This window comes from Dolichospermum sp. UHCC 0406, from assembly GCF_009712025.1.
In the GTDB taxonomy this organism is placed as follows: Bacteria; Cyanobacteriota; Cyanobacteriia; order Cyanobacteriales; family Nostocaceae; genus Dolichospermum; species Dolichospermum lemmermannii.
In genome coordinates, this window is the sequence record NZ_VILA01000028.1 from 1 (window position 1) to 52,318 (window position 52,318).

Consider the following 52,318-nt stretch of genomic DNA (forward strand, 5'->3'; position numbering starts at 1 on the left):
GAATTTACCATCAAATTTTCTTCATACTCATTTATTGGCTTGATATTAACATGGTAATACTGCCCTTTTTATCTATTCATAGAAGTTACATTTTGTCAAAAAAAATTAGATGCGTTTCCCCTGGACATGACGCATAGACATTTCCACTTCTGGATTTAGTTTATCTCCATCAGGAACTAACATAGCGGGACAATCTGATTGCTGTAAGTGCATTTTGATACTTGAACTAGGAATAGCTTTAGCAACTTCAATTAAATACTTGAGATTAAACTGAATATTCAACATCATTTCTGTTGGTAAATTAGCAACAATCACCTGATCACCTTTGCCAAATTCTCGTTCAATAGATAACCGTAACTGTTGTAAACTGCCATCAAACTGCAAATAAATTCCTTTCTCTTTCTTATCCGTTAACACAGATAACCGTTCCAGTGCTTTAACTAACGGTGCTTTTTCTAAAATTACTTCTTTCTCAAAGCTGAATTTAGTTAATAACTGCTCACAATCAGGATAAATTCCTTCCACAACTTGACAGCTAAGAACGACATCTTCCCAAGCAAAACCCAAGCGATTACTTTGGGCATCATACAGCAGATTAATAGATTTCACATCATCATTTAAGTTACGGGCTATTTCTCTCACTACACGACCAGGCAGAGTAAATTGCATAATTTCCTCAGATGGAACTTGTTGAGATTGAACTTCTTGACATGAAACTTGTTGACGAGGTTTTCTGCCAATTCCTTGAGTGGAAAGTTCAGTAATAGCAACCCGATGACCATCAGTACCAATAAACTTTAACTTCTCCTGTGCCAGTTGGAGATGAACTCCAGTCAAAATATATTTATTTTCATCAGTGCTGACCGCATAAAGTACACCTTTCAAACCATCTTTGAAAATTGTTGTTGCTAAAGACACAGGAGTAGCATCAATTATGTTATTAGGTGGAAATTCTTCAGCACTAATGCCTCTAATTTCATACTTACCATCGGCATCAGATAAGCATAGAGAGCAGATTTTTGTTTGCTTATCGTCATCACTAGATTGAGTAAATTGAGTTTGACTATTCAGAGAAATAGTCCCATTAGGGCAATGCTTGACTATCTCCAATAAAATTTGCACTGGTACAGTAATTTCACCCTTTAATAACACTTGGGCAGCAAAACTCGCCTGAATTGTTAATGCTATATCTGTGACAGTTAGATGTATCTGGGGTTCAGACGGGATATCTGCAAAATGGGACACATTGTAAAGTTTTGTGTGCTTAATTCTCAAAACTCTTAATTTACCGTTGTTTCAGCTTCCATCTGAACTTGATTGTTCAAAATGAAAACATCCCAAAAAAGGGTTATTTATGAGCAAGTTTGAGAAGCTGAACCGCGTAAAAAGTTGATTTTAGTGTGCAAAAGTTGAATGTTTCTTTACCATTTTCGGGCAAGTTAGTAAATCACTAAATTGGTTTCTGCAACATTTATTTACAACGTGTCCCATTTTACCCTTATCCCGGCTTGACCCCTAACTGAAAATTTATCAAGAATTTTGCCAATTTCATCATCTGTAACATTATTTGTTTTAGCGAACTGCTTGCAGCAGCGCTTCGCTATCGCCCAAAATCGTTTAACTTGTGGTTCAGTAATTACTTTGATTGGTTGGGAAGTTTTAGAAATTCCTCTCGCCCCGGCTTCTATTTGTTCATTTTCTTTGGCATAAGCATAGGCTCTATAATCTCCTTGTTTGTGCATCAGGGATACCGTCAATTTTTGATTATCGAGATAACGAGCTATCCCAAAAGCTTCCGCCGCATTTTTGAAAGCATCGGCTGTTGCTCGTTCAATTGGCGTTCCTCTAGCCATATCTTTGCCTTCTTTGGAAATTAATTCTATGGGCGCATTACCGGGGCATTGTCGAGATATTCCACAAATGGTAATTTTGCAACTGATATGACAGTGATCACCAATGTATGATGGTTCAGAGTACCAACATTCCCAACCTGGATATACTTCGTCTAATCGTTCTCTGATATCCTGCCACGTCACAAAAAACCACTTACCGCCTCCTGGCAACTTTCTTTCTTGATGTTGCTCAGGCTTGAATGGTTTTTTCAATTCAATCAAAATTTCTCTAAATTCCATAATTTTTTGCTACTATTTAAATAAGCAGGTATGTGAGTTTACCTTGGTCAGTAATTTACTACCTGCCCTCAATTAATGGCTGTGGGCTGCGGCCAAAATTATCAATCTGATTTATGCGTATTCAGGATCATAATCAGGTTCAAATTCCCATGACCATTCTTTTCCTCTATGCTCTCTCATAGCCTTCTCTCTACGTTCCATCCAACAATATTCGTATTGTCGTTGAGTTTCTGCGCCCAAATATTTCCACGCTGCAAATACGTGCTTATCTGGTATTTGTCCCATTGCTATTTCATGATTTAATAGTGCTTTAATTGCTTTGTCATCTTGTTCAAAAGCTTTGCTAATTCCGTTAAATGCGTGGCAAGTACAAGTAATTTCATAAGATTTTAAAGTAAGTTCGTAAAAATCACCTGTGTTACCTTTGGCGATTAATTCATTCCAATCTGATCCGGGTTCTAATTTAAGAGGATCAGCTTTAGTCCAACATCTTTTAACTAAAGTGTCTACATAGTCAATTTTACTAATAAATCTAGATATCCCCTTAATTTTTACAGTTTCACCACGCTTAGTAATTTTGTTGGGAATATGAAGATAAACCACATTTTTATAAACATCAATAGTAGCGTGATCAATTCCTACTTTGATATTTTCACTACTCCAGCCAAATTTTAGTAGTAATTCCTTGGTATTTTCTAAGCTGTAAATATGACGTAATGCGTAATCATCGCTATTATTTTCATGCAGCAATGATTTATGAAAATTAGAATAATTGTACTCAGTTCTGGTATGAGCTTTGGCGGAAAATTTTTGACTATTCATGATGTTTACCTTGGTCAAGTATTCTTTTATTATAGCGTGATATCATGCAATAGACAAGGGGTCTAACAAAACTTTACAATTATTTAGCGTGATACCATGCTATTTTAAAAGTAGGTACTTGAAGTAACTATTGTATAAAAAGTAAAAAAATGTCTAGAACTGGTGGAAACCCTGAGTTGAAAAAACATCAATTCACCTGTGAAGGTGAGCCTAATAACGCGCAACTTCGTTTATGGGTACAACCTTCTTTGTTAAAAAGACTTAATGAAACAAAAGGTGATAAAAGAAACCAATTCATTAGAGAAACTTTGATAAAAGCCTTAGAATCTGAAGCTGAAGCGGAAAATGAATAAAAAAAGGGGCATAAAGCCCCAAAAAACTAGAAAAGTGACAACTGCACAGATGCGGAAGGAACGGGGGAACACAACCACCAACCACCACCAACGGAAGACCACGAAAAACCAGACCACACCGGGGGACGCACACCAGCAGCCAGCCACACAACCACACGACGACCCAAACCCACAGCCAAAGCAGCCGAACCCCAAGACCCCGAACCGCAGCCAGAAAAGGAACGGCTAGGACGCACACCAGCAGGACAAGCGCCGGAGGGCAACACCAGCAACAAACCACAAGCGCCGGGAGCAACAGAACGAACACAAGCAGCCGACCGCAACGCCAGCGCACCTACCGCACCAGCACGAGCAAACCGGGGAGCAGCCGCAGAAAACACCAGCAGGGAACTAGAACCACTAAAAGCACCGCGCACAGACGCATCAACACCACGCGCACAACCTACAGAAACGCGACAAGAAGAAACCGGAGGGTACGCCAAAGCAGAAAGAAGCGCAGACAAAGCAGCAGGGGAAGGGGTGCGAGAACCAGAAAACCCAACAGAAGAAACACCGGAAAAAAGAGCAGAAAACATAACAACTAACTGAATAAATATAACTCTATTATAGCATGGTATCACGCTATAAACAAGAAAAAAACCACCACCAATACCACTAGAAAAACGATTCTTTTTTGATTACAATTTTTATTTCCTCGTAGGGACTGGGGGATTAGGGGATTAGGTTTTGGGGGATAACTCTAGGCAGTCGAAAGGGCTAGTAGGCTTGTAACCAGGCCAGCATTACGAGTAGTAGCCGGGTTGCCCCAGCTTCTTCTTGATTTGCTGTGTCTGGTTGCAAGGGCTGGCTCAGGGAAACTAGCTCTTTCGATTGCCTTTAGGTGGTGGGTGGGCTTGGTCTTTATTTCTTTATTTATTTATATTTTGTACACAGTAATTACAACAATACTTTTCTAATACTTAAACTCCATCTTTCTGTAGTAACTTTTTTGACACCATGAGAAATTTTATTATTAAATTCTATAATTTCACCATTACTTAATATTTCAATATTTCCACCATAATAAAATTCTATATTTCCACCTAACAAATTATTTTCACTAATATTAATTACAATTACTTTATTATCAAAAATTTCCCTATCAACATGATTTTTTAACTCACACCCAATATCATACTTATACAATAAAATACTATTCCAATCTTCACCACCCCACAAATCATTACATTTATTTCTTAATCCATTATTAATTTTTTCACCATCAAAAATACTACATTTAAAACCTAATTCCACACCCACACCAAACCACAAACACTTTCTCCCACTACTATTTATTTTATTATTCCATTTTTCACCTACTAAGCTACTTTCATAATTTCTAACAAAATTCCAAATCTTTATTTGATCCACAAAACCTTTTCTAATAAACATAACAACCAATTGAATAATTATAACTCTATTATAACATGATACCATGCTATATGTCCATTTTCCATATTTTCCATATTTTCCATATTTTCGATAACTTCCTGGATGATGCAAAATCCCCAAGAACTCTTTACTTAATCACTCTTTCTCCATATTTCCATATTTCCATATTTCCATATTTCCATATTTTTCATCTCTCAAGACCAACGTTTATTCCAGTAGATAAAGCATGATGATTTCTTCGGAGTGTTTTGATATCAAAGATATTAATTAAAACATTTGTATAGTCGAAAACCTCCATAATCGCATACTTGCATATTTATTAAGTTATTTATTCTTTTTTGACTTTCTATAATCCCAAGGCTTTTCATAACTACCACTCCATACACCTATTTTTTTAGATTTCGCTATCGCTTCCCCATTATCCATTGCCACCTGATTAGGGCAATTTTTGTACGTATCGTAGCTATAAGCCATGCCTTTAACTGTCATTTCTTCATTGATAAATTTCTCTGGATTTGTACCAGTTAAAAATATTTCTCCTATCTTTCTGTTATATCTATCTGTACCAATTACTGATATTTGTACAGTTTTTTGTACAGGAATAAGAGATTTTAGATAATCCCTTGATTCTGTTCCCAATGGTTGAGAAATTTCCGGGGCATCTATTCCGCACAGCCTGAAACTTTGTACATTTCCGTCTTTTATTGCTTTTATCGTATCCCCATCATGTACACTTTTGACTTGCCAAGATTCTGAGTTTGGCATGGTTGAAAGGCTTACGTTTCCTCGCGTGTACGCTGTTTTGTCGCTCCTCAAATAAAGAACAATTCCTGTACAAATAATGCTACTAGAAAGTACAGTAATTCCTAATTCAATAACTTTCATTAAATCAATTTACAACTCATTATTAATATAATATATTTGTTTTGTCTAATGTCTATAAAATAACTATGAATTTAATTAGCAGATTGTTTAGTTTCGCAATACCTGTGGTGAGCTTGACTGTCTCTTCTTTAGGAATTTCTTCAGTCAATGCAGTTCCCTTTGGAGCAGCAACCGTTTATAAAGTTACTCAAAGTGGGATAAGTTCTGTTTACTTGTCTGGAACAGCCAACAGTAAAATAGAAGTTGACTTAGGATTAACACCAAAAACTACTGCTAGGGTTGTTGGTTCATGCGGCGAGGTCAAAATAGCTGTTCCCACCAGTGGATCTTTTGCCGGGTTAAAGGTAGATAACGTTTTTATTGATACTGCTTCTTTGCCAATTCAAACTTTGCCAACTTGCATTTCAGGAGCTTTTTCAGAAGCAAGACCTGCAAATTTTAAAACTCCAAACGGTCAGGTCGTGGTGGTGGGTAAAACTGCTGGAAGTGCGGCAACAATTGCGCTTCCTAGTGATGTAACAAAAAATATTAACGTGAATTCCTGCGGATTTGGAAAAATTACCGCTACGGAAACATTACCACTAACTTCTTTTTCTATTGCCGGAACATCATATACTCTTGCCTCTTTACCAAATGCAGGACAGCCTCCTGTTTGCAAAGTTGCCGATGGAGTTTCAACAACTTATACTCCATCCTCCTGGCCTTAATTTTCAGTTTTCCGAGGGCTTACTTTAGCCCTCTTTAAATTTCTGCATTTTTAACACCTAATACTAACAGCTTTATTTCAAATAGCGATAGCGAAGCGCTCCGTAGGAATCGCCGCATTTTCCCCCAAGAACCATAAGTATTAGCCTTGACTTTATCAAGTTCCGATTGTTTAGCTAAATATCCCTCAGTATCGTTGTTCCCCCTAATGTAACGTAGCTCAAATACTTTAAATTGATCAATAGCCCTTGCTCCCACAACCTGGGCAATTTGAAAATCAGTTCTGCCCTCATCAAATTTCACCAATGCGATCGCTACTTTCTCTCTGATAGTATCTGCTAATTGGGCGCGGGCGCGTTGTAATTCAGCTACTTTAATTTGGAGATCAGAAATGGCGATAGCGAAGCGCTCCGTAGGAATCGCATTGCGATTAGCTTCTGTATTTGTCCCTTGAGAAGCTGTAAATAAGGGTACACCAATAACATTAATTAATCCGTTAATTAGTCCAGTTTTACCATTAAATATTCCCAATAAATTATCAATTAATCCGTTCCCCTCTTGAGGTTTACCAGCGGTGGGAGTCGGTCCGAGTAAATACTGCAAAGCTGGAGTTAATATAGAGAGTTTTACCGTTTTGGTATTTTTAGCCCTAGCTTCATCTATTTTGCTAGTTGCTTCTTGGATTCTGGTATCCAATTCTTTTAGTAATGGTGAATCTGTAACCGATTTATTTTGTAATTGTTCTAGACAGCTTGATGTAGTTTCCAAGCAGGGTAAACCACCCCGCATAATCCGCCACATATCATCATTAAATTGCTGAGTCAATAGCTTATCAATATCAGGTTTTGAGAAAGGGTTTTGATTCTTAGGGGAAATTTTATTATCTAAATCATTAGCTTTTTGTTCAGCTTCTTCAGGATCTAATGGTTCTGCTGGCTCTTCTGCGGTTTCCTCTGTCGAAGTCTCAACGTTATTATTTACAGGCGTTACAGGCTTTAGTGTCGGACTTGTCGGAGTTTTATTGACGGGCTTTGTCGTGGTTTGTGTCGGGGTTTGTCGGGGTTGGGTCGTTTGCGCTAATGTAGCTTCAATTCTTAGGGGAAATATTAGAAACAATAGTAATAGTAGTTTGGTATTTACCATCTTTACCCACCCAAGGTTTTACCTTCTTAATATACCCATTACGGGGACTTCTGACAATCGGAATATCAGCTAATTTATCCTCGATCGCACTTAATGAAATACCCAGTTGTGCAAGTTGATAATCGTTATTTCTGACAGCTTCTTCATACTGTAGTCGTGAGCGCTCGTAATCTTGTCTGGATTGGGTTTGGGACTGCGATCGCTTTGATTCTTCCACACTAGCTTGATACTCTTGAATCTGACGATTAACTCTAGCGGCTTCTAATTTAGATTTAGCAACCTGTAAATTTGATTCAGCCAAATTAACATTAGTCTGTAGTTGTTCTAATTCCTGAGTTTGGAGAATTGCAGAATTATCAAGTTTAGCTTGTTCTCTGTCAACTTCTGAACGAGCTTGTTCTAATTCAGATTGTAAGTTTTTTAGTTTTGATTGTTCATGTTGCAATATCTCTGACTGCATTTTCATGTCGTTCATGGCGACAATCATCTGCTCTTGTTCTTGGATCTTTTGGGAGGCGATCGCTAAACTAGCACCAGCCTTTTCAAATTCAGCACGGCGTTCTGGGTTGTCAGTTGTTAGCAGTTTGGAACGATTAGCTAGGATGACTTTAGACTGTTTTAGCTTGAGTTGGGATTGTGATATGGCTGCTAATTCTTCACTAAATGTAGAAGGTGGTAAGTTTCTTAGTAGTGGGGTAGGTGGTGGTGGTGTAGGGACTATCAGCGTTTTGGAGTTTAAATTCTCTATCTGTAATTTAATTGATTTTTTCTGGCGGTCTAATCGTTGTCTTTCTATGGAGTTGTCAGATATGACATCCCCGATTTTAATCTCATCATTTAACCGCACTTTCAAAAATGACGGGTTATCTACAGAAATACTCATTCTCAAGGGACGGTCTTTCTGTAGTGAATTATCTGGTAATTCTTCCTCTTCTGTCACAGTTTCTACTTTGGGTGCGGTTTCTGCAATAGCCGGGTTATCCTGTGGCTTGAGTTTTCCCACTAGAATAAGTAGTGAAGCGATCGCAATTGCAAAAAAGATATTTATTGCCAAATTATTATTTTTCATACAATTCACCAAAACTAAAACACCGTGAATCATCAATAATATAACATTTTATTTCTCACTATAATTAAAGAGCGATTCTTACGCTATAGAGGGTTTTGCGATTCCTTTGGAGCGCTTCGCTATCGCTATATAAAAATAGGTTATTTATATTATTATTCATATTAAAATGTCGTAAAATTGTAGTACCAGCACCAAAGGAGAATGTCGTAAATTCTCCTTTGGCTGTTTCACTGGTCAGTCCACTAAAGCAGAGTGAACATGATTAATATATCACTTTTCAAGTTTGGAACTAAGGCACTTGAGATAGTCATTATTGACAACGCTCCTTGGTTTAATGCTTCTCAAGTTGCCAAGGCTTTGGGATACACAAATCCATCAAAAGCAGTTCAGGATAGTGTTTCAGCTAAATATATTCGTGAATTAGATATGTGTAGACCTGGAAAGAAACCCTTGTTCATATCTCAAGAGGGAATAGAAATGCTTGTTTTAAACTCCATATTACCTAAAGCCAGGGAATTTGCAGCGTTGTTAGATATTAAAATAAAGACACTTAGAAGTGAGCAAAATTATATAGGTATTATATCATCAGCCCTACGTAAATTTAGTCCTGTCTATCAGTTTTTTATAAATGGCTACAGAATTGATTTGTATTTTCCCAAATACCTAATAGCTGTTGAGTGTGATGAATATGGACATAGGGATAGAGATAGCATAGCAGAGCAGTCTAGGCAAGATGCTATAACTAAAGCGTTAGGGTGTTCCTTTATTAGATTTAATCCTCATCAAAATGGTTTTAATATAGGTGAGGTAATAAATGATATTCTCTTGTTAATAGACACAAAATTGGTTTAATATCTTTGCCAGGTTTACTGCTTTAGATTTAGGAAGACCAGGTAAAAAACCAGTTTTTATCAATGAACCAGGATTATATCAACTGGTTATGAGATCCAATCTTCCATCTGCTGAGAAATTTCAAGATTGGGTTTTTGAGGAAGTTTTACCATCAATTCGCAAGACAGGTAGTTATGGTGCTAAGGAAAATCCTGAATTAGAAATGCGAATACAGCAGCTTGAAGAAAATCAACTGCAAAACTCTCAGCAGTTGCAACTTGAGTTTATGCCACCGGGTTGGGATTCAAAAGTTTGGGATTCATTACCACCACAGGATAAAAAGTATTTTAGATTCATGTACACTGAGCGACGATTTATTCCCGGTGATGATGGCATCAAAAAATTACCAATCAATTTAAGTGCAGAACAAAAATTGAAGCAACAATTGGAAGTGGAAAAATTTAGACTCGAATTGACAGAAGCAGAGAAGGAAGATTTAGCTCAAACCAAGAAAAAATTATTAAGGGATTATTTAGAGGGCTAAAAACTAATTGTAGCGATTTTTATGGAGCGCTTTGCGATTCCTACGGAGCGCTTCGCTATCGCTAAACCAATTCCCATATTTATTAATAGTTGATTACTATTTAACTTTTTCATAGTAGGGAATAATTTTAGTTTTCATACCATCTCCATCCATCCTGACTAATGCCTCTAAGGGTTGCAAAGAAGCAATCATAGTTTCAGAAAATCTAAATCTCTTTTTAACACTACTAATTTCAGTTTCATCCACAGCAAGAACCAGCTTCAGTGAAGAATTAGCCAAAACTTCTCCTGAAATGTGGGCATCACGTTGACTAGCGACAACTGCACATAATCCAAATTTACGAGCTTCTGCTGATATTCTGGCAAGTGTATCTGATGATTTAACTTCTTTGCATTCATCCAAGATGACGTAACAACGGGGTGTTTTATCTTTAATTTCACCTTGTAATTTATGAGAATCCAATAATTGTTTTAAAAGAGTTTCTGCGGCGATCGCTGATAATCCAGGTACTTTAGCTAATGCTGATAAGTCAAATCTAATTAACGGAAAGTTTAACGACGGCTGCGGCTTGCTAAATATGCCATATTTAAATGTAGCAGCCATTTTCAATAATAATTTTTCTGAATCTTTACAACCATCTTCTACACGGTTTTCTAATTCAGCTTCTAAATCAGCAAATGTGGGCGGTTGATTAGTCCATGTTGATTGTTTTTTCTGAAATATTCCCCTGTTTTCATAGCAACTTATAAAGCAGTTCAACAATAATCCCTGTTGGTTGTCGCCCATTTTTAAGGATTTTCTAAGAATTGATGAAATTCCGATTGACTGAAGATCCGGTCCACCACCTCTAGGATCTAAATCTAAAACCAGTGGATTTAAACCGTGTGGTGATTCTGCATCTAATCTATAACAAACTTCATTAGGTAATCCCAAATCCCCATGCAAGTCTATTAAAACAATTTTAATTTCTGGGAACAGTGACGGTAATTCATAAGCCATTGATTTTAAGGTTTGAGTCTTACCACTTCCAGAAGTCCCTAAAACCACTGCATGACCATTTCGTAAGTTAGCAGGATTCCAGTAGCATTTTTCCCCTAAGAATATGCCAGAGTGCGATCGCTCTTTCTCAATTACTTTATTCTGTGGTTTAAGTGTAGCCTGTGGTAGTGGTTTCATGATTAATTGGTTTTAAAGCTTGTGAATAGATTTAAAAGTTAAATAATTATAATTATATAGCGGTATGCACTTGAATGAGATACAGAATTTACCTAAGAAACCATACACCAAAAGACTTTCAACTCTGTTCCTTATTCCCAGTTAAGAGTTCCCTGGTTGACACACTACTAAGGCGACCTGTATCGCCTACGCTACTTGAGTTAAGAATTGTTTACAACTAGCAATACTTTGTTGTACAGTTGGTAGTATGCCGTATAGTTACGGAATTTAAGCTATGAGCAAACCGCAAATCGCCATCAGATTATCTCCATCTCTACTGCAAGAACTCAACAACTATGTTGAGCTAACTGGTACGTCGAAACCTGATGTAGTTGTGAGTGCGATTCCTACGGAGCGCTTCGCTATCGCTCAGTATCTTGGCTGTGCTGACAATGTACCCTTGAATCAGAGAGTGGGTGAGTTAGAAAAAAGACTTACGGAATTAGAATCTAAACTACAAATTACTTTAAGAGTATCTAATCTATGAAGATTGTAAAAAGCAGTAGCACAATTGGGGATCAGGAAATTGAAATTTACATCCAAGTTGATGATAAGTTTCAACCTCAAGATGAAGATATGTTATTTAGAGATGATTCAGGAAAAAAAATTCTTACGGCAACAAGTGACTTATTTGGGGAGGGTTTAAAATTAACCCGTAATTGTGCAGCTAAAGTTATAGAAAGTGTCAATGAAATGGGTGAGAATATTAAACCCAATGAATTTGAAATGAAACTAGGCATTAAGCTAGATTCTGAAGCAGGTGTACCCATGTTGGCAAAAGCAGGTGCAGAGGTACAAATGGAAGTAACTATGAAATGGAAATTAAAAGAGGATTCATCTTCACAACCTCAATTAAATTTAACTCCCCCAGTACAATGAATGAAATTTCAGAACAAGAACAAGAAAAACCAAAAATAAAAATACTACCCTACTCCTTGCTTGTCGGTCAGGAAAAATTAAAACTAGCATTAGAATTAGCTTATATTGCCCCTCGTATTGGAGGGGTATTACTAAGTGGACAACGAGGAACAGGTAAGTCCACTGCTGTCAGAGCATTTTCGCTGATGATGGAACAGAAACTTCCTGCCACCTTACCTATTAATGCTACAGAAGATCGTATATTGGGTGGTTGGAAAATTGATAAATTGATGAAGAGTGAGGCCGAATGGCAACATGGGTTACTTGAAGAAGCAAAGGATAAATTACTTTATATTGACGAAGTGAATCTTCTTGATGATCATATTGTAAATATTATTCTGGATGTTACTTCTACCGGAGTTTTAGTAGTACAGCGAGATGGTAAACCGATAGAAAAGGCAGTATCCTTTACTTTAGTTAGTACTATGAATCCTGAAGAGGGTGGCTTGCGTCCTCAATTATTAGATAGGTTTGGGTTGATGGTAGATGTAACAGCCCAAACGGGGAAAAAAGAACGGATTGAGATTTTACAAACTGTGATGAATTGGGATAAAGCACTATTTGATCAATCTGAAAATGATTCTTCTGAATATATTAACAACGCTGATCAAAAAAATAAGCAATATAAAGAAATTTTGGACCAAGCAAAAAACAAATTTCGTAGTATAGAAATATCGAATGATATGATTGAATATTGTGTAAAGTTGACAGAAGCCTTTAAAGCAGAAGGAAATCGGGGAGATTATATCATTGCCCTAACCTCTTGTGCCTATGCTGCCTTGGAAAAGGCTAAACAGGATGCTAACAAAAATAGTGCTAAAAAGAATGCCAAAAATATTGATAAACAAGTAACTGCCGAACATATTCAAGCTGTCACTCAATTAGTGTTGCAACATCGTCGTCCTGAATTTCTCCAAAGTAGTCAACTTCCTTGGACTCAGGATGATGATAACAAAGTTAAGGAAATTCTGAAACTTAACACCGATGCAAAATGAACTTAAACCCATCTTTAAAAGTTGAAATTCCAAATCTTTTAATGAAATCACTTTGCTGTGTGGCACTTAATCGAGGATTGCGGAGTATTTTGCTGTTTGATATTTCTCCTGTGGATTTACAGCAGATTACAGGGGTTTTAATTTCTTTACTCAAAGCAGTTACAGAATGTGGAATTGTACCAATTAAATTGGGAACATTTGAATCAGAGGATGATTTGTGGGGACAAATAGGGTTATGGGGTGAATTAGAAAACCAAGCTTTTAAATGGCAATCTGGGTTACTGGGTAAGACAGAAAATGATCAGGAAATTCGATTAGTAATTATCCCTGATTTAACAAAGTTAAGTTTAGCAGCAATGAGAGCTTGTGTTGTACTCATGGGAGCAGATGTTGTACATTTAGAGCGTCATGGACAAAATCTATATTGGCAACCCAATCTTTGCTGGTTAGTGGGTTGTTCAAGTCAGCCAGAAGAAATAGGTAAGATTTCTCCTCATTTATTAGATAGGTTTGCAATCCGTCTTAATGGAAAAATTAATAACAATACAGATAGGGTAAGTCAAATTAAACAATTATTAAATGATGAAAGATTAGAACAAAAGTTATTGTTTCAGGAAAGGGAAATTGAACCGGAATTGCAACAATGGTTAAAACAGGTTAGCATTTCACAACCAAAGATGACACTAAAGGCTTTAGAGAAGATTTTAGACTATACTTCTACCTCAACAGTGTATCATCGTCGAGAACTGGCTTTAGCTCGGGTTTCTAGCACTTTGGCTCAATTAGAGGCAGAAAAGCAAGTAACAGTTGCTCATGTGGATAGAGTAGCGAAAATGATTGGGTTAAAATTAGAGCAAGAGATAAATAATCCCAATAACCAAAATATAAATATCATACCGATACCAGGAATTGACTCACTTGAAAATGAACTCAAGCCTGAACCCAGTTTAGAATTAAAGGATAAATTAAAACCAAACTTAGGTGATAATGATCCAAAAAAAGAGAATGAATTAACTATTTATCAAGGAGATAAACCTCAATCTTTTCCAGATATATCTTTACCAAATATTGAGCCTTTAGAGAATCCTTATATAGAGGATATTGCACCTTTGGAAAGAGAAATGGCTTCTCTAAAATTTCCTACTCGTCGGTTTAAATCAAAAGCGATCGCTCGTGGCACAATTATTGGAGTGGAAAAAAGTAGCACGGTACAAGATTTAGCCATTGTCAGAACATTATTAGAAGCAGCTAAATTTCAGAATATTCGTCAAAATAATCATCTTAATAGTCATCGAAAACTAAAAATATCACCTACAGATATATATCGTCATCGTCGTGCGCCTGTTGCTGAACAGATGTTAATGGTGCTACTAGATTATACTTGTTTAGAATCTTGCCAATGGGAAGAACAATTATTTCCCTATATCAGTTGGGCTTATACACAAAGAGCAAGTATTGGTATCATGCAAGTGGGTATTGCTACTGATTCAACAATATTAAAAGAGGAAGAATTAAAACTTAGCATTAATTTTGAGGAATTACGAGCTAAAAAAATATCTGCTCAAAATGTTCTTGTTCCTTCTATTAATATCGCTCTTGATTTAGAAAAAACTAAAAAAGGTAAAGCAACACCCTTAGCACATGGCTTTGATTTAACCCTACAAACTCTTCGTCATGCTCTACAACATGGCAGAAATACCATCCAAAAAGCGGTTTTAGTTGTGATTAGTGATGGACGAGGAAATGTTCCTTTAGAAGCAAGTCATTTAGGAGAAATCAAACCACCTGTGGGACGAAAAGGATTTGAAGATGCTTTAGAAATTGCTCAAAAAATTGGCAATTTAGACAATGTAGAAGTGGTATTTCTCAATCCCCAATCAAAGCAATATCCTGATTTACCATTATCATTAGCAAAAGAATTAAGGGCAAAAGTTGTTGCTATTCCACCCTTGGAAACTTGGGAGGTGGTAGAATGGGAATAAATCCAATTCAACAACTAAAAAATAAACTAAGTTCTGTTAATTATCAACTGCAATATCAAGCAGAATTAGCAGATAAATTATTAGAAAATAATAATAATTCAGAAATTGATGAAATAGAGAGATTAAGCAAGGAAAATAATAAATATTTTCAAACTAATTTGAATATTCAAATAAACCAAAAGCTTCAAAACAAAATTGTTACTTTAGAAGTAGAATGTCTAGATGGAGAAAAAATAATTATTCGCTGTCGTAATGGATTTCTTAATATAGATCAACAACTCGATACTCAAGAAATTCAAGCACCTCAAGTATCCTTTGACAAAATGATTAACGATAAAAACCCCTATCAAATTATTGCAACAATGCGATGTTTATCTCAGGAAAATCATCAAATTAAAAAACTTAGAAGTTGGCTAATAAAATTACAAGAAAAACTAAAAAATGAGTCTGAATCTCAAATATCTTATCTAATTATTAATGACCGAACAAGCTTTGAAATTCCTTGGGAAATGTTAGAATTAACAAAAAATAATTATTTAGGTGCTTCAATAGTCACAGTACGATGGCAAGATATGACGAATCCCGATGATTTAGATGATGTTAATAGTTTAATTAATTTAAAAATTGAAGAAAATAATTGTTATGGAAACATGGTAGCTTATCTAAATACTAAGGATTTACCTAGTGTTAAAGAAGAACAGAAACATATTGAAAAAATCAAGCCTATTTTTCAGAACGATATTTACAGCCTTTTCAATTTTCTAGATACTTGCAAATCAGATATTAGTTTAATTTTCATTGCGAGTCATGGTTTTTTTGGAGATGATTTATCAAAAAATAAGTTAGGAGAAGAAGATATTAAAAAACAAATATCATTAATAGAACTATATGAGTATGATTTTGATTTTTTGACAAAAAATCCTAGTCTTGTGTTTATGAATACTTGCCATTCTGGAAGGTTACAGCAAGATGATTCTTTATATATTGTTGATCATAATTCTGAAACTGGGAAATATTATCCTATGGGATTTTCAACCTTTTTCTTAAAAAAAGGAGCAGCAGGAGTAATAGGAACACTATGTAAAGTTGCAGATAAATATGCAGCTATAGTTTCCCGCAATTTTTTTGAAGAATATAAAGAAAATCCCCATCTTTCTGTAGCTACAATTTTAAAAAATCTTAGACTAAAAGCAATTCAAAAATATCAATCTGAAAAAAATCAATCTGAAAAAAATGATGATAATAAATTATCACTGATTTTTACCTTTATGTATATCTATTATGGCAACCCTATGACCACACTTAACATTATCCCCCATGAGGAAAATTAAATGACTGATACTCAACAATTACCCATATCAATTCAACCCACAATTAGCTATCCTCAGCAAGCAGAAGTAGGTAAAACCTATTTAATGACAATTGATTTAATACAAACAGGTAATTGTGAGGAGTGGAATTATGAAGAAGAGGAATATCCCATTTATTTTAGAGTAGATACTACTCCATTATTTAAGAATAAACCTATAGGTGAACCGGCAGTTGTTCTACATCGTTTTGGTGGAACTTATGGTGCTGTAAAGTTTTTATTAACTGCCGCAGATAAGGAAATGAAAGGTGAGATTAGAGTAACTTTAGTCAGTGCTTGGGGTGTACCCCTGAAAATGTTGCGTTTGCGGGATATATCTATTAGTACAGAAGATGTATCTGTTACTAAAGAAAAGGTTGGTACTATTTACGCAAAAGAAGCTGTTTATCCTCCTCCATTACAGCAATGTAAATTTAAAGTTAAAACCATCATTCTGATAGATGATTCTATCAACCCACAAACCTTTTATTTTCAAGTAGCCTTTATAGAAATTAATCAATCTACCACATTAATAAATAATAGTGATAATATCTTAGAAGACAGTGAGGAAATTAATCAATCTCCTACATCAGCAAATAACAGTAATAATATTCTAGAACTTATTTACGAAGCAGTATTTAAGCACACAGGAAAGCACTTAGGATATCTTGAACAGCAAGTATTAAACGGTGCATTAAAAAATTTAACCTATAAACAAATTCATGAGCAAATTAAAGAATCAGCAAATTACCCAGAATCAGAGCAGCAACTTAGCAATAGTATTGCTAAACCATTGTGGAAAGTCTTAACAGAAATAATTGGTGAGAAAGTCACCAAATCAAATGTTAAATCTCTCATTAATAAATGGTCTGCTAGTTCCCATCTAACTATTGACCGTTATTCTCAACAAGCCACAGGTTTTATTCAAGACTTAGCTAACGACACTCAACTAGAAATGATGTTAATTCCCGGTGACACTTTTATCATGGGTTCTCCACCAGAAGAATTGGAACACCAAGAAGATGAAAGTCCCCAACATTCTGTCACAGTCCAACCCTTCTTTATGGGTAAATATCAAGTCACCCAAGCACAATGGCGATTTGTTGCTCAGTTACCCCAAGTGAACAAAGAACTAGACCCAGAACCATCTAACTTTAAAGGTGATGGTTCGACTTCGCTCACCAACAATCGTCCCGTTGAGCAAGTTTCTTGGAAAGATGCAGTTGAGTTTTGCGATCGCCTTTCACAATATACAGGTAGAACCTACCGCCTCCCCAGTGAAGCTGAATGGGAATATGCCTGTCGAGCAGGAACTAAAACACCATTCCACTTTGGAGAGACGATTACAACCGATTTGGCTAACTATAATGGTGAATCCACGTATGGCGATGGAGTTGAAGGAGTTAATAGAGGAGAAACAACAGAAGTAGGGAGTTTTGGAGTAGCCAATAATTTTGGACTATACGATATGCACGGTAACGTATATGAATGGTGTTTGGATGACTGGCATGATAATTATAAAGATGCGCCCACAGATGGCAGTGCATGGTTTAGTAGTGATGATAAGCTAAGTGACAAATCAGGACGCGCTGTACTGCGGGGCGGGTCTTGGTTCGACGATCCTCTCATCTGCCGTTCCGCGTCTCGCGACAGCAACTTCCGCGACAACCGCAACGACGCTATTGGTTTTCGTGTTGTCTGCGTTGTTGGGAGAACTTTCCGGTAGCCCTTTATACTTTTCCTCTTTTGCCCTTTGCACTTGTTCTTTTTTGCTTTTTTTAGCGTAGCGTTAAAATTTTTTTTTGCAAAATTGGTCTATGAGAGTGCAAACGAGTTCATCGGATGGAATAGTTTATTTGTACTATTAATTTTAGTTGTTGTTATACAACAGGTAATTCCCAATCCAAAATCCAAAATCCAAAATCTAAAATCGTATTGGGAGGGCTGGGCAAGTCTTCGGTTTTCACCTACCAAGCTACCCAACCCAGTTTTATTTTTGGATATCGTTACCGACATCACAGGTGTAGGCTGAACTCTTCGGTTGCACTCTCGACAGATTCCCACCTGCCAACTCTCGCGGTAAAGAGTTCTCCCAACAACGCAGACAACACGAAAACCAATATTGTTGTTGTGGTTGTCGCGGTTGTTGTTGTTGCGATACGCGGAACGGCAGTTTTGAGGATTGTTGATCCAAGACCCGCCCCGCAGTCGGGTTCGCCTACCCCTTCTCTACTCCCTCAACCAAGTAAGTGAAGTAAATATCTGTTGGCGCAGTTGCCAAGTATCACCATGTTCCAAATGAGCAAACCAACTTTGTAGAGATTGATTGACCTTTTCTAATTCTATCTTACCTTGAAGATAATCTGTTTGCGATAGCGAAGCGCTGCTGCAAGCAGATCGCTTGAGTCTACGCCTAGCTTGATGCAAATTGCTATTTCGTACCCGAATTGTCTCTGCAAATATTCTGAACCCTAAAAAACTTGCACCAATTTTTGTAGCAAATAGTTGACTTTTAATTGGGTGAATTTTCAGCCTTAATTTAGCTAAATATTCTTCTATAGCTAATCTGGCATCTGCTAATAACTCTCTCTCATCACTAAATAAAGCAAAGTCATCAACATAGCGGACATATTTGCATATTTTTAGCTTGTCTTTAATAAAATGGTCAAGGCTATTTAAATAAATATTGGCAAAAAACTGACTAGTTAAATTTCCAATTGGTAAACCTTTTCTGCGGGTTACAGGAGTAAGTAAATCATCTCCAGGGAAATAATCAATTACGGTTTCTTGTTCGTTACTGTTGTTAATAATAGTATCAATTAGCCACAGGGTATCGGAGCATTTAATTTTCCGGCGGATTAATTCTTTTAAGATTATATGGTCTATACTGGGAAAATATTTTTTAATATCACATTGCAGGACATAATTGCTATTGCGAGCAAAGCTAGTAAATTTTCTCAAAGCTCGATGTGTACCAAAACCAAGTCTGTTAGCATAAGAATCAGCTATAAAAATTCTCTCGAAAATTGGTACTATGACATTACAAAGAGCATGATGAACAACTCTATCACGATAGGGTGCGGCTGAAATTAGGCGGCTTTTGGGATTTATCAAGTGAAAGGTGCGGTAATCTCCTGGCTGATAAGTTTTATCAGTTAACTGTTTCTGTAATCTAATTAGTTCAGTTTCTAAATGATAATTAAAATCTAAAACATTGTCTCGAAATCGTTTCCCTTTTTGCGCTTGACGTGATGCTAAAAGTATGTTTTCAAAATTAATAATTTGGGGATAAAGATTGCCGTAACGCTTCATAAAATTTGTTATTTAATAAACCCAATATTCCATACCTACAAAATTAATATTCTCGAATCTAGAGAATTAACTTAATTTTCCCTAGTTCTTTGTTTTTTAATCCATCCACCTAATTCTGTACCAATTTCGGCGATTAACTTGATAGCGTATTCGTATCGTTCCACTGACATCTTATTGAAGTCTAGCATCATTCGTGTTTGATATCGCAAAATATCTAGTTTAGTATTGAGAGATTCTAATTGAGTCAGTTTATTTTTGGCATATTTGGCTTGAATTAAACCCTCTAATAAATCATACAGTTGATTGATGATTCTGTCTCCTAATGTAAACTTATGAATTTTTGGTAATCGCTCAATAATTGGCACATACCATTTAATACAATCATAAGTCTTTTGAATAACCGATAATTCTTTCATTCTTTAACAAATCTTAGTATTTTTATCTAAAAAATTCGAGTCGCCATAAGGCGACAAAAAAGTAAAAAAGAACAAGTGCAAAGGGCAAAAGAGGAAAAGTATAAAGGGCTACCGGAAAGTTCTCCCAACAACGCAGACAACACGAAAACCAAAAGTGTAGTTGTGGTCGTCGCGGAGGTAGTCGTCGCGATACGCGGAACGGCAGTAATGAGGAAAGTTGATCCAAGACCCGCCCCGCAGTACAGCGCGTCCTGTTTTGTCACTTAGTTTATCATCACTACTAAACCATGCGCTGCCATCTGCTGGTGCATCTGTATAATTATCATGCCAGTCATCTAAACACCACTCCCATACATTGCCGTGCATATCGTATAATCCGAAGTTATTGGCTACTTCAAAGCTCCCTACTTTTGTTGTTTCTTCTCTATAAACTCCTTTAGGTCCTTGACCATAAGTATAGTTACCATTATAGTTAGCCAAATCCGTTGTTATCGTCTCTCCAAAGTGAAACGGTGTTTTTGTCCCCGCTCGACAGGCATATTCCCATTCGGCTTCACTGGGTAAACGATATTGTCTTTTAGTATGATTTGAGAGGCGATCGCAAAACTCCACCGCATCATACCAAGATACTTGTTCCACAGGGCGATTGTTGGTGAGCGAAGTCGAGCCATTACCTTTAAATCTAGATGGATCTGGGTTTAGTTCTTTGTTGACTTGGGGGAGTTTGGCTACAAATTTCCACTGTGCTTGGGTGACTTGATATTGACCCAACCAAAAGGGTTCTATTGTAACTTCATGTTGTGGACGTTCACTATCCGTGCTATCTTCCTCTTCTTTTGGTGAACCCATGATAAAAGTGCCACCAGGAATCAACATCATGTCCAGTTGAATATCATTACCTAAATCTTCTTGAAAATACTGTGCTGTTCTTTGATACTCATGAATCACAATTTTTGGCATTTTTTGTCACCCGATGGTTACATCTGTTATTCATTCATAATTATTGACTACTAACAATTGATCTTATTTGTAGTGAACCTGTTGCAAATTCATCCCCTAAGAATTTGATCACAGTTTTCAATGGCGCAGCTTCCAGTTTAATATTACTAGGTGATGCGTCAATAAACTTAAATTGATAAGGGTCACGAGGTAAAACTGAGGTGTCAAAATCTTCCACTGACAAATCACCACTAATAAATACATTTGTATTGGTTCTGTTAAATTTACTTATCGCCTCCCCAATAACCTGATCTTCCACAAATACCGATTCAATAGTAGTAATAGCAGGTGTAGAAACATCTGCTGTAATTTGTTCAATCACAATCTGACTATCAGGTTCAGTTGCGGCTTTATATAGTTTATTTGTCTTAGGTTCGAGAACTATAAATCCAGTCCCGTTAGGTTGAATAATCTGAAATTGGCCATCAACTTTTGACCTATCACCGGCTCTCACTCCCTTAATATTGGCAATAATTTTATGGGTACTTCCCGAACTATTATAAACACCCTGTACCCCTGATGTAGAAGCAATTAAACGATTAAACTGGGTTAAAATTCCCCCCTTACTATTGATGCTAAATGCTGATAGAGCGATCGCAATCAAAATACAAAGTATAAAATATTCAGCATTACTCCCAGTCTTTAACCTTAGATTTCTATTCCCAGGACAAACACACCTAACAGGTGAAGGCCAGAACATTTCTACACCACCGCGAGTAAAGCAATCTGCAAACCAGCCAAAGGTATAACCAATTGTCAGGGCTGATGCTATAGGAATAAATTGGGGAATAAATATTGCTGTTCCGTAGGAGGCGATCGCCACAACAGCCGACGCAACGATAGAATGAGTCATGCTTCTATGGGGCATTGTCTCTTGAAAATAGCCACTTATCCAAGGAAAAACCTTACCTGCTGGTGAAGTAGAAACATCAACATCTGGTAATAAACCACCAATTGCCCCCACAGCAATCAAAACCGGGTCTGCAGTTTGGAGTAATAAACTGGATGCAGTCCCACTAATTAATAGATGAGATATTCCCAACATTATCTAATTCTCCTTTCCTCTTGAGGCAAACTGTAAAGCAGTCGGGAGAGTCCCAAGAATATCGCTGCTGCAATACCACCAAATATATATAGTGCTTGGTCATTAGTACCAAGTCCAATAAAGCGCATAATTACAAAGATTACCCCCACTACTAAAATTAATGGGGTGATGTCAAAGTACCTTCTGTGATCAGCCCCTTCAATATCTAAACCTAAATATTCCTCCTCGATAGCACGAATAGCTAACATGGGATTTCCCCCGGCGCGTTCCTGAAGTTTTGATAAATCGGCAGACGTTAGGGCGATCGCTCTTTCTTGCGCTGCTGCTTTCATGATTTGTCTGATTGCCTTCTCTGGTAAGGGTTTCAGTTCAATTCTCGGAATATTAATAAAAATATCAGAACGGGGTGGGTCTGTAGCAAGTACAAGCATCGGTACACCCTTACGGCGTAACTGTTTGAGCCATATTCTAAATTTCATGTCGCAACTTTGAGCATCATCGAGGACGATAAATGCTGTGTTTTCCCCTAAGAATTCAGCGATCGCTCTTTTGAGTTTATCCATAGTCAGATTTTTTCCCTCTATATCTTCTGTGGGAAGTTCAAACTGCTGGGTAATCTCTAAAAGCATTTGTTTGGGAGTAGTTGGTTCAACGAAGGCCACCAAAAACCCATCGTCAGTTAATCTTTCAACAACGGCATTACCCAGTACAGACTTACCACTCCCCTCTTCACCGACAATCAAAATTGCCCCATTAGCGAGTAATGACGCTGTAGTGCGGTTTAATTCCGCTTGTCTATAAATTTGAAATTCCTCAACCTCAAAACATTCCTCCCCAACTCCCCCAACTCCCCCAACTCCCTCAACTCCCCCAACTCCCCCAACTCCCCCCACTCCCTCATTAGGGGATGGTTTAGAAAGCTGTGGAAATACAGAAATTACAGCCAAGATAATTGACAGGGGATTGAATGAACTCACGGTCAGCAAAAAGCCACTGACAACTAATTTCAACCAATTAGTTCTAGTCCGTCTTTTCTTTGGGTTTCCTGGATTTTCTGCATTGCTAAATTGATCAGGTTCTGGGGATTGTACGCGGCTTTGTTGGTATTGCTGCGTGATTGCGTAAAATTTCCCCTCGCACCCTCCAATTGCGCTTTTAAATCTGATGGCAGTTGATCTGGATTTTGGTAAAAATGAGTGGCGATTCCTACGGAGCGCTTCGCTATCGCTTCCTGAGCAATTAACGTTCCTGCGGCTTTTTCAGCGCCAGCCCGAACCATACTATTGATATCACTATCAGGGATAAAAGCCGGATTTAATGATGTAGCGTTTAACTCTTGTGCTGCATCGGTAATTTCTGATTCTTGACTCAACACAAGATTGTTTGCATCATCTAAGCCATCAGATTTTGTACTTGGTTCTGTACAAATTTTGGGACTTATTTCTGTACTTTCATTCTCGATGACTACGCCACCTAGGCTATCAGATTGTACGGATTCCAATTTTTTAAGCTCTTTCCATTCCGCAACCAGAGGACTAATATCTGTAAAACTTCCGCCGCCTAATTGCTCTCGTACAATATCTCTGTTTATTTTTTTATTTTTACTATGTAAGTTTTCACAAATTTCAAAGACTTTATCCTTCAAACTTGGCTCTAAAGGTGTACTAGTCATAGTTTTGTAAAGAATAATTTGTACTATTTTACTATACAAGTGTTAATTTGTGTATCAGTGATTGTACAATAAAATTATATAAAAAAAGCGACGCTGTACACGCCGCCATTGATTGTACGGGAAATTTTTATACATCAATTAGAATCAATGAAAATTATAATTAGTGTACTATTTTGGAGGTTGCAAGATTTCCCAAATACTTGGATCGTTTAATAAGTTTTCACTAACTTGAGGTGCTGCCAATACTTTAAAAAGATAATTTAATGCTTCATCAAAATTATAATCAAGCCGATTGCTAATAATCTCTATTGCTTGAGTAACTTGATCTAATAATTTAACTGGGTAAGCATTACCAACTAACGGAGAATTGCAGTTGTCACAATTGCTAGGGCAAAAGTCCTCAAAGTAGTGTTCATGCTGACATTGACTACAAACTTTTAACATCCTATCCATAATATTTCCTTAACTTTTCACTAATTTATTGATTCTCTCACAATAATTACGACAACCCCGACAGCTTGATGATGGCTTCGTCTGCTGTAGTCATCGAATATCGCCAGCTTTTACTTTGCTATTGTCGTGGTTTGTCGGGGTATAACTAACATCATTGATATAGGATCATAATACGTCATCTATATAAGCATCTAAGCAGCTTCTTTTTACCCGCCATGATCTACCAATTTTCTTAGCTGGTAATTGACCATTAGCGATCGCTTCTTTAAGCATTTCCCTTGGGAATCCCGTTAGTTGATGGCACTCATCAACAGTTAGTACCAGTTTGTCGCTGGCCTTTAGTTGTTGGCCAACTAGAAGCAATTCCACCATTGCCGATAGTTTGGAAATATCGCCAACCTCGACAACCCCGACAGGTTCATCATGGTATATTGTCAGCTCATTCTCGTCTAATGTCGCGGTTTGTCGTGGTTCTGGTATTGTTTCATAAGCTGGTGTTACGGACTCCGATTGATATTTAATTTTATCTAGTTCTGATTGCGTAAATACTGCTACAGTGCGGGTTTTACCTTTTTCATAGCTACAAGATATTTTACCGCTTTGTACGTATCTTTCTATGGCTCTTTCGCTACAGCCCAAATATGCTGCGGCTTCTTTTTTGTTCATGATGCCCTGGTCGGATTTAAACCACGACATCTATTATATCATTGTCGCGGTTTAACTGTCGGGGTTTGAGAATCGTTAAATTTTCTTGAGGGAAATTTATGTGAATAAAACCAGTTTTACCAAGTCCACTGGTAGGAACTGGAGTAAGCAATTAGATATCAGTCTTTTGGTTTAATACCTAATTCACAAAGTGTTTTCGCTTCACCAATTGTGTAATTTTGCTCTAGCTGAATCGTTGGTGTTGAGCAAAAACCTTGTCTGAACCATTCATAGGAGCGTTGAGTACCCCAAAAGGTTTTAATATTATCACTTTGTCTTTTATATTGCCCTTGTGTATTGGCAAGACATCCTTTTTCTTGCCATTTTTTACCTTCTAACCATCTTGATTCCTGATCACCAATATCAACTAAGTAACGTCCTTGAGATTCTGATACTCCCGTAATAACCACTTTTGAAGCAGTTAATTTTTTCACACAATCGCCTAAGTTGTTTTTGTTACACTCTCCTAGTGCAGCATCAGGTGACACACCTATTTTAATATATTCTTTAACGCACTCTATCTTAGTTGTTTCTTGAGCTTTGGCTGCTGCATTAGTTAAAAGAACGCCAATCATTGCTATCAAAGATGCTGTCGCGGTATTAGCAATAATTTTTCTATTGAAGATAAACATCGTAACCTCCTAAATACTGGTTTTAATCATTCATATTATCGCTCATAAGTATGATTACTAGCTATTAGGTAGTAAACCGAGATCCTTGTAAAAACCTGCAACATGGTCTGGAAACTATTGCTGTGTCTAGGTTTCAGCCGATTCGTACGATTCTCCCGGTTTGGCAGGGTGGTAACTGAAAACCTTTATTGGTAATACTTTCAGCCTATTTTGCCCCTGATAACAGCAACGCTAGACTCGGTTAATTTATGGGAAAACCACTACTAAATTTTCTTAGAGGAAAAGAAAATTTGGAAAACACTGGCACATTTTCACAAGAAGAAACCTGTAGGCTAGGAAAAACCTGACAAAATTGTTAAATTAGTTGTGAGAATATAGGTAGTAAGAAGTTTTATTCGGATAAGTAAATGAATGAATCCCCAGAAATTGGTGAAATAGGTGCTGTTAATTCCCTAGCTTTGACTGCACCCACACCCTTAACTCAACACCCTGCTGCTGTCTATCTCTCCAATTTGTCCGCCGGTTCTCGTTCGGCTATGAAACAGGCATTGGATGCTATCGCTCGTATCCTCACCAGCAATGAATGTGATGCGCTCACATTAAATTGGGCTGAACTGCGTTATAAACATACAGCTTTATTACGGTGTATACTGATGGAAAGATATGCACCAGCCACAGCTAATAAAATGCTGAGTGCATTAAGGAGAGTCTTGAAAGAAGCATTACGACTTGAATTAATGGATGCTAGAGATTTTGCTAGGGCTGTAGACATCGCTAATATTAAGCTGTCTAAGGAACTCAAGGGGCGTTTTTTATCTGAAGCTGAAATTAATGCCCTGATGCAAACTTGTTTTGATGACCCTACTCCCATTGGTTATAGAGATGCGGCGTTGATAGCAATTTTGCGGGGTGCAGGATTGCGCCGGGGGGAATCGGTAAATTTAATGTTGAGTGACTTCCATTCTGGCAGTGTTAAAGTCCGCAGTGGTAAGGGTGGCAAAGATAGAACTGTTTATTTACCAGATGGGGTGTTGCCAATTATCGAAGATTGGTTAGAAATTAGAGGAAGAGAACCAGGGGCTTTAATCTGTCACATTAATAAATCCGGGGCGGTGACTTTACGACAACTGACACCTCAAGCGGTATTATTCATTTTAGAAAAACGGGGTGTAGAAGCTGGGGTAACAAACTTTTCTGCCCATGATTTTCGCAGGACTTTTATTTCTGAGTTGTTAGATTCCACTGATATTGTTACTGTCCAAAAATTAGCCGGTCATGCTTCACCTGAACTCACTTCTAGATATGACCGTCGGGGTGAGGAAGTTCAACAACGGGCTGTACAGGCAATTACTGTTCCCAAACGTCGTTAATTCTACTGTTTGACCGGATCAATACCTTAGTCAAATTACGAGGGTGAGATGATAATGCTTTAACCATGAACTCCCGTTCCTCGCTCTTGCTTGGCAAAAACAATCACCCCTAAAAATTCCTTAAAGGTTTCCGACAAGGATTTTTTAAATGTATTGACGGTAGGATAAGGGTTTTAGATTCTAAACTACCTTTTCATCGAAACGCTTATATATGATTATTTTTGCCGTTTTTGCCAAAAATTATCAAGGCTCTTATTTTGGCAATAGTATTGCGGATAAAACAACCCATCACTAACCTGAAATTTCCAGCCTAAACTCATCGGGTCACGATTCCTAGACCAACTGATAAATTCCTGCTCACTCTTGGTTTCCCATTCTGTAGTTAAGCTCTGCTGTGTTACCCCCAACCGTTGCGCTAAGTTCTCAGGGGCAAAAGATTTGATTTCTACTGGTTGCTGTTGATACTGATATGGATACCCTGAATACCTTTGTCTGGAGTTACCACCGCTATATCTAGCAGAAACTATTGCTTTTTCAATTTTTTCTAACTGTTTACCAAAGACTTCCAATTTAGTAGCCACCTGTTGATCTTGTTGGCAAAGGTGCGTTTTCAGTTCCCCCAGCTTCTCCTCCACCTGCTGTAATTCGCTGGTTGTTTCTAGTTTTACACTGCTATCGAACTGGGCTATCAATTCCTGTAATCCTTGCAATAACTCCGTTGTATGACCATCGCGGTGGATTTTGGCTAGATGGCGGACTACAGGAATTAGTACAGTTGGTACGCGAATCATCTCGCTGGGTGGGGTCTTGTTATTCATGGGGATATCAGGTTTGATATCAATTTTACATGAGCGATCACCCACCCAATTCCCCACTAATAAATTTCCCCTAAGAATTGTTCAAACTCTGCCAAAGATACCAACAAGCGATGGTGCGGTAAGGTTGCCATTGTTGAGCAAGTTGTTCTATGGTTTTTTGTTAGGTAGTTCAGTTAAAGCGTAGACATTACGAATCGCAGAACGAATACCCAAATCATCAGCAGGTAAAACAGTTTTCTGACCCCACAGTTAATGAAACGTGGGGTTGTTATTTCTAAGACTCTGGTTTATTTTCCAACCATTGTTCTAAATCAGTGATAGAGGAGAAATCCAAGAGTGCTTCACCGAGTAATTCTAATTGGTCAATTGTTAATGTCCGAATTGTCTCAATGAATGATGATTCAATTTCACCAAATCGCCGATTTAGTTGTCGGAAAATCAGTTGTTGTTCTCCCTGCTCTATTCCCCTTTCTACCCCTCGTTCCATTGCTAATTCTTCTGTTGGACTAATGAAAGGCATTTGATTTTCCTCCTCTAAATGTTTAATTTTAGCTACTAATCCTCGTTGCAATTCTTTGGGTAATGACATCATTTTATCAATGATTTTAAAGAGTTTAACAATTTGTTCTTTTGTTAAGCCTCGCTCGTAAAGTCCCCTAATTAATGTCCATTTCCATTGTTCCCGTTCTGATAAATTCCCCGTGGTGGCTTTGGTTTTTAAATGTGCCATTACTATGATAGCAAAGGGATTGTCACTCGATTCTAATTCCTGCCAACGGGATTCATAGTCTAGCAGTTTAGCAATGGGAAACTTCAGACTTAATTCACAATCTAACATTGCTTGATGATAACTGTTAGGTCGCCAAGTGGAACTTGTGTCTCCTAAAATCGCCAAACCCACCACAAATTTATGATAAAGGTCAAAGGCTCGGTAATTATAAATGTACATCCGTTCCTGGAAGTCAACATCATATTGACTCTGAATTTCAATATGAATTAAAATCCATACTTGTGTTTTATCCAATAACCAAACTTTGTACAGTTTATCGGCAATCCGTTTTTCAGTTGCTGACGACGCTGTAATTTGTTGTAGTTCTTTATCAAGTGATTCCGGTGGTTTTGTCCAATCAATTGCTTTATAAGCTACAGGAAAGAAGAAGGATAAGAAACTATCAAAATATTCGGTTAAGGCTTCTTTCAAGGATTCATCGTAATTCGCGGTGATTTCATTTTTGTTCATAAAATGCTATACTAATAATTGTTATTACAACTTCGGTTTCTCTACTTTTGATTTGTTGATATCTACCTAATATTCTAGCCTAAAATAGTTACTTTTTTATCAATACTCTATGTTTTACATAAAGTAAAAACCTATTTTTAAATACGGAGAAGTTTTAATTGATTTAGATCCTAAAACGGCAATGTTTACGAAAATTGATTCAGTTACCATTATTAATAATGTTACCTTGTTGGTATTTTACACAGAAGCCCATTGTTGGCAGTTCCGGTTAATTACTGCTGGTGGTGAGGTGTTTGGTGAACGCAAGCTTTACTACACCCCAGAAGCCGCAGAAAAAGCGGGGCGGGAATGGATTGATCTGGATAGTTGATTCTGAAGGGATGGAAGGCGATAGCGAAGCGCTCGCCCTGGAATCGCTTTATTAGTTGAAGGCATCGTCATTTCAAACATTTGAATGGGTGTCCTTGATCATCCGACGAGCTAATTTAACATAGGTTTTCGCTGTGGTCTAAGGTATTTCTAAATTTTGAGCTATTACCTGTAATGATATTAACTGGTGAGTGATGCAGTCAAGTCATGATTTTGACATAGATTGATGAGTTTTCCTTTAATGCGCGATCGCACATCCTCCGGTGAAACTACAATACAATCAGAGGAATACTGCATGATTTCCCGGATAAACCAGAACGTATTAGATATTCCTCTAATCACTCGCTTCACCTTTGATTTTTCTGGTATCCATTCAACTCTTTTATCCTCTGGTTTAGTTTGATAGGCAAAAGCTAAGTTGTTTAGTAGGTGCATTTCTACATCTATTTGATCTAACTGCGACCGCCATTTACCAGCAATTTCCGTAATAGCAGCTTCGTTAATTCTGTCTAAACGAAAGCACCAGTTATGCTGTAGTTCTTCTATGTCATGATTATTTAATGTTTCCTCACACCAGCAATCAAGATAGAGGCGTTTTTCATGGGGGCTAATCTTAGCATAGTGAACCGTATAATTTAATATTCTTTCTGTTGCATCTTGATAAGAAAGTTGAAACGGTTGTTGACGCAAGATATAGTGGTCAATTTGTAACCGCCAAGATGGGAGTGAATTATTTAAAACCCCTTCAATTTCTTTTCGCATTGGTATGGACAATTCACTGCGTTCGAGTAGCAAATTAGCGATAATCTGCGCTTGTTCCACTTGTCCGATGTCTGTTAATGCACCTATGCAACGGTGTAAGGCGCGGATACGTGATTCCTGCCAGTCATGATTTTTGCCAATGATTAACTCATGTTGAGCGATCGCTTTGATAAGTTTGGAGATATTGGGATCTTCTCCCCACATCATCCCGAATTCGAGAGCGATAGCGAAGCGCTCCGTAGGAATCGCTTCTAGTTCGGCTTTGTCACGTTCTGATACCGACAAAGTGATAGACTGACCTTTTCGACTCATTATAAGTGTCCGTGTACTTTATACTTACTTTATCTTGTCAACTTCTATTTTGAGTGTCATTATAGATTTTAACAACGAGTTACGGACAGTTTTTAATTTTCACTTAGAAATTGCAACTAATGATTGCAGAAATTGAAATAAGTTATTAAGGGTATGTCAGAAAATTACAGTATTCATCTCAAACCTGTTTATTCTCAAACCGTCCCCACACCTGATGGGGTTAAATTACCAGATGGTTGGTGTTTATCTTGGCATCAATTAGAAACTTTAAAAGCCTTGCGCGATCCAAATATTGATGTAGTTTTCAACACTGCTATGACGGGAGATGGTAAAAGTTTAGCTGCTTATTTAGAAGTTCTTCAAGGTGAATTTTCCGCGATTGGACTTTACCCAACTAATGAATTAGCACGTGATCAAGAAGCACAAATTAAAGGATATATTGATATATTTAAACCAGGAAATCAACCTCGTGTAGTTAGATTGAATGGGGCTGATTTAGAAATTTATGCGGAAAACGAAGAATTAAAAAAAGGTGCTGCACTTTTAACTCGTGTAGTACAATCTGAAATACTTTTAACCAATCCTGATATTTTCCACTACTTACATCATGGAGCATATCTAAGCCATGATGATAGTCCTGATAAACTTTGGGGGCGAGTTAATAAAAACTTTGATTTATTTATTTTTGATGAATTTCATGTTTTTGCTGCTCCCCAAATTGCCAGCGTAATTAACACCATGCTGTTGATTCATTGTACAAACCGCCGGAAAAAGTTTCTCTTTCTTTCAGCTACACCCGATAGAGATTTAATCAGCAGATTAGAAGTAGCCGGATTTCGTTGTCAAGAAATTAATCCTTTAGAAGAAAATAAATATCAATTTCCTGATGATCCAGAACAAGAAGTGCAACTTAAGTCCAAAGAATGGCGACAGGTAACGCGAGGAATTGCACTCAATTTTATGCCTTTAGAACCGAGTTTTAAAGCTTCTGAAACTTGGCTAAAAGAAAATAGTAATTTAATTATATCTCAATTTCAGCAATACCCAGGTAGTAAAGGTGCGATTATTCTCAATTCAATTGCAGCAGTTAAGCGACTAACTCCGTTTTTTCAGGAACTTTTAAAATCTGATAATTTAATAGTGGGAGAAAATACAGGTTTATCAAGTAAAGGAGAAAAAGAGTTAAGTTTTGTGGCTGATTTGGTTCTGGGTACAAGTACAATAGATGTGGGAGTTGATTTTAAAATTAACTTCCTGATTTTTGAATCATCAGATTCTGGTAACTTTATTCAACGATTGGGAAGATTAGGAAGACATGATGGATATGAGAAAAATGGTCAAGAAATTAAGTTTGATAATTTCATAGCTTATGCTTTAGTTCCTAATTTTTTAGTTGAGCGTTTATTTCAAACAGATTCACCACCATTAGAAACTGATAATATTTATGATCGTCCATTTTTGCAACAAACTATAAAAGAGCAATATCGTAAAATCAATGATTTTCATGGTTATTATCGCCGATGGGGTGCTGTGCAGTCATTTTGGTTATGTTGTAAATTGAGCGATCGCACTATTAAACAACAGTATGCTAAAAGTCGAGAAAAGTTCCAAACAGCCTGTGAACAAATATTTAATACAAGTTTAAAATCACAAGCTGGACATATTACAGGATGGGCTAAAAACTGGAAAGAAATTTCAGGTAAATCAGGAAATCCCATTGCTGAAGATGCAGCGAGTTTTCGTGGTTCTAGTCCTTTGCAATGTGGTTTATATGATTTGACAGAAATTAACGAAGCAGAAAGATTTAAAACTTATGATTTACCGGGAATTTTAAGCAACTTAGAAATAGAAATGTGGACGGAAGCAGGATTCATACGGACATTAAAAGAAACTGCCCAACGAACCGGACAACCCATAGCTAAAGGTAGATTTGCTCATTGTCTCGCATTTATCAAGTTACGTTCCTACCGTGAGGAACGGTTGAACTGGAAATTTACCTATTTTGGAGACTTGCAACCCATAGCTGACGCTTGGAAAGTACAGGTTTTAACAGGGGTGGGAGTATGGCAACCGGATAATGCTTGGATAGGTCAAATTGATAAAAAGCTGAAAAAAGAGGGGTTAGTTTGTTATGTAATTCGTCGTCCAGTTGCTGAAGTGCGGATGCGGTTAAGGCTACCTATGCACTTTCAACTTTATCCCATCAGTGATCAGTACAGTATTCATGAAGCAACTCAGCCCTATTCTATAGCTTTTGGTCAATCTGCGCTGCTACTGGATACGCTTGCTTATACTTTCAAAAGCAAAGGAGATGAGATATGGATTGCTTGAGGTTTTCGCTTCTACCGTCAATTTTAGGAAATTTAACAGGGAAACATTCAATAGTAAATACAGTTTCAATCCCTAATAGGGGTTATAGAGTCAAGCAAGCTTTTGTTGATTTATTCTCCAGCTTGCTGATATGGGCAGTAAGGCATAAACGCTTGAGAACAGTAGCGGAAGTTTCAATCCCTAATAGGGGTTACTCATTGCCCATAAAATCTTTCAATTCAGATTGTACATTAATTTCTCAGGGAATAAAATCAGATGCAAGAAATTTAAATGGTCTTCTGATACTGTTCTCCAAAAAACTATGCTATCATCAGCTAGTGTGGCTTCAACGCTTGAGTGCAGGAACGGAGACTGGTTGGACAATATTTTATTCCTCTGACCCGCAGTGTTTTCTTATTTCTAGTCAGAAGCCTCCAAGTAAACAATTTAATTGGAGAGTTATATGGACAACCATCAACAGATGGAACTCTTTGACTTGCAAGCTTATACCTCAGAACAATCTACTGTAACTGAGGATGTACTGGAATTGGTAGAAGAAATTCAACAACCACAACCAAGTCTCTATAAGCAACTTGAACTAAATTTATTTCCGCAGACAATCTACTTGACTCATTTAGAGTTGATGGAATTAGCTGCGTAATGTGTTAAAGAGTTTGGAAATATAAACTTCTTGGTTTACCAAACTCCTTAATTTCAACTAGCTAGTAGGGTGCGTTAGCCATAGCGTAACGCACCAAAATAAATACTAAATAACTAAACCATAAACATTACTAGAAAGAATCACATCGTTGAAATATTTCCATCATGAATAATTCAATTTCTGATAATTACAGACATCTACTTATGGAAGTACAACAACGAATTCGTGCAGCCCAATACGATGCTCTCAAAGCAGTTAATCGAGAAATGATTAACCTTTACTGGGATATTGGCAAGATGATTGTTACCCGACAACAGAATGTTAATTGGGGTAAATCAGTCGTAGAACAGTTAGCAAAAGACTTACAAGCAGAGTTTCCAGGTATTAGTGGTTTTTCTACTCGCAATATTTGGAGAATGCGAGATTTTTACCTAACTTACCACTCTCAGAAAATTCTGCCACCATTGGTGGCAGAAATTGGATGGACTCACAATATAGTCATTTTAGAAAAATGTAAAGATGATTTAGAACGAGAATTTTATATTAAGATGACTCGTAAATTTGGTTGGACAAAAAATGTTTTAATTCACCAAATTGAAAATCAAACATATCAAAAAACTCTGCTCAATCAAACTAACTTTAATAAAACAGTTCCAACAGAGATACGTAACCAATTAAAACTAGCTGTTAAAGATGAATATACTTTTGATTTTCTGGAATTAGCAGATGAACACAGCGAAAGACAGCTAGAACAAGCAATTTTGACAAGAGTTGAACCATTCTTACAAGAAATGGGTGGTTTATTTGCTTTTATTGGTAGTCAATATCGCTTAGAAGTTGATGATGAAGAATATTTTATAGATATTCTATTATATCATCGCCGTTTAAAGTGTTTGGTGGCAATAGAATTAAAAATTGGTAAATTTTTACCTGAATATGTTGGCAAAATGCAATTTTATCTATCTGTTTTAGATAACACGGTAAAGTTACCAGATGAAAATCCTTCTATTGGCATTATTCTTTGTAAATCTAAACAGAGAACTATTGTGGAATATGCACTCAAAGATTCTAATAAACCCATTGGTGTAGCCACTTATCAGATAGTTTCTCAATTACCTCAAGAACTAAAAAATCAACTTCCTGATCCTGAACAGATTGCTAAATTACTAGAAGGCTTTGAATAAACACTATTTGGGATAAAAACATGAAAATTAATTATCTAATTGTGACTAAAACAAACTTAATCACAAAATATTACAAGACATTAGAAAATTTTCGTTCTCTAAGCCTTGATAATTTTTTAGCTGATTATTCTCAACAACTTCTGGCAGAAAGACTCTTACATTTAATAACTCAAACCGCAATAGATATTAATCACCATATTTTGTCAAGATTAAATCATGGAAATTCTACTACTAATTTTGAATCTTTTATTGAAGTTGCTAAATATCAAGCAATTACACCAGAATTAGCCCAAAATTTAGCATCATCAACAGAATTCATAAAACACCTAATTTATCAATATGATGATATAGATCCAAATCAAGTTTTTAAAGCAATTAATTTTGCTTTAAAGCAATATCCCCTTTACGTCAGACAAATAAACTCCTATTTAATTTCATTGGAAGAACACAATGCCTAAAAAAAGTAAAGATGCAAATGAACATCAACAATTATCACTTTTAGAAACGGAAATCTATTCAAATGATGAAATCTCAGATGATGTTTTCTCATCAAGTGATTTTGGTTTTGATAGTGATAGTGATAGAACTATTGAAACCAAAGGACAATTACTCACACTCAAGTTATTAAAAGAAGCAATACAATCGCAAAATCCTCATGATCAAGTCATGGCAGATTTTAGCGAATATGTATTACCCAATTTGCTAAAAATAGCTATTGGTGTCACTGCTAAAGGTGGTAAATTCTTTGATGAAATAGACGAAAAACGAGAAGCAGAAGGTAAAACAAAAGTTAGACGTGATAATGCTGCTGACCAATCTTTAAATACACACTTACTTAATGGCTTATTTCCAGCAAATTTAATTGAGCAAAGATTAGAACAACTGGATACCACAGTTAAAAGAGTAGTCAAAGATAAAGAACGACGTTTAGTAATTGCTGGCTTTATTTTACATGATTTTGAAAAATTCCCAGATGCACCTGAAGAATGTCGCAAGTTACCTTTAGATGAACATCGCAAAATTATTGATGAAAAAGTCAAACAATTAGGACTTGATAAATTTATCAATCCAGATAATCCCGAACTTTATCAAGAATATATTGATGATTTGTTGTGTATGGCTTATAATGCACAACGACGCTGGGATACTAACTGGAACTTTTCAGAATTTGGGTTAAATCCTGTTCTTAAAGACCGAACTATTCGCAGTTTATGTGATTTAACCTGTTTAGCTGATTCTCTCGCTTCAATTATCAAACATCCCCAAGATGCAGAAAATACGAGACTTAATGAAATTCTCCACAGTCTCAGTGATGGTAAATTGAAATTTACCTATCATCACATTGCCGAAAATAGAGGCGTTTTAACCAACGTTGTTAATAATGCAGTAATTGAAGCTCACACTAACTTAAATACTGCTGAAAATACATATTATCAACCTTTGTTATATCTACCAACAGGGGTAATTTATCTAGCGTTGCGTGATGCTCCTCCTATCTCACTAGAAATATTACCAGATATGGTAGTTAATAAGATTAAATCCCTTTGTTCTGGTCAATTAAAACTCAGACAAACGGGATTTGGTAGAGATGGAAAAGGAATGAAATATGCTGAATATTACAACCTGTTTTTTGAATCTCCAGGTTTAATGCAAGTTGCTTTAGATGCGACTTTACGCATTCTCAATACTAATAAACCTTCTGTTGCTAAAAGTCGTAGTGAGAATTTAGTGAAGTTCCAAAAACAGAATGTTTTATCTCCTGATTATGATTTTAAGTTTGATGATAGTATCCGTATTGATCAAATTGCCGAATTTGGTGATTTAATTACTCGCAAAATTTGGGATGAAATAGTTAATAAAATTGAAACTGAAAGGAAGAAAGATAAAAAATTACCAGAAGTTCCAAATTTTGATTTAACTCACAAAGTCGCGGAATTTTGGAATTTAACAGAATATTTACCGCAGGTTCGAGAAATTCAACGCATTAATGAAAGTTTGAAAGAACAAAAACTCAAAGGTAATACAGGAGGTGTACCTTATGAATGGTATTATCTAGCGGCTAAATATTTAGAAAAACACCCAGGTATTGAAGATGTCCGCGAAAATTGTCAACAGGTAATTTATTACTTAACAGATTTAATTTCCCCAATTCTGGCACAGTATCAATTACCTGATGGTTGGGATGATTTAAGGTTGTGGGTATCAAGAGTTGTCATGTTACCTCATACCAATAAACTAACATCTGTCACCACGGAAATTGATAATTTTATCAATGAGTTGACTAATTATAATGCTGCGAAAAAATCAGGGAGAGGTAAACAATTAATTTGCTCAATTTCTCATTCAGCTTATACTGTCACTGAACAGATGGAATCAGCAGTTTTATTTACACCTCAAGTTTATACAAATAAACAAATGTTAGGAGGTTCTAACGCTAAACGCAATATTTCTAGTATTGCGGGTGTAGAAATGATGCTGAGACAAATTCTCATGAATCAAACTCAAGCTGTAGGAAAAAGATTTGAAGATGGGAAATATCGCTATCTCTATTTTTATCCAACTTATTACTTTACCCCAGAAACTAATAAGTTTTTACAAAAAGCTTACATGAACATTGCTCAAACTCGTTTTGATACTAGCATCCGTAATCATTTCATTAGTAAAGATTTACAGGTTGATTTAACCAAAGAAAATTATCAATGTGTGGATAGTTTCTTAATTGATGAGAATTTAGATAGTGAAAAAGATCGCACTTTTAAACTTTCTTATCCAGAAGATCAACCTTTAACTTTTTATTTCATGGCTTTACCTCCTGGAAGGGATAGCACTGATACAGAATCTTGGGTAATGCCGAGTTGGTTAGCGTTCGCTTTTCCGATGATTTTAGATGTGAAAACTGTGGTTTCTGAGTCTCCTATTCCCCCATTTAATGATGGTGCAGAATTTGAAGAAACGGTATTTCTGGATAGTGCGCCTCATGCTTTTAGAACTTTGGTAAAAAGAGATAGATTCAGACTTGATTATATTCTTGAAGGTTGGGAAGAGTCCGGTATTGAATATCCTGCACCTTTAAATGTTCTAACTGCTGCTTACGCTATCCATTTAGATGTTAATGCAAAGCAAGGTAAGACTGGCTATGATGCTAATTGGGGTAAATTTACAGAATTATCCAAGGATTTTGAAACCAGTCCTCTTCATGTCTTTTCTTATCTGAATAAATGGGTGCGTAATCAAAAACTTGAGACAGCAAGAATTGAGAAAATCAAACTTTACACCTATCATTTTTACCCTTGTTTTGACCCTTATGCAAAATTTGATTCTACTCAGGAGAAATTAATTGTGGAAGAGAAATCAACTTTGAATCATCCTAAAAATTTAACGGAACTTTATCGCCGTTTTTATCGAGCTAATAAAAGGTTTAATCCTAAAGCTAATGCTGTTTTAAAACCCATTGATATTGCTGCGGATATTATTCTCAAAGCAGATTTATGTATGTTTGGTGGAGAAGTTTTAACTTCAACTGTAGCGGCAGAGGTTTTTAAACTCATGGATCGGGTACATTCTTCTACTGCTGAAGGACGTTGGATTATGAGTAAAAGGGAGGAAGAAAGACAAGCTGTTTTAGAGTTTGCAAGGTATTTTGTAGAGGATGTTTTTGAGGGGTGTTTTAAGAGCGATCGCGCCCGGTTAGCAGGCCGTCAATTGAATCTAATTCGAGATACCTGTGAATTTCTTTACCGTTTAGAAGATGATAAGGAAAACTCTCAAAACTCTGCAAATACTGACAATGAATCGTAGGGGTTTAGCATTGCTAAACCCCTACCCCAACGAACAATTACCAACAATTTTATCAACCCACATTCCGCACTTCATTTTGGAGAAAAACATGGCACTTTTAAAAACCGTTGACGCTAAATTATTTCAATCAGAAATTCCCTATAAACCAATGGGAAAATATGCCCACTTTCTCACCGTTCGCATTACTGAATCTTATCCTTTATTTCAAACAGATAGCGAACTTAATAAAGCACGGGTAAGGGCTGGAGTCAAAGATAAAAATACCATTAGCCGTCTTTCAATGTTCAAACGTAAACAGTCAACACCAGAAAGATTAGTAGGTAGAGAATTACTCCGTAAATATGAATTCATGACAGCAGAAGAATGTGAATATAACGTATCTTTTGCAATGGATAATCCTGATTGTATAATTTACGGTTTTGCTATTGGTGATTCTGGTTCAGAAAAATCAAAAGTAGTGGTAGATACGGCATTTTCAATTACAGCTTTTGATGAATCTCATGAAACCTTTACTCTGAATGCTCCTTTTGAAAATGGTACAATGGCTTCTAAAGGAGAAAGTGGTTCTAAAGCTGGTGAAGTTACTAGCAGAATTAATCAACAAGATCACATTAGACCACAAGTTTTCTTTCCTAGTATTGTAACACTGAAAGACCCCACAGAAGCTAGTTTTCTTTATGTTTTTAATAACATTCTCAGAACTCGTCATTATGGCGCACAAACAACCCGCACAGGTCGCGTTAGGAATGAATTAGTCGGTGTGATTTTTGCTGATGGAGAAATTACCAGTAACCTGCGGTGGACTCAAGCCATATACGATCAAATGAAGGCTAATAATACCCTCAAATCCCCAGATCCTTTAGATGAAGATGATGTAATTACATCGGCTAAAAGTGCAATTGAGAATTTAATGAATGATGAATTTATTGTGCATACAGATTTAATTGGTGATGCTTTTATACCTCTAGTCAATGAAGTTAAAAACCTCACAAATAACGAAGCAGGAATTAAATCACTTTTACAACAAGCTAATGATGAAGCTAAGGCTTATGCTAAAAAGCATATTAAAGGTAAATCTGAAGAAGCAAAAACCGCAAAGCCAAAAGCAGGTAAAAATGCTAAAGCGGAGTAACAAAAATGGTGTTTATCTACCGTTGTCAATTAGAACTACATGACAGCCTCTATTTTGCCACCCGTGAAATCGGCAGACTATACGAAACAGAGGCAATAATTCATAACTACGCCCTCTGTTATGCCCTTGGTTTAGTTGATAGTCAAATCTACTCAACTACCGTTGCTGAAGAAGATTCCTATCGCTATTTCTGCCCCGAACAAGTACCAAAATATGAAGCACATTTAACTCCTTTAAATGAACAAGGAATCTATATAACTCCGGCTCGATCTCTGAGGCATTCATCTATTCTCAATACATGGAAATATGCAAATAATAACTACCATGTAGAAATGGAAAAAACCCAAAAGAATATTCCCAGTTTTGGTAGAGCAAAGGAAATTGCACCAGAAAGTCAATTTGAGTTCTTTCTAATTTCTCAAAAAGAGATCAAATTACCTAAATGGATTCGTTTAGGTAAATGGATGAGTAAAGCAGAAATTACGGTTGAGAAATTACCACAACCAAAAATCAAAACTGATTTATTTACCTGCACTCATCCTTTAAATCCTTTGGATGTCATGTTTACTAATCAAGTTATTAGCTATGATGTGGTAAATATGCCACCAGTAAGTCTGATTCAAAATGTGCAAATACAAGGGGAATATTACTATTTTGATGATATCAAAAATGTAAAACTTCCCAAGTTAATGCAATACCGTTTTCGGAGTTAATTATTTTCCAAAACCTTTACCGCTCTTCTTTGTTTTAGGAGAGCGTAAAGGCATTAATTCAGTCATCAAACTACCACGATTTTGTAACATTAACTTGCGATTTCGCTCACGTTGATAAGTTGCTATTTCTTCAGCATGAGGATGATCTGGATCTATTTTGAGATGGGTAATAGACACTATATATAGTGCTTTATCTTCATCTTCGGGATTATCGTTCTTGCTGACTAATCGGCACATAATCCCACCTTCATCCCCAGAATAAGCTACCCAATCAACTTCAAATTCTTTCTCTGGATTTATTATGTCTCCTCTTGTCTTCAGCATTTTCAATAATTCTTTTGCCACCTTAACTTTAATTGGTAAACTGGTTTCTAACTTTTTACTAAGTGCTGTTGCTTCAAGATAATTATCAACTGTCATTTGTCTTACTCTTTATTCAATGTTAATTACTTTATACGTTCTATAGTCTGAATCTTTCTTAGTTTTCATTATCTATTTACAAATTGTGCCACACTGCAAAAATTATGCCCCATAGTCTCATCCTTAACATCGTCCCCCAATCTCCAATTTACCCCAATTTTCTCACAGGTAGACATTACCACGCCTTATTTCTTAACCTAGTGAGTTCTGTTGATAGAAAATTAGGAGACTATTTACACGAATCAAACGCCGATAAAGCCTTTACTCTCTCCCCATTGCAGGTAGAAAACAAACATAAAACCCAATCTTATACCTTACAATATGCCTATCAAAACTCTATTCCTGCTGGTACTTCTTGTTGGTGGCGTATTTCTTTATTAAATGACAATTTATTTAGTCAACTCACACCTTTATGGTTAAATATAAACCCCAAACAACCTTGGCACTTAGGTTCAGCCAATTTATATATTACCAGCATTCAAGGTACACCCCAATCTAATCAACCTTGGGCAAATGCTTGTAATTATCATCAACTTTATCAACAAGCAAGTGAGAAAGAACGCAATCTTAATTTCATCTTTTCTACACCTGTAGCTTTTCGTCAAGGTGAATTTGATAATGTTTTACCAACAAGGGAGTCTGTTTTCAATAGTCTACTAAATCGGTGGCATAAATATAGCGGTATTGAATTAACCAATATTTCTTTTGAATCAATTTATGCTAGTGCTTTTAATATCAATACTGAAGTTATTAGCAACTATGACAACAAATTTATTGGTTGTTTAGGTGAAATTAGTTATCGCATTCTTGGCAATGTAGAAACAACGGCAATTAAGCAAATTAACGCCTTAGCTGATTTTGCTTTATATGCTGGTGTTGGTAGAAAAACAACTATGGGAATGGGAATGGTGAGGAGAAGCTGACAGGGAAGAGGTGACAGGTGACAGGTGACAGGGAACAGGTGACAGGTGACAGGTGACAGGGAACAGGTGACAGGTGACAGGGAACAGGTGACAGGTGACAGGGAACAGGTGACAGGGAACAGGTGACAGGTGACAGGGAACAGGTGACAGTAATAAGGTGACAGGGAACAGGTGACAGGTGACAGGGAACAGGTGACAGGTGATAGTAGTAAGGTGACAGGGAACAGGTGACAGGTGATAGTAATAAGGTGACAGGGAAGAGGTGACAGGTGATAGTAATAAGGTGACAGGGAAGAGGAAAGAAGGTAAGAGGGAGAGTTAATAGGTTAGAGGCAAAAGTAAATAAGGGAAGAGGAGTTATTTATGAAGATTGAATCACATCGAGATTTAATTGTGTGGCAAAAATCAATGGATATGGTAGTGAATATCTATCAATTAGCTGCTAGATTTCCAAATACAGAAATTTATCGTCTTACTTCACAAATTACTCGCGCTGCTGCATCTGTTCCAGCTAATATTGCCGAAGGTCATGCACGAGGAACAACTAAAAACGATTTTGCACATTTTTTATCTATAGCTAAGGGTTCATTAATGGAAACAGAAACTTTTTTAATGCTTGCTGTTAGATTAAATTATCTAACTTCAGAACAAACAAATCCTACATTATCGCTGATTATAGAAATTAGTAAAATGCTCACTTCTCTTCGTTTGAAAATCTTAAATACACCATAAATAACTTTCTTCCCCCTATCAATTTTTACCACTTTTAATTAATTATGTTTCAAAACGAACTAACTAACTCTCTTCCTACTGTCACCTGTCACCTGTCACCTGTCACCTCTGATGATGATTACGTTAGTATCGCTTCTTTAAACCAATATTCCTATTGCCCTCATCGTTGTTGGTTGATTCATTGTGCAGGTGAATTCATTGATAATCAATATACTATTGAGGGTACAAGTTTACATGAACGAGTTCACACAGTTGGAGAACAAAACCGTGAGGAAACTTACCAAATACGGGCGATTTATCTCAAATCAGATCAATATAAACTTATCGGTAAATCTGACTTAATTGAGTTTGAAAATGGCGAATTTTACCCTATTGAATATAAAAGAGGACGTAAAGGAGAATGGGATAATGATGAATTACAAGTTTGCGCTCAAGCTTTGTGTTTGGAGGAAATGACAGGAAAAAATATCAATACTGGCTATATCTATTATGCTCAAACTCATCAACGGAAGTTAGTAGAAATTACCCCAGAATTACGAAGTAGTACGATTGCTACTATTGAAGCTATCCAAACGTTACTGTTTACAGGTGCTATGCCAAAAGCTGTCAAAACAAAACGCTGTGATGGTTGTAGTCTTTATTCTCGATGTTTGCCCCAAGTTGCTGATAAAGTTGGACGTTATCAAGAAGCAAATTGAGAAATTTATACTTGATACAAAAACCTTTCTAAAACTCTTTTTACTGTTACCTGTCACCTGTCTACTGTCACCTATTTTGAGGATTTAATTATGGGTACTCTTTACATCACACAAGATGATGCTTTTATTGGTAAGGTTGATGAACGGATTAATGTGAAATTTGAAAAGAAAATTCTTCAAGATATTCCATTTATTCATCTTGAAGGTGTAGTTGTTTTAGGACGAGCAACTATTTCGCCGGCTGTTGTAGATGAGTTAATGACTCGTCATATTCCTCTATCTTTTATCAATAAAATTGGTCACTATTTAGGACGGTTAGAGCCAGAAATGACTGGTAATATTTTCATTCGCAAGGCACAATGGCAAGCAGCAGGAGAAACCCCCCAATCTATTCATGCTGTTCAAGGCTTTGTTAGAGGAAAATTAAAAAATTACCGTCAAACTTTAATGCGTTATCAGCGTGAATTTAATGATCTTGATCTATCTAAAAATATTGCTCGCATTGAACAGGTAATTGCTGCAATTAGTTCAACTGAAAATATCAATTCTTTGCGTGGTTTAGAAGGTTCTGGTAGTGCTGCTTATTTTGGTTGTTTTGATAGTCTGATTCGTAATTCTAAATTTTCTTTTACTAAGCGTGTCCGTCGTCCACCTACAGATCCGGTAAATTCATTGTTAAGTTTTGGTTATTCTTTATTGCGTCATGATGTGCAAAGTGCTGTGAATATTGTCAGTTTTGATCCATATTTAGGATATCTACATTTTGATCGCTATAATCGCCCTTCTTTAGCTTTAGACTTAATGGAAGAGTTTCGCCCTTTAGTGGTAGATGCGGTAGTTTTATCTATTTTGAATAAGCAATTATTAACCCCAGCAGATTTTGTGACTGAACCATTAAGCGGTGCTGTTTCTCTCATTCCAGAAGGACGCAAAACTTTTTTGACTTTGTACGAAAAGAAAAAACTATCGGAGTTTAAACACCCAGTAATGGGACGTAAATGTACTTATCGAGAAGCTTTTGAATTACAAGCAAGATTACTGTCCAAGTATTTAATGGGAACAACTGATAAATATCCCCCTTTGGTACTGAAATAAAAATTCTCTACATCAACAAGGTATAACTTCGCACAAAATTTATGAATGTTGTTATTTCTTACGATATTTCTGAGGATAAACGCCGGACTAAAATCCATAGGATTCTCAAATCCTATGGTCAATGGGTGCAGTATAGTATTTTTGAATGTGAGTTAACTGATACTCAATATGCTAAATTGCGATCGCGTCTCAATAAACTCATCAAACCTGAAACCGATAGCATTCGCTTTTACTTCCTTTGTGCTTGCTGTTTTGGTAAAATAGAAAGAATTGGTGGTCAAGAACCCCCTGATCAGACGATTTTCTTCGCTTAATGCGCGGGTGGGTGGGTGTAAAAAACTCAGGTGAGAAAAAAATGACTGCAATCATCTCTACACAAGCTTTTTATGGAGTTCGTGGAGTTCACCCATCCGCGCACTTTGCACAGCAAGGGTTTCAGCTATTTTACTCCTTGACACTTTTTCTGAAATGGATTATTATAAGACTATCCGCGCAACTGAACCTTGAAAACTACATATATATAGGACTTCAGAACTCCGCGATTGCAATTTCACTTACTCCCTATTAGGGATTGAAACATACCAAGTTTTTAAAGCTGCTAATGCCGGATCATCTATTGCAATTTCACTTACTCCCTATTAGGGATTGAAACAATTTATTTCTCAATGAAAGCTATGGGAGAAAATTGCAATTTTACTTACTCCCTATTAGGGATTGGGGGTAAATGAGCAATCGTACAGAAAGTTACGCTAAGGCTGTAACCCTTACTGGATAAACATTCTGCTAATCAATATTTTTGACGATTCTCAAATTCTCAACGTACCAAATAAACTTAAGTTTTAAATGGTACAGTTTTATCCCTTTCAATCAGGATGTTACCAGTAGGCTATTAAGTCCTTATCGTAACTTTCTGCATGGCTGCTCATTTGACCCCCAAATCCAGAGCCGGTTTAAATAATGGTAATCATGTTTTACTCAAGAAACAAGAGGGGGATTTGGGCTTACGTCGATGTGATTAGGGGACCAAATAAGAAAGTTGAGGGCTTGAAAGGCTGGGTTAATTCTAATTATCTTTCTTGCACTAAAGAACCCATTGATTAAATTTTGAACATTTTCAAGGAAAATCTATGAAACCTGTTTTGAAGACCCAAAAATTAGCATTACCACAAGTACAGCAATACCTACAGTGGGCGAAGCGATCGCTATTTATCTTAGGATTCAGTTTAATAACTTTAGGTGTTAACGAATTATCAGTATTAGCCCAAACTCGACAACCAACTAATGCAGAAATTAAAAGATTACGTCAAGAACTTCAGCAACAAATTAGGAGAGCCAAAAATAATAATGTAGGTGCTGGTTATCTTCAAGATAGACGTACTCAAGTAGAAAAGAAGACAAGAGAATCCTTTGTACGTGCTTGGTCAAAGACTGAACCAGAATTAGCACCTTTCTTTGGTCGGTGGGTGGGATACGAAAATAGTAGTCATATTTATCCATCAAATAGTAAGGGTCGTGTTTGTGTTTTTGAAACAGCTGAAGGTTCTGGTCGTTTAACTACTGGTGTTTTCTCTAATGGAGTTATAAAAACCAATATTGGAGAAGTGCTATTCAAAGAAGGAAATTATTATTTAGGATCAGCATTCCTCAAAAATGGCAGATTTGTCGGCAATAATAGTGAGATTCCTTTACATAGTCCCAGACCTGTTGAATCACTAAGTGGATTACTTGAATATATATTTGAAGCATCAGAAAAAAATCAAATTTCTCAACAATTTAAAGCTGCTGATTGTACTTCTAGTTTACCAAATTCGTCTGCAAATACACTGAGAAAGCGATAGCGAAGCGCTCCGTAGGAATCGCCCCTACCAAATTCTTGAGGGAAATAGAGCGATAGCGAAGCGCTCCGTAGGAATCGCCCCTACCAAATTCTTCAGGGAAACGATCGCTTCCCCCTTCCTAAACATTGCCCCAAACAGATATAATAAATTCAAAACATGGAATTTCTTTTTGTTTACGTCACTTGTAAAGACCGTGCTGAAGCTCTTAACGTAGGTAGAGCCGTAGTAGAAGCCCGTCTTGCGGCCTGTGCCAACATAATTGACGGTATGGATAGTATTTATTGGTGGCAAGGTGAATTACAAGTGGAAAAAGAAGCGATTTTAATTATGAAATCCCGCCGTGATTTATTTGCAGAACTAACAGCTAAAGTAAAATCAGTACACTCTTATCAAGTACCTTGTGTGGTGGCTTTACCAATTGAACAAGGAAATCAGGATTATCTGAATTGGTTAATGGCAGAAACCAAGGCTACAGATATCACCAAATAGTTGCAAGTTTTACATTACCTTATTATTCAGGGAAACTAAAGAGCGATCGCCATCTCAACATGACCGATACCGAATATCTAGTTATTACAATTATGTTATAATCATCAAATATAATTTAGGTCAGGGCAGGGGAAACGCATCTAAATTATCTTGACAGAATACTATATTAGTGCATCAATATGGGAAAATATCTAACTTCATTCAAAATCTGATAAATTCCTTTATTAAAATTATAAAAATTTCATAAATTTAGAGTAATTATTTATTTTTAATGATGGATTTATTTTGTTCAGTTCTATATATTAATATCTATATTTTTTGGCATCAAAAATATAGATTCTATTGTAGAATCAACAGAAAAATAAATTGGTTATATTTATATTTGTCTATATTTTCTGATTTTTATCAGATACATTCTAAAATCTTCTCTAAATATTCATCATCCCATCCTGCACAAAACTGCTTACTTTTAGTTCCTAGTTTTTGGCTTTTTTCTTTTCCTAAAAGATTAACTGCTATATGACGAATAACTGCAAAGTTTTGTGGTGCATTATCCTTTCTTATCCGACAATCATCTTCTCTAAAAGCTACATCTAAAACCCAGTGTAATGAATTCTCTATACCCCAATGAGTGCGGACTGATTCTCCTAGTAATTTCGCATTATTTGTCAAACTACTTATATAATAGCCTGTCTCAACCTTCGTTTTTCCATTAAGGGGTTCAGACGGGATATCTGCAAAATGGGACACATTGTAAAGTTTTGTGTGCTTAATTCTCAAAACTCTTAATTTACCGTTGTTTCAGCTTCCATCTGAACTTGATTGTTCAAAATGAAAACATCCCAAAAAAGGGTTATTTATGAGCAAGTTTGAGAAGCTGAACCGCGTAAAAAGTTGATTTTAGTGTGCAAAAGTTGAATGTTTCTTTACCATTTTCGGGCAAGTTAGTAAATCACTAAATTGGTTTCTGCAACATTTATTTACAACGTGTCCCATTTTACCCTTATCCCGGCTTGACCCCAATTATACCCCCAACGCCAATGTAGATAATTATGCTTATCTCGTTCACCTTCAACACGGGGATAACTAACTATTGTTCCATTCTTTAATTTCTTATTTTCTATATACTGATATAAACAACCACAGGCATTAGATTTATCCGTACTTGAACTTTCCTCTAAGAATTTCTCAGTAAGTGAAGTTTCTTGATTTAATTCCTCAGTATCTACGTTTTCCTCTAAGAATTTCTCAGTAGTTATTGACCCCGGCAATTGTGGCAAGGTATTGAACTCTGTTAACTCCGATGGCGGCAACTCTGGGATCAAGAAGATTTCCTGCTGCCTGTCTTTGTTTTCTAATAGTGCCGTTGCCGGACGGGATTCCGAGGGGTCTAGCCAACTCGGCGGGATATCGTACCACTCGCTCAGGATAACCGGGTTTAGCACTTCGCCTTTGTGCAACAGTCCCAGCTTTTTCAATTGTGTTTCTAGCTTGGTTTGTCCAGGGGGTCGTCCGTTCCCAGTTGAGCTTAATGCACCGGGAGATTCCAACCAAAAGTAATCGTTGTCTAAGAAAAGGGGCTGCAAAGTGTCCTGAACATACACAAACCCATTCCGCATCATACCCGCTGCTGTCAATGGTTGTGACCACGCCCCTAAAATATGACCCTGTTGGTTGTCCTGGGTAATTGGGACAGGTGAGTAATCCGGTAACGTTTTCGATACAAAAGAATTTGGGCTGGATTCTGGCAATACTTTCCAGCACTGCGGGGAAACAGTCTCGTTCGTCGGTTGCTCCAAGTCGTTTACCGTTGATTGAGAAGGGCTGACAGGGTGCTGAAGCTGTAATAACGTCAATTCCTCTGATGTCTTGAACTGGTAAACCTCGCACGTCTCCGTAGTTGGGGACACCAGGGAATCTTTTAGAAAGAATGTCCGTACAGTAGTCTTCGTTGTCGCAGACTCCCATGAGTTGCCAACCTGCGCGGAGTCCGGCAATCCCAAAACCTGCACCAACGCCGGAGCATAAATCGAGTTGTCGCATTTTTCCTCTAAGAAAATCAAATTAACTTTGTTACCGACATCAAACCACCCCATTGAAAATCCCAGTTCCACCGCTCGACTGATAACTGATATTTCAGTGTTGAGGGCTTCACTGAGTTCTGTTGTGGAAGCTGCTGTACCATCACTTAGAAATAATGCTATTGCTCCCAATAATTCCCAATGTTCACTTAGTTGATTGAGATACCAAACAGGGCTTAAATATCGTTGTTTGATGTAGTCCGTGACAGTAATGGTGCGGTGTTCCCAAATGATGGTATGGCCATCGTAAGAACATGAACCGTTTTCCCAGGACTGACGGTAATCCCAGGGGGTAGTTAGTACATGAGTTGTCATTTTACTCACTCCCTAAATACGCTGTTGAAGCTGTTTCCCAGTCAAAGTTTTCAGCTTCTTTTTTGCGCTGCTGTGCTTCCCGGTTGTCATTTTCTGTGCGGTCAGTGACTCCGGGCATTGCCATTGTTTTAGTTAAAGCGCGGATATCAACTTGACGTTGTACTGTGTTATGCCAGTTCTGACGCTCGATTAAATCCAACTTTTGACAAACCAGCGAAGAAAATCGCATATCAAAATTTTCACTGCCTATATTAGCTCCAAATTTTTGCTCAAAAGCATGGCAGTTTGGGTTTTGGCAGACTGGCCATTTATCTTCCGAACTGTTGTAGTTAGGTATTATTTTTCGAGCTAAGTTGCGATTTATTACTCCGTAGTCTTGGCAACAAAAACAAGTCCATTTAGGGTAAAAAATCTCTTTTTCATCCTGTGACTGAGGTGCTTGTAAAGGCATCCTTTCAAATTGCGGTAAATCACTAAGATTCATAACTCATTTATCCAAATCAAATTATTAGAGTCAGCCCACTTATAAAAGCTGCGACGTTCTTTTTCTTGTGCTTTGTCTTCAAAGTAGAAAGCTACATACCCCATAGTGCGAATTTTGTTTAGCCACTCTTCTCGTTGCGGGTGGTTCTCCCATTTCGTGGCCTGCGTGGTGGAAACTTTACCTTGGGATTTTTCCCACTGCGATCGCAATTCCTCAAAATGCACTTCAATCCATCTTTGAGGCAATGTTGGAGCGTTAGGTAATCTATTGGCTTTATCTAAACCAAATTTTTCAAAATCCTCTCTCTCGCCATCTGATAAGTCTGAGAGAAAGTCTTGGTAAGTTTGATTAGTTTGATTAGTCTGAGGAGCGGTGTAATCCTGATTTGGCAAGGGTTCTAACTCTTGATTGGGGCTTAAATTAGCTCCTTCGGGGTTTAAATAATCTTTTTCGGGGCTTAAATTAGCTCCTTCGGGGCTTAAATAATCTTTTTCGGGGCTTAAATTAGCTCCTTCGGGGCTTAAATAAGCCGAACTATTATCCTGACTGGGTTTCGGCTTAGATTTAGAGGGAGATTTTAACCTATCGGCCTCAGCCCTAGCATTAGCAGCGGTGGTGTTATGACCCTGAATGACTACGGTGCGGTATTCATAAAGCCCTAGACTACGAAGTTTTCTGAAATCCTTTTCAACCGCTTCTACTGAACTACCTATAGCCACAGCGATTTCTGGAATAGAAGGGAGATCATGATATTTGATTTCACCATCTGTTGTATAATCAGCAAACGGGTCAATAAGCATTAAATAAAGCCAAAGACGGCATTGATTACCAGTTAACTTGTTGGTAATAACCAAAGCAGCGTCACGCTTAGAAATCATGAAATAACCTTGCATTCTTGATTCCTCGATAGGTTGTGGATTACGAACAGTGCGAGTTTTGGTTTTCATGGCTAATGCACCCCCAAAGTAATTGAGAGTAAATAACTGGTTATTGCTTCTGGTTGAAAAATATTGGTGAGTATGGCTATGCCACGCAAGCTATCACCACAGTCAAACCCTAAACGCTTGAAAATCATTGCTGACAATAGTTTCAAGACATTGGACTGTAGAAAAATACTGGTGAAAAAGTCTAATAAATCCGGTTTTATTGATGCTGAAGTCCAACAATCTCCTAGTTTGGACTGGAGACAGTGGAAAAATTTCTGATTATGAGTCATAATTAGGTTAAGAAATTTTATTTTTTTAAAGTTTGCCTTAACCATTTCCGTGGTTAAGGTCTTTTTTTACACTGGATTTCTGTGTACCCCCTTGCAGAAAAATTAGTTTTTGCTATATAACAAGAATATAAACTATAATTCTGCTAAATAACAATGATAGAACCTAAAGAAATATTAATTGAGGCGATAGAACAGGCAATTAGTGAAGGAATGACCAATGCCAAACTTTCTCGCGCGTCCGGTGTGAACAATAGTATGATTTCACGGTTGTTAACTAGAGAAAGAGAAGATATAAGGTCTGGAGATTTCTTTAAGCTGGTTTATTCATTGCCCCAACACATCAAATCAGCAACTTTGGCTAAGTTAGGGATGGTGAACTTTGACTTAGCGGCAATTGCGGCAAGCTCGCCTCCAGAGGAAAAAGCTAGAGTGTTGGAAGCGATCGCCCATTCTTTAACAGCGCAAAACAAAGAAAAAGCTAAAGCAGTGGCGTAAACTAAGAAACCTGATCCATTTGTTTAGAAATTGACTACCCCCCATTGCAAACTAAAGGTAATTAGATTAAAATTATTGGTGTGTAACTTATGGAAATTCCTAAGTTAGACGCTAGAGCGAAAAGAGTTTGATACTGTTGTGGTACTATTGGCAGTAACTATCTAATTTGCTATAAACTAAATATAATCTTAAAATACCTATAACGCAATATGAATCACAGAGAAATTTTAATTGACGCATTAAACAAAGCGATCGCCAGAGGAGAAACGGCAATCAATATATCTAAAATGTCTGGCTTTAGCAGCAGTTCTTTAAGTCGCTTAATGAATGGACTTCAGGAAGACTTATATGCCGGTTACTATTTCAGCATTTTGGATTGCTTAGATGAGGATATTCGCAAAGAAGCACTGACTAAACTGGGGATAAAAACCGAAGTTCACCCCGAAGAAATGGTGAAATATCTGAACGGACGGCAAATAGCGCAATTGATTCCGTTTTTAGACAAAGATGACAGAGCAGATATCATGCAAGCTTTGGCATTATCACTACGCTCATCTGACCAAAAGGTTTGCGCTTAAAACCGAATATAAACACAATTATCCAGTCCTTTGTCGTAGATAGTGCTAACATTCAGTAATTTGTAGTATTCTTGTATTATTTCCGCATCAAAATACTAGAACCTTAATCTTTAGAAACCGTAAATTTCACATCTGCTAAGACTTGTCAAGAACTAAGTGCAAATACTATCAATAATGTTAAGTCTAAGGATTAACTCGAAAATTTCTATGATGACTAAAGTGCATAATAGTACCAATATTTGCTAATTTAAAACTGTAAACATTGATTAAGCGATAGTGTTGATAGGATATTCCTAGAAGAAAAGGCTAGAATATTCAAGTGTCAACAAATTTATGCAGGTCAACAACAGAAAAGTAGAGAGTGTCAGGGTGACTGAAGATATTTTGAAGCAAATACTTAATCAATGCCATCAATTAGATGACACAGCCATTAGCAATATCATCAAAAATTTAGTTGATAAACTAGAGTATCAGGAAAAATCTACTCTCTTAGAACAGCTTGCTTCTGATGTGAGTCCAGAGGTCAAAGCAACTTTAGTAAAGCGGTTGTTGGCTGATGGTGGATTACAAGTAACATTTGGACAATCCCACGTAAACGTTACCAATTTCTATAACATTCAGTCTGCTTCTACAGAACAGTTATCAGATATTGTCTTAGCCATTGCCGATATCATCAGA

56 protein-coding genes and 1 pseudogene are annotated in these 52,318 nt (G+C 36.8%); 29 read left to right on the plus strand and 28 right to left on the minus strand.

Going from position 1 to position 52,318, the window contains the following annotated elements:
• Nucleotides 1-105 precede the first annotated feature (105 nt).
• The 3 genes from dnaN to FJR09_RS22325 all read right to left on the minus strand — a co-directional run bounded on the left by dnaN (nucleotide 106) and on the right by FJR09_RS22325 (nucleotide 2,954).
• Nucleotides 106-1,275 (minus strand): DNA polymerase III subunit beta, encoded by a 1,170-nt coding sequence (gene dnaN, locus FJR09_RS22315; protein WP_254433189.1) that lies wholly within the window; start codon nucleotides 1,273-1,275, stop codon nucleotides 106-108.
• Between the two features lie 200 nt (nucleotides 1,276-1,475).
• The gene (locus tag FJR09_RS22320; protein WP_174782858.1) at nucleotides 1,476-2,132 is read right to left on the minus strand and encodes a Rad52/Rad22 family DNA repair protein; all 657 of its coding nucleotides are present in this window, start codon (nucleotides 2,130-2,132) and stop codon (nucleotides 1,476-1,478) included.
• 111 nt (nucleotides 2,133-2,243) lie between these two features.
• Nucleotides 2,244-2,954, minus strand: coding sequence for a hypothetical protein (locus tag FJR09_RS22325; protein ID WP_168652438.1), 711 nt, complete (start codon nucleotides 2,952-2,954; stop codon nucleotides 2,244-2,246).
• Between the two features lie 149 nt (nucleotides 2,955-3,103).
• Here FJR09_RS22325 and FJR09_RS22330 point away from each other — a divergent pair, with 149 nt between their 5' ends.
• Nucleotides 3,104-3,307, plus strand: coding sequence for a hypothetical protein (locus tag FJR09_RS22330; protein WP_168652439.1), 204 nt, complete (start codon nucleotides 3,104-3,106; stop codon nucleotides 3,305-3,307).
• Between the two features lie 26 nt (nucleotides 3,308-3,333).
• Here the strand turns inward: FJR09_RS22330 and FJR09_RS22335 are convergent, their stop codons facing one another.
• The 3 genes from FJR09_RS22335 to FJR09_RS22345 all read right to left on the minus strand — a co-directional run bounded on the left by FJR09_RS22335 (nucleotide 3,334) and on the right by FJR09_RS22345 (nucleotide 5,623).
• A complete protein-coding gene (locus FJR09_RS22335) occupies nucleotides 3,334-3,882 on the minus strand; it encodes a hypothetical protein (protein WP_168652440.1) in 549 nt (182 codons plus the stop codon).
• A gap of 361 nt (nucleotides 3,883-4,243) precedes the next feature.
• Nucleotides 4,244-4,858: a hypothetical protein gene (locus FJR09_RS22340; protein ID WP_254433190.1), complete on the minus strand. Its 615-nt coding sequence runs from the start codon at nucleotides 4,856-4,858 to the stop codon at nucleotides 4,244-4,246.
• Nucleotides 4,859-5,062: 204 nt separating this feature from the next.
• On the minus strand, nucleotides 5,063-5,623 hold the full coding sequence (locus FJR09_RS22345) for a thermonuclease family protein (RefSeq protein ID WP_168652441.1): 561 nt from the start codon (nucleotides 5,621-5,623) through the stop codon (nucleotides 5,063-5,065).
• Nucleotides 5,624-5,688: 65 nt separating this feature from the next.
• On the opposite strand from FJR09_RS22345, the gene FJR09_RS22350 reads away from it, so the two are divergent.
• Nucleotides 5,689-6,330, plus strand: a complete 642-nt coding sequence (locus tag FJR09_RS22350; RefSeq protein ID WP_168652442.1) for a hypothetical protein — start codon at nucleotides 5,689-5,691, stop codon at nucleotides 6,328-6,330.
• A gap of 34 nt (nucleotides 6,331-6,364) precedes the next feature.
• On the opposite strand, the gene FJR09_RS22355 is transcribed toward FJR09_RS22350, so the two are convergent.
• The gene (locus FJR09_RS22355; RefSeq protein WP_254433191.1) at nucleotides 6,365-7,444 is read right to left on the minus strand and encodes a hypothetical protein; all 1,080 of its coding nucleotides are present in this window, start codon (nucleotides 7,442-7,444) and stop codon (nucleotides 6,365-6,367) included.
• The gene (locus FJR09_RS22360; RefSeq protein ID WP_174782859.1) at nucleotides 7,416-8,540 is read right to left on the minus strand and encodes a hypothetical protein; all 1,125 of its coding nucleotides are present in this window, start codon (nucleotides 8,538-8,540) and stop codon (nucleotides 7,416-7,418) included. The genes FJR09_RS22355 and FJR09_RS22360 overlap by 29 nt, the downstream gene beginning before the upstream one ends.
• A 258-nt stretch (nucleotides 8,541-8,798) precedes the next feature.
• On the opposite strand from FJR09_RS22360, the gene FJR09_RS22365 reads away from it, so the two are divergent.
• Together FJR09_RS22365 and FJR09_RS22370 are read left to right on the plus strand one after the other, a co-directional pair.
• A complete protein-coding gene (locus FJR09_RS22365) occupies nucleotides 8,799-9,392 on the plus strand; it encodes a BRO family protein (protein ID WP_168652444.1) in 594 nt (197 codons plus the stop codon).
• 1 nt (nucleotide 9,393) lies between these two features.
• Entirely contained in the window at nucleotides 9,394-9,915 is a 522-nt protein-coding gene (locus tag FJR09_RS22370) for a Bro-N domain-containing protein (protein WP_371416364.1), read from the plus strand.
• A gap of 96 nt (nucleotides 9,916-10,011) precedes the next feature.
• Here the strand turns inward: FJR09_RS22370 and FJR09_RS22375 are convergent, their stop codons facing one another.
• Nucleotides 10,012-11,091, minus strand: a complete 1,080-nt coding sequence (locus tag FJR09_RS22375) for an ATP-binding protein (RefSeq protein WP_168652446.1) — start codon at nucleotides 11,089-11,091, stop codon at nucleotides 10,012-10,014.
• Nucleotides 11,092-11,365: 274 nt separating this feature from the next.
• Here FJR09_RS22375 and FJR09_RS22380 point away from each other — a divergent pair, with 274 nt between their 5' ends.
• Genes FJR09_RS22380 through FJR09_RS22405 form a run of 6 tightly spaced genes read left to right on the plus strand, consistent with a single transcriptional unit; the run spans nucleotide 11,366 to nucleotide 18,099 of the window.
• Complete coding sequence (locus FJR09_RS22380; protein ID WP_168652447.1) at nucleotides 11,366-11,617, plus strand: DNA-binding domain-containing protein; 252 nt, start codon at nucleotides 11,366-11,368, stop codon at nucleotides 11,615-11,617.
• The gene (locus FJR09_RS22385; protein ID WP_168652448.1) at nucleotides 11,614-12,009 is read left to right on the plus strand and encodes a CU044_2847 family protein; all 396 of its coding nucleotides are present in this window, start codon (nucleotides 11,614-11,616) and stop codon (nucleotides 12,007-12,009) included. The genes FJR09_RS22380 and FJR09_RS22385 overlap by 4 nt, the downstream gene beginning before the upstream one ends.
• Nucleotides 12,006-13,043, plus strand: a complete 1,038-nt coding sequence (locus FJR09_RS22390; protein ID WP_168652449.1) for an AAA family ATPase — start codon at nucleotides 12,006-12,008, stop codon at nucleotides 13,041-13,043. Before FJR09_RS22385 ends, FJR09_RS22390 begins: the two co-directional genes overlap by 4 nt.
• Nucleotides 13,040-15,025 (plus strand): hypothetical protein, encoded by a 1,986-nt coding sequence (locus FJR09_RS22395; protein WP_168652450.1) that lies wholly within the window; start codon nucleotides 13,040-13,042, stop codon nucleotides 15,023-15,025. Before FJR09_RS22390 ends, FJR09_RS22395 begins: the two co-directional genes overlap by 4 nt.
• Nucleotides 15,016-16,356, plus strand: a complete 1,341-nt coding sequence (locus FJR09_RS22400) for a CHAT domain-containing protein (RefSeq protein ID WP_168652451.1) — start codon at nucleotides 15,016-15,018, stop codon at nucleotides 16,354-16,356. The genes FJR09_RS22395 and FJR09_RS22400 overlap by 10 nt, the downstream gene beginning before the upstream one ends.
• A complete protein-coding gene (locus tag FJR09_RS22405) occupies nucleotides 16,357-18,099 on the plus strand; it encodes a formylglycine-generating enzyme family protein (protein WP_254433192.1) in 1,743 nt (580 codons plus the stop codon).
• 503 nt (nucleotides 18,100-18,602) lie between these two features.
• On the opposite strand, the gene FJR09_RS22410 is transcribed toward FJR09_RS22405, so the two are convergent.
• The 9 genes from FJR09_RS22410 to FJR09_RS22450 form a co-directional block, all read right to left on the minus strand.
• On the minus strand, nucleotides 18,603-19,685 hold the full coding sequence (locus FJR09_RS22410) for a reverse transcriptase domain-containing protein (protein ID WP_168652452.1): 1,083 nt from the start codon (nucleotides 19,683-19,685) through the stop codon (nucleotides 18,603-18,605).
• Between the two features lie 71 nt (nucleotides 19,686-19,756).
• Nucleotides 19,757-20,101 carry a diversity-generating retroelement protein Avd gene (gene avd / locus FJR09_RS22415; RefSeq protein WP_168652453.1) on the minus strand — a complete coding sequence of 115 codons (345 nt, stop codon included), beginning with the start codon at nucleotides 20,099-20,101 and terminating at the stop codon, nucleotides 19,757-19,759.
• A 108-nt stretch (nucleotides 20,102-20,209) separates the two neighbouring features.
• Nucleotides 20,210-21,061 carry a formylglycine-generating enzyme family protein gene (locus FJR09_RS22420; protein WP_168652454.1) on the minus strand — a complete coding sequence of 284 codons (852 nt, stop codon included), beginning with the start codon at nucleotides 21,059-21,061 and terminating at the stop codon, nucleotides 20,210-20,212.
• A gap of 40 nt (nucleotides 21,062-21,101) precedes the next feature.
• Nucleotides 21,102-22,145, minus strand: a complete 1,044-nt coding sequence (locus FJR09_RS22425; protein WP_168652455.1) for a metal-dependent hydrolase — start codon at nucleotides 22,143-22,145, stop codon at nucleotides 21,102-21,104.
• Nucleotides 22,145-23,122, minus strand: a complete 978-nt coding sequence (locus FJR09_RS22430) for an ATP-binding protein (RefSeq protein WP_371416363.1) — start codon at nucleotides 23,120-23,122, stop codon at nucleotides 22,145-22,147. The genes FJR09_RS22425 and FJR09_RS22430 overlap by 1 nt, the downstream gene beginning before the upstream one ends.
• A 29-nt stretch (nucleotides 23,123-23,151) precedes the next feature.
• Complete coding sequence (locus tag FJR09_RS22435; RefSeq protein ID WP_168652457.1) at nucleotides 23,152-23,817, minus strand: DNA-binding protein; 666 nt, start codon at nucleotides 23,815-23,817, stop codon at nucleotides 23,152-23,154.
• A gap of 168 nt (nucleotides 23,818-23,985) precedes the next feature.
• The gene (locus tag FJR09_RS22440) at nucleotides 23,986-24,270 is read right to left on the minus strand and encodes a hypothetical protein (protein ID WP_015081692.1); all 285 of its coding nucleotides are present in this window, start codon (nucleotides 24,268-24,270) and stop codon (nucleotides 23,986-23,988) included.
• A 165-nt stretch (nucleotides 24,271-24,435) separates the two neighbouring features.
• Nucleotides 24,436-24,936 carry a helix-turn-helix domain-containing protein gene (locus tag FJR09_RS22445; RefSeq protein ID WP_015081691.1) on the minus strand — a complete coding sequence of 167 codons (501 nt, stop codon included), beginning with the start codon at nucleotides 24,934-24,936 and terminating at the stop codon, nucleotides 24,436-24,438.
• 158 nt (nucleotides 24,937-25,094) lie between these two features.
• On the minus strand, nucleotides 25,095-25,607 hold the full coding sequence (locus FJR09_RS22450) for a hypothetical protein (protein WP_015081690.1): 513 nt from the start codon (nucleotides 25,605-25,607) through the stop codon (nucleotides 25,095-25,097).
• Between the two features lie 407 nt (nucleotides 25,608-26,014).
• Here FJR09_RS22450 and FJR09_RS22455 point away from each other — a divergent pair, with 407 nt between their 5' ends.
• Nucleotides 26,015-26,977 carry a tyrosine-type recombinase/integrase gene (locus FJR09_RS22455; RefSeq protein ID WP_168652458.1) on the plus strand — a complete coding sequence of 321 codons (963 nt, stop codon included), beginning with the start codon at nucleotides 26,015-26,017 and terminating at the stop codon, nucleotides 26,975-26,977.
• Nucleotides 26,978-27,192: 215 nt separating this feature from the next.
• Here the strand turns inward: FJR09_RS22455 and FJR09_RS22460 are convergent, their stop codons facing one another.
• The gene (locus tag FJR09_RS22460; RefSeq protein WP_168652459.1) at nucleotides 27,193-27,795 is read right to left on the minus strand and encodes a hypothetical protein; all 603 of its coding nucleotides are present in this window, start codon (nucleotides 27,793-27,795) and stop codon (nucleotides 27,193-27,195) included.
• Between the two features lie 274 nt (nucleotides 27,796-28,069).
• On the minus strand, nucleotides 28,070-29,035 hold the full coding sequence (locus FJR09_RS22465; protein WP_168654190.1) for a DUF4351 domain-containing protein: 966 nt from the start codon (nucleotides 29,033-29,035) through the stop codon (nucleotides 28,070-28,072).
• 181 nt (nucleotides 29,036-29,216) lie between these two features.
• Here FJR09_RS22465 and FJR09_RS22470 point away from each other — a divergent pair, with 181 nt between their 5' ends.
• The gene (locus FJR09_RS22470) at nucleotides 29,217-29,405 is read left to right on the plus strand and encodes a hypothetical protein (protein ID WP_015081685.1); all 189 of its coding nucleotides are present in this window, start codon (nucleotides 29,217-29,219) and stop codon (nucleotides 29,403-29,405) included.
• A 179-nt stretch (nucleotides 29,406-29,584) separates the two neighbouring features.
• Here FJR09_RS22470 and FJR09_RS22475 read toward each other — a convergent pair whose 3' ends face one another.
• The gene (locus FJR09_RS22475; protein WP_168652461.1) at nucleotides 29,585-30,478 is read right to left on the minus strand and encodes a YafY family protein; all 894 of its coding nucleotides are present in this window, start codon (nucleotides 30,476-30,478) and stop codon (nucleotides 29,585-29,587) included.
• Nucleotides 30,479-30,631: 153 nt separating this feature from the next.
• Here FJR09_RS22475 and cas3 point away from each other — a divergent pair, with 153 nt between their 5' ends.
• From cas3 to cas5d, 7 genes are all read left to right on the plus strand, one after another.
• Nucleotides 30,632-32,809, plus strand: a complete 2,178-nt coding sequence (gene cas3 / locus FJR09_RS22480) for a type I-D CRISPR-associated helicase Cas3' (RefSeq protein WP_168652462.1) — start codon at nucleotides 30,632-30,634, stop codon at nucleotides 32,807-32,809.
• Between the two features lie 442 nt (nucleotides 32,810-33,251).
• Nucleotides 33,252-33,449 carry a hypothetical protein gene (locus tag FJR09_RS22485; RefSeq protein WP_041458712.1) on the plus strand — a complete coding sequence of 66 codons (198 nt, stop codon included), beginning with the start codon at nucleotides 33,252-33,254 and terminating at the stop codon, nucleotides 33,447-33,449.
• A gap of 164 nt (nucleotides 33,450-33,613) precedes the next feature.
• Nucleotides 33,614-34,633, plus strand: coding sequence for a YhcG family protein (locus tag FJR09_RS22490; RefSeq protein WP_168652463.1), 1,020 nt, complete (start codon nucleotides 33,614-33,616; stop codon nucleotides 34,631-34,633).
• A 41-nt stretch (nucleotides 34,634-34,674) separates the two neighbouring features.
• Complete coding sequence (locus FJR09_RS22495) at nucleotides 34,675-35,091, plus strand: DUF86 domain-containing protein (RefSeq protein ID WP_235082158.1); 417 nt, start codon at nucleotides 34,675-34,677, stop codon at nucleotides 35,089-35,091.
• Nucleotides 35,084-38,431, plus strand: coding sequence for a type I-D CRISPR-associated protein Cas10d/Csc3 (gene cas10d, locus FJR09_RS22500; protein ID WP_168652140.1), 3,348 nt, complete (start codon nucleotides 35,084-35,086; stop codon nucleotides 38,429-38,431). The genes FJR09_RS22495 and cas10d overlap by 8 nt, the downstream gene beginning before the upstream one ends.
• An 88-nt stretch (nucleotides 38,432-38,519) precedes the next feature.
• Nucleotides 38,520-39,563 carry a type I-D CRISPR-associated protein Cas7/Csc2 gene (cas7d, locus tag FJR09_RS22505; protein WP_015081721.1) on the plus strand — a complete coding sequence of 348 codons (1,044 nt, stop codon included), beginning with the start codon at nucleotides 38,520-38,522 and terminating at the stop codon, nucleotides 39,561-39,563.
• A 5-nt stretch (nucleotides 39,564-39,568) separates the two neighbouring features.
• Nucleotides 39,569-40,276, plus strand: a complete 708-nt coding sequence (gene cas5d / locus FJR09_RS22510; RefSeq protein WP_168652139.1) for a type I-D CRISPR-associated protein Cas5/Csc1 — start codon at nucleotides 39,569-39,571, stop codon at nucleotides 40,274-40,276.
• On the opposite strand, the gene FJR09_RS22515 is transcribed toward cas5d, so the two are convergent.
• A complete protein-coding gene (locus FJR09_RS22515; protein WP_168652138.1) occupies nucleotides 40,277-40,696 on the minus strand; it encodes a hypothetical protein in 420 nt (139 codons plus the stop codon). It abuts the gene before it with no gap.
• 104 nt (nucleotides 40,697-40,800) lie between these two features.
• Here FJR09_RS22515 and cas6 point away from each other — a divergent pair, with 104 nt between their 5' ends.
• From cas6 to cutA, 7 genes are all read left to right on the plus strand, one after another.
• Nucleotides 40,801-41,619 carry a CRISPR-associated endoribonuclease Cas6 gene (gene cas6 / locus FJR09_RS22520; RefSeq protein ID WP_015081718.1) on the plus strand — a complete coding sequence of 273 codons (819 nt, stop codon included), beginning with the start codon at nucleotides 40,801-40,803 and terminating at the stop codon, nucleotides 41,617-41,619.
• Between the two features lie 363 nt (nucleotides 41,620-41,982).
• Nucleotides 41,983-42,351, plus strand: a complete 369-nt coding sequence (locus FJR09_RS22525) for a four helix bundle protein (protein ID WP_168652137.1) — start codon at nucleotides 41,983-41,985, stop codon at nucleotides 42,349-42,351.
• Between the two features lie 44 nt (nucleotides 42,352-42,395).
• The gene (gene cas4, locus FJR09_RS22530; protein WP_015081716.1) at nucleotides 42,396-43,049 is read left to right on the plus strand and encodes a CRISPR-associated protein Cas4; all 654 of its coding nucleotides are present in this window, start codon (nucleotides 42,396-42,398) and stop codon (nucleotides 43,047-43,049) included.
• Nucleotides 43,050-43,139: 90 nt separating this feature from the next.
• On the plus strand, nucleotides 43,140-44,144 hold the full coding sequence (cas1d, locus tag FJR09_RS22535) for a type I-D CRISPR-associated endonuclease Cas1d (RefSeq protein ID WP_168652464.1): 1,005 nt from the start codon (nucleotides 43,140-43,142) through the stop codon (nucleotides 44,142-44,144).
• A gap of 41 nt (nucleotides 44,145-44,185) precedes the next feature.
• Nucleotides 44,186-44,458, plus strand: coding sequence for a CRISPR-associated endonuclease Cas2 (cas2, locus tag FJR09_RS22540; RefSeq protein ID WP_168652465.1), 273 nt, complete (start codon nucleotides 44,186-44,188; stop codon nucleotides 44,456-44,458).
• An 813-nt stretch (nucleotides 44,459-45,271) separates the two neighbouring features.
• Nucleotides 45,272-45,982, plus strand: coding sequence for a hypothetical protein (locus FJR09_RS22545; protein WP_168652437.1), 711 nt, complete (start codon nucleotides 45,272-45,274; stop codon nucleotides 45,980-45,982).
• 156 nt (nucleotides 45,983-46,138) lie between these two features.
• On the plus strand, nucleotides 46,139-46,471 hold the full coding sequence (gene cutA / locus FJR09_RS22550) for a divalent-cation tolerance protein CutA (protein WP_168652466.1): 333 nt from the start codon (nucleotides 46,139-46,141) through the stop codon (nucleotides 46,469-46,471).
• Nucleotides 46,472-46,876: 405 nt separating this feature from the next.
• Here cutA and FJR09_RS22555 read toward each other — a convergent pair.
• The 6 genes and pseudogenes from FJR09_RS22555 to FJR09_RS22580 form a co-directional block, all read right to left on the minus strand.
• Nucleotides 46,877-47,188: pseudogene (locus FJR09_RS22555) on the minus strand (ISAs1 family transposase); the annotation flags it as partial.
• A gap of 263 nt (nucleotides 47,189-47,451) precedes the next feature.
• Nucleotides 47,452-47,751, minus strand: a complete 300-nt coding sequence (locus FJR09_RS26290; protein ID WP_371725675.1) for a hypothetical protein — start codon at nucleotides 47,749-47,751, stop codon at nucleotides 47,452-47,454.
• A complete protein-coding gene (locus FJR09_RS26295; RefSeq protein WP_168654191.1) occupies nucleotides 47,720-48,514 on the minus strand; it encodes a DNA (cytosine-5-)-methyltransferase in 795 nt (264 codons plus the stop codon). Before FJR09_RS26295 ends, FJR09_RS26290 begins: the two co-directional genes overlap by 32 nt.
• A 354-nt stretch (nucleotides 48,515-48,868) precedes the next feature.
• A complete protein-coding gene (locus FJR09_RS22570) occupies nucleotides 48,869-49,351 on the minus strand; it encodes a hypothetical protein (protein WP_168653344.1) in 483 nt (160 codons plus the stop codon).
• Complete coding sequence (locus FJR09_RS22575) at nucleotides 49,348-50,298, minus strand: hypothetical protein (RefSeq protein WP_168653343.1); 951 nt, start codon at nucleotides 50,296-50,298, stop codon at nucleotides 49,348-49,350. Before FJR09_RS22575 ends, FJR09_RS22570 begins: the two co-directional genes overlap by 4 nt.
• Before the next feature lie 2 nt (nucleotides 50,299-50,300).
• Nucleotides 50,301-50,567: a hypothetical protein gene (locus FJR09_RS22580; RefSeq protein WP_168653342.1), complete on the minus strand. Its 267-nt coding sequence runs from the start codon at nucleotides 50,565-50,567 to the stop codon at nucleotides 50,301-50,303.
• Between the two features lie 153 nt (nucleotides 50,568-50,720).
• Between FJR09_RS22580 and FJR09_RS22585 the strand changes: the two genes are divergently transcribed.
• The 3 genes from FJR09_RS22585 to FJR09_RS22595 form a co-directional block, all read left to right on the plus strand.
• A complete protein-coding gene (locus tag FJR09_RS22585) occupies nucleotides 50,721-51,062 on the plus strand; it encodes a hypothetical protein (protein WP_148766578.1) in 342 nt (113 codons plus the stop codon).
• A gap of 209 nt (nucleotides 51,063-51,271) precedes the next feature.
• Nucleotides 51,272-51,640 carry a hypothetical protein gene (locus FJR09_RS22590; protein ID WP_168653341.1) on the plus strand — a complete coding sequence of 123 codons (369 nt, stop codon included), beginning with the start codon at nucleotides 51,272-51,274 and terminating at the stop codon, nucleotides 51,638-51,640.
• A gap of 333 nt (nucleotides 51,641-51,973) precedes the next feature.
• A partial coding sequence (locus tag FJR09_RS22595) for a hypothetical protein (protein WP_174783377.1) occupies nucleotides 51,974-52,318 on the plus strand: 345 nt, incomplete at its 3' end.

What these genes read in the sequence shown, in the direction of transcription:
- FJR09_RS22455 (WP_168652458.1), top strand. Translation starts at nt 26,015, where the DNA reads ATGAATGAATCCCCAGAAATTGGTGAAATAGGTGCTGTTAATTCCCTA.
- cas1d (WP_168652464.1), top strand. Translation starts at nt 43,140, where the DNA reads ATGGGTACTCTTTACATCACACAAGATGATGCTTTTATTGGTAAGGTT.
- FJR09_RS22380 (WP_168652447.1), top strand. Translation starts at nt 11,366, where the DNA reads ATGAGCAAACCGCAAATCGCCATCAGATTATCTCCATCTCTACTGCAA.
- FJR09_RS22490 (WP_168652463.1), top strand. Translation starts at nt 33,614, where the DNA reads ATGAATAATTCAATTTCTGATAATTACAGACATCTACTTATGGAAGTA.
- cas10d (WP_168652140.1), top strand. Translation starts at nt 35,084, where the DNA reads ATGCCTAAAAAAAGTAAAGATGCAAATGAACATCAACAATTATCACTT.
- cas4 (WP_015081716.1), top strand. Translation starts at nt 42,396, where the DNA reads ATGTTTCAAAACGAACTAACTAACTCTCTTCCTACTGTCACCTGTCAC.
- FJR09_RS22515 (WP_168652138.1), bottom strand. Translation starts at nt 40,696, where the DNA reads ATGACAGTTGATAATTATCTTGAAGCAACAGCACTTAGTAAAAAGTTA.
- FJR09_RS22575 (WP_168653343.1), bottom strand. Translation starts at nt 50,298, where the DNA reads ATGAAAACCAAAACTCGCACTGTTCGTAATCCACAACCTATCGAGGAA.
- FJR09_RS22385 (WP_168652448.1), top strand. Translation starts at nt 11,614, where the DNA reads ATGAAGATTGTAAAAAGCAGTAGCACAATTGGGGATCAGGAAATTGAA.
- FJR09_RS22440 (WP_015081692.1), bottom strand. Translation starts at nt 24,270, where the DNA reads ATGGATAGGATGTTAAAAGTTTGTAGTCAATGTCAGCATGAACACTAC.
- FJR09_RS22585 (WP_148766578.1), top strand. Translation starts at nt 50,721, where the DNA reads ATGATAGAACCTAAAGAAATATTAATTGAGGCGATAGAACAGGCAATT.
- cutA (WP_168652466.1), top strand. Translation starts at nt 46,139, where the DNA reads ATGGAATTTCTTTTTGTTTACGTCACTTGTAAAGACCGTGCTGAAGCT.
- FJR09_RS22400 (WP_168652451.1), top strand. Translation starts at nt 15,016, where the DNA reads ATGGGAATAAATCCAATTCAACAACTAAAAAATAAACTAAGTTCTGTT.
- FJR09_RS22445 (WP_015081691.1), bottom strand. Translation starts at nt 24,936, where the DNA reads ATGAACAAAAAAGAAGCCGCAGCATATTTGGGCTGTAGCGAAAGAGCC.
- FJR09_RS22335 (WP_168652440.1), bottom strand. Translation starts at nt 3,882, where the DNA reads ATGTTTTCTGCTCTTTTTTCCGGTGTTTCTTCTGTTGGGTTTTCTGGT.
- FJR09_RS22545 (WP_168652437.1), top strand. Translation starts at nt 45,272, where the DNA reads ATGAAACCTGTTTTGAAGACCCAAAAATTAGCATTACCACAAGTACAG.
- FJR09_RS22460 (WP_168652459.1), bottom strand. Translation starts at nt 27,795, where the DNA reads ATGAATAACAAGACCCCACCCAGCGAGATGATTCGCGTACCAACTGTA.
- FJR09_RS22420 (WP_168652454.1), bottom strand. Translation starts at nt 21,061, where the DNA reads ATGCCAAAAATTGTGATTCATGAGTATCAAAGAACAGCACAGTATTTT.
- cas3 (WP_168652462.1), top strand. Translation starts at nt 30,632, where the DNA reads ATGTCAGAAAATTACAGTATTCATCTCAAACCTGTTTATTCTCAAACC.
- FJR09_RS22360 (WP_174782859.1), bottom strand. Translation starts at nt 8,540, where the DNA reads ATGAAAAATAATAATTTGGCAATAAATATCTTTTTTGCAATTGCGATC.
- FJR09_RS22470 (WP_015081685.1), top strand. Translation starts at nt 29,217, where the DNA reads ATGTTTACGAAAATTGATTCAGTTACCATTATTAATAATGTTACCTTG.
- FJR09_RS22330 (WP_168652439.1), top strand. Translation starts at nt 3,104, where the DNA reads ATGTCTAGAACTGGTGGAAACCCTGAGTTGAAAAAACATCAATTCACC.
- FJR09_RS22425 (WP_168652455.1), bottom strand. Translation starts at nt 22,145, where the DNA reads ATGTTGGGAATATCTCATCTATTAATTAGTGGGACTGCATCCAGTTTA.
- cas7d (WP_015081721.1), top strand. Translation starts at nt 38,520, where the DNA reads ATGGCACTTTTAAAAACCGTTGACGCTAAATTATTTCAATCAGAAATT.
- FJR09_RS22325 (WP_168652438.1), bottom strand. Translation starts at nt 2,954, where the DNA reads ATGAATAGTCAAAAATTTTCCGCCAAAGCTCATACCAGAACTGAGTAC.
- FJR09_RS22350 (WP_168652442.1), top strand. Translation starts at nt 5,689, where the DNA reads ATGAATTTAATTAGCAGATTGTTTAGTTTCGCAATACCTGTGGTGAGC.
- FJR09_RS22395 (WP_168652450.1), top strand. Translation starts at nt 13,040, where the DNA reads ATGAACTTAAACCCATCTTTAAAAGTTGAAATTCCAAATCTTTTAATG.
- FJR09_RS22410 (WP_168652452.1), bottom strand. Translation starts at nt 19,685, where the DNA reads ATGAAGCGTTACGGCAATCTTTATCCCCAAATTATTAATTTTGAAAAC.
- cas6 (WP_015081718.1), top strand. Translation starts at nt 40,801, where the DNA reads ATGCCCCATAGTCTCATCCTTAACATCGTCCCCCAATCTCCAATTTAC.
- FJR09_RS22590 (WP_168653341.1), top strand. Translation starts at nt 51,272, where the DNA reads ATGAATCACAGAGAAATTTTAATTGACGCATTAAACAAAGCGATCGCC.
- FJR09_RS22375 (WP_168652446.1), bottom strand. Translation starts at nt 11,091, where the DNA reads ATGAAACCACTACCACAGGCTACACTTAAACCACAGAATAAAGTAATT.
- FJR09_RS22570 (WP_168653344.1), bottom strand. Translation starts at nt 49,351, where the DNA reads ATGAATCTTAGTGATTTACCGCAATTTGAAAGGATGCCTTTACAAGCA.
- FJR09_RS22320 (WP_174782858.1), bottom strand. Translation starts at nt 2,132, where the DNA reads ATGGAATTTAGAGAAATTTTGATTGAATTGAAAAAACCATTCAAGCCT.
- cas5d (WP_168652139.1), top strand. Translation starts at nt 39,569, where the DNA reads ATGGTGTTTATCTACCGTTGTCAATTAGAACTACATGACAGCCTCTAT.
- FJR09_RS26295 (WP_168654191.1), bottom strand. Translation starts at nt 48,514, where the DNA reads ATGCGACAACTCGATTTATGCTCCGGCGTTGGTGCAGGTTTTGGGATT.
- cas2 (WP_168652465.1), top strand. Translation starts at nt 44,186, where the DNA reads ATGAATGTTGTTATTTCTTACGATATTTCTGAGGATAAACGCCGGACT.
- FJR09_RS22390 (WP_168652449.1), top strand. Translation starts at nt 12,006, where the DNA reads ATGAATGAAATTTCAGAACAAGAACAAGAAAAACCAAAAATAAAAATA.
- FJR09_RS22580 (WP_168653342.1), bottom strand. Translation starts at nt 50,567, where the DNA reads ATGACTCATAATCAGAAATTTTTCCACTGTCTCCAGTCCAAACTAGGA.
- FJR09_RS22365 (WP_168652444.1), top strand. Translation starts at nt 8,799, where the DNA reads ATGATTAATATATCACTTTTCAAGTTTGGAACTAAGGCACTTGAGATA.
- FJR09_RS22450 (WP_015081690.1), bottom strand. Translation starts at nt 25,607, where the DNA reads ATGTTTATCTTCAATAGAAAAATTATTGCTAATACCGCGACAGCATCT.
- FJR09_RS22465 (WP_168654190.1), bottom strand. Translation starts at nt 29,035, where the DNA reads ATGAACAAAAATGAAATCACCGCGAATTACGATGAATCCTTGAAAGAA.
- FJR09_RS22435 (WP_168652457.1), bottom strand. Translation starts at nt 23,817, where the DNA reads ATGACTAGTACACCTTTAGAGCCAAGTTTGAAGGATAAAGTCTTTGAA.
- FJR09_RS22345 (WP_168652441.1), bottom strand. Translation starts at nt 5,623, where the DNA reads ATGAAAGTTATTGAATTAGGAATTACTGTACTTTCTAGTAGCATTATT.
- FJR09_RS22475 (WP_168652461.1), bottom strand. Translation starts at nt 30,478, where the DNA reads ATGAGTCGAAAAGGTCAGTCTATCACTTTGTCGGTATCAGAACGTGAC.
- FJR09_RS22485 (WP_041458712.1), top strand. Translation starts at nt 33,252, where the DNA reads ATGGACAACCATCAACAGATGGAACTCTTTGACTTGCAAGCTTATACC.
- FJR09_RS22525 (WP_168652137.1), top strand. Translation starts at nt 41,983, where the DNA reads ATGAAGATTGAATCACATCGAGATTTAATTGTGTGGCAAAAATCAATG.
- avd (WP_168652453.1), bottom strand. Translation starts at nt 20,101, where the DNA reads ATGAAAGAATTATCGGTTATTCAAAAGACTTATGATTGTATTAAATGG.
- FJR09_RS22405 (WP_254433192.1), top strand. Translation starts at nt 16,357, where the DNA reads ATGACTGATACTCAACAATTACCCATATCAATTCAACCCACAATTAGC.